The organism is Synechococcus sp. MIT S9220 (assembly GCF_014304815.1).
GTDB lineage: Bacteria > Cyanobacteriota > Cyanobacteriia > PCC-6307 > Cyanobiaceae > Synechococcus_C.
Window position 1 is genome coordinate 1,801,625 of sequence record NZ_CP047958.1, and the last position, 54,088, is coordinate 1,855,712.

70 protein-coding genes and 2 tRNA genes (2 of these 72 cut by a window edge) are annotated in these 54,088 nt (G+C 52.8%); 42 read left to right on the top strand and 30 right to left on the bottom strand.

All coding sequences use genetic code 11. From position 1 onward, the window contains the following. The 13 genes from aroH to SynMITS9220_RS10075 form a co-directional block, all read left to right on the top strand. On the top strand, positions 1-8 hold the 3' end of the coding sequence (aroH, locus tag SynMITS9220_RS10015) for a chorismate mutase (protein WP_186989003.1). Its footprint begins 373 nt before the window's first position; only the last 8 of its 381 coding nucleotides appear in the window; its start codon lies beyond the left edge, outside the window; the stop codon is at positions 6-8. Between the two features lie 99 nt (positions 9-107). Continuing rightward, positions 108-695, top strand: a complete 588-nt coding sequence (locus SynMITS9220_RS10020; protein ID WP_186989005.1) for a DUF2808 domain-containing protein — start codon at positions 108-110, stop codon at positions 693-695. A gap of 53 nt (positions 696-748) precedes the next feature. Continuing rightward, complete coding sequence (gene rpmH / locus SynMITS9220_RS10025) at positions 749-886, top strand: 50S ribosomal protein L34 (RefSeq protein WP_074159280.1); 138 nt, start codon at positions 749-751, stop codon at positions 884-886. Between the two features lie 18 nt (positions 887-904). Further along, positions 905-1,306: a ribonuclease P protein component gene (locus SynMITS9220_RS10030; RefSeq protein WP_186989007.1), complete on the top strand. Its 402-nt coding sequence runs from the start codon at positions 905-907 to the stop codon at positions 1,304-1,306. After that, positions 1,303-1,725 carry a PH domain-containing protein gene (locus SynMITS9220_RS10035; protein ID WP_186989009.1) on the top strand — a complete coding sequence of 141 codons (423 nt, stop codon included), beginning with the start codon at positions 1,303-1,305 and terminating at the stop codon, positions 1,723-1,725. Before SynMITS9220_RS10030 ends, SynMITS9220_RS10035 begins: the two co-directional genes overlap by 4 nt. Before the next feature lie 75 nt (positions 1,726-1,800). Then, positions 1,801-2,940: a membrane protein insertase YidC gene (gene yidC, locus SynMITS9220_RS10040; RefSeq protein ID WP_186989011.1), complete on the top strand. Its 1,140-nt coding sequence runs from the start codon at positions 1,801-1,803 to the stop codon at positions 2,938-2,940. Next, entirely contained in the window at positions 2,937-3,488 is a 552-nt protein-coding gene (locus tag SynMITS9220_RS10045) for a DUF177 domain-containing protein (RefSeq protein WP_186989013.1), read from the top strand. Before yidC ends, SynMITS9220_RS10045 begins: the two co-directional genes overlap by 4 nt. Then, positions 3,478-4,977 carry an AAA family ATPase gene (locus SynMITS9220_RS10050; protein ID WP_115125146.1) on the top strand — a complete coding sequence of 500 codons (1,500 nt, stop codon included), beginning with the start codon at positions 3,478-3,480 and terminating at the stop codon, positions 4,975-4,977. The genes SynMITS9220_RS10045 and SynMITS9220_RS10050 overlap by 11 nt, the downstream gene beginning before the upstream one ends. A gap of 72 nt (positions 4,978-5,049) precedes the next feature. Further along, entirely contained in the window at positions 5,050-5,211 is a 162-nt protein-coding gene (locus tag SynMITS9220_RS10055; RefSeq protein WP_170951744.1) for a hypothetical protein, read from the top strand. Between the two features lie 59 nt (positions 5,212-5,270). Continuing rightward, a complete protein-coding gene (gene serS, locus SynMITS9220_RS10060; protein ID WP_186989015.1) occupies positions 5,271-6,548 on the top strand; it encodes a serine--tRNA ligase in 1,278 nt (425 codons plus the stop codon). Between the two features lie 19 nt (positions 6,549-6,567). Beyond that, positions 6,568-7,650 carry an RIP metalloprotease gene (locus SynMITS9220_RS10065; RefSeq protein ID WP_186989018.1) on the top strand — a complete coding sequence of 361 codons (1,083 nt, stop codon included), beginning with the start codon at positions 6,568-6,570 and terminating at the stop codon, positions 7,648-7,650. A gap of 43 nt (positions 7,651-7,693) precedes the next feature. Beyond that, a complete protein-coding gene (rpsN, locus tag SynMITS9220_RS10070; RefSeq protein ID WP_115125189.1) occupies positions 7,694-7,996 on the top strand; it encodes a 30S ribosomal protein S14 in 303 nt (100 codons plus the stop codon). A 160-nt stretch (positions 7,997-8,156) separates the two neighbouring features. Next, positions 8,157-10,322, top strand: coding sequence for a polyribonucleotide nucleotidyltransferase (locus tag SynMITS9220_RS10075; RefSeq protein WP_186989020.1), 2,166 nt, complete (start codon positions 8,157-8,159; stop codon positions 10,320-10,322). A gap of 9 nt (positions 10,323-10,331) precedes the next feature. Here the strand turns inward: SynMITS9220_RS10075 and SynMITS9220_RS10080 are convergent, their stop codons facing one another. Further along, positions 10,332-11,249, bottom strand: coding sequence for a 3'(2'),5'-bisphosphate nucleotidase CysQ (locus SynMITS9220_RS10080; protein WP_186989022.1), 918 nt, complete (start codon positions 11,247-11,249; stop codon positions 10,332-10,334). Positions 11,250-11,272: 23 nt separating this feature from the next. Between SynMITS9220_RS10080 and rsmI the strand changes: the two genes are divergently transcribed. Together rsmI and SynMITS9220_RS10090 are read left to right on the top strand one after the other, a co-directional pair. Next, a complete protein-coding gene (gene rsmI / locus SynMITS9220_RS10085; RefSeq protein ID WP_186989024.1) occupies positions 11,273-12,139 on the top strand; it encodes a 16S rRNA (cytidine(1402)-2'-O)-methyltransferase in 867 nt (288 codons plus the stop codon). Positions 12,140-12,163: 24 nt separating this feature from the next. Then, positions 12,164-12,391 carry a hypothetical protein gene (locus tag SynMITS9220_RS10090; protein ID WP_115125505.1) on the top strand — a complete coding sequence of 76 codons (228 nt, stop codon included), beginning with the start codon at positions 12,164-12,166 and terminating at the stop codon, positions 12,389-12,391. Position 12,392: 1 nt separating this feature from the next. Here SynMITS9220_RS10090 and SynMITS9220_RS10095 read toward each other — a convergent pair whose 3' ends face one another. Further along, complete coding sequence (locus SynMITS9220_RS10095; RefSeq protein WP_186989026.1) at positions 12,393-13,169, bottom strand: helix-turn-helix domain-containing protein; 777 nt, start codon at positions 13,167-13,169, stop codon at positions 12,393-12,395. A 67-nt stretch (positions 13,170-13,236) separates the two neighbouring features. On the opposite strand from SynMITS9220_RS10095, the gene SynMITS9220_RS10100 reads away from it, so the two are divergent. The 5 genes from SynMITS9220_RS10100 to SynMITS9220_RS10120 all read left to right on the top strand — a co-directional run bounded on the left by SynMITS9220_RS10100 (position 13,237) and on the right by SynMITS9220_RS10120 (position 15,603). Next, positions 13,237-13,310 (top strand) — tRNA-Arg (locus SynMITS9220_RS10100). A gap of 144 nt (positions 13,311-13,454) precedes the next feature. Then, positions 13,455-13,820 carry a hypothetical protein gene (locus tag SynMITS9220_RS10105; RefSeq protein WP_186989028.1) on the top strand — a complete coding sequence of 122 codons (366 nt, stop codon included), beginning with the start codon at positions 13,455-13,457 and terminating at the stop codon, positions 13,818-13,820. Positions 13,821-13,956: 136 nt separating this feature from the next. Then, positions 13,957-14,340, top strand: coding sequence for a hypothetical protein (locus SynMITS9220_RS10110; protein ID WP_186989030.1), 384 nt, complete (start codon positions 13,957-13,959; stop codon positions 14,338-14,340). Beyond that, a complete protein-coding gene (locus tag SynMITS9220_RS10115; RefSeq protein ID WP_186989032.1) occupies positions 14,324-14,683 on the top strand; it encodes a Rho termination factor N-terminal domain-containing protein in 360 nt (119 codons plus the stop codon). The genes SynMITS9220_RS10110 and SynMITS9220_RS10115 overlap by 17 nt, the downstream gene beginning before the upstream one ends. A gap of 266 nt (positions 14,684-14,949) precedes the next feature. Continuing rightward, positions 14,950-15,603, top strand: a complete 654-nt coding sequence (locus tag SynMITS9220_RS10120) for a thermonuclease family protein (RefSeq protein WP_255483049.1) — start codon at positions 14,950-14,952, stop codon at positions 15,601-15,603. 45 nt (positions 15,604-15,648) lie between these two features. On the opposite strand, the gene SynMITS9220_RS10125 is transcribed toward SynMITS9220_RS10120, so the two are convergent. From SynMITS9220_RS10125 to SynMITS9220_RS10140, 4 genes are all read right to left on the bottom strand, one after another. After that, entirely contained in the window at positions 15,649-16,194 is a 546-nt protein-coding gene (locus tag SynMITS9220_RS10125; RefSeq protein ID WP_186989034.1) for a hypothetical protein, read from the bottom strand. Between the two features lie 77 nt (positions 16,195-16,271). Beyond that, positions 16,272-17,756, bottom strand: a complete 1,485-nt coding sequence (locus SynMITS9220_RS10130; protein ID WP_186989036.1) for a hypothetical protein — start codon at positions 17,754-17,756, stop codon at positions 16,272-16,274. Then, positions 17,757-18,257: a hypothetical protein gene (locus SynMITS9220_RS10135; RefSeq protein WP_186989038.1), complete on the bottom strand. Its 501-nt coding sequence runs from the start codon at positions 18,255-18,257 to the stop codon at positions 17,757-17,759. After that, positions 18,254-19,609, bottom strand: a complete 1,356-nt coding sequence (locus SynMITS9220_RS10140) for a hypothetical protein (protein WP_186989040.1) — start codon at positions 19,607-19,609, stop codon at positions 18,254-18,256. The genes SynMITS9220_RS10135 and SynMITS9220_RS10140 overlap by 4 nt, the downstream gene beginning before the upstream one ends. A gap of 324 nt (positions 19,610-19,933) precedes the next feature. Between SynMITS9220_RS10140 and SynMITS9220_RS10145 the strand changes: the two genes are divergently transcribed. Beyond that, a complete protein-coding gene (locus SynMITS9220_RS10145) occupies positions 19,934-20,191 on the top strand; it encodes a DUF1651 domain-containing protein (protein ID WP_186989042.1) in 258 nt (85 codons plus the stop codon). A 161-nt stretch (positions 20,192-20,352) separates the two neighbouring features. Continuing rightward, on the top strand, positions 20,353-20,775 hold the full coding sequence (locus tag SynMITS9220_RS10150) for a hypothetical protein (protein ID WP_186989044.1): 423 nt from the start codon (positions 20,353-20,355) through the stop codon (positions 20,773-20,775). A 194-nt stretch (positions 20,776-20,969) separates the two neighbouring features. Here the strand turns inward: SynMITS9220_RS10150 and SynMITS9220_RS10155 are convergent, their stop codons facing one another. The 5 genes from SynMITS9220_RS10155 to SynMITS9220_RS10175 form a co-directional block, all read right to left on the bottom strand. After that, positions 20,970-22,157, bottom strand: a complete 1,188-nt coding sequence (locus SynMITS9220_RS10155; RefSeq protein ID WP_186989046.1) for a VapE domain-containing protein — start codon at positions 22,155-22,157, stop codon at positions 20,970-20,972. Between the two features lie 43 nt (positions 22,158-22,200). Continuing rightward, a complete protein-coding gene (locus tag SynMITS9220_RS10160; protein WP_186989048.1) occupies positions 22,201-23,085 on the bottom strand; it encodes a bifunctional DNA primase/polymerase in 885 nt (294 codons plus the stop codon). A gap of 178 nt (positions 23,086-23,263) precedes the next feature. Then, positions 23,264-23,500 carry a hypothetical protein gene (locus SynMITS9220_RS10165; RefSeq protein ID WP_186989050.1) on the bottom strand — a complete coding sequence of 79 codons (237 nt, stop codon included), beginning with the start codon at positions 23,498-23,500 and terminating at the stop codon, positions 23,264-23,266. Between the two features lie 15 nt (positions 23,501-23,515). Beyond that, positions 23,516-23,764 carry a hypothetical protein gene (locus SynMITS9220_RS10170; RefSeq protein ID WP_186989052.1) on the bottom strand — a complete coding sequence of 83 codons (249 nt, stop codon included), beginning with the start codon at positions 23,762-23,764 and terminating at the stop codon, positions 23,516-23,518. Positions 23,765-23,901: 137 nt separating this feature from the next. Beyond that, a complete protein-coding gene (locus SynMITS9220_RS10175; protein WP_186989054.1) occupies positions 23,902-25,197 on the bottom strand; it encodes a site-specific integrase in 1,296 nt (431 codons plus the stop codon). Positions 25,198-25,599: 402 nt separating this feature from the next. On the opposite strand from SynMITS9220_RS10175, the gene SynMITS9220_RS10180 reads away from it, so the two are divergent. After that, positions 25,600-25,899 carry a hypothetical protein gene (locus SynMITS9220_RS10180; RefSeq protein WP_186989056.1) on the top strand — a complete coding sequence of 100 codons (300 nt, stop codon included), beginning with the start codon at positions 25,600-25,602 and terminating at the stop codon, positions 25,897-25,899. 110 nt (positions 25,900-26,009) lie between these two features. Here the strand turns inward: SynMITS9220_RS10180 and SynMITS9220_RS10185 are convergent, their stop codons facing one another. From SynMITS9220_RS10185 to SynMITS9220_RS10195, 3 genes are all read right to left on the bottom strand, one after another. Next, on the bottom strand, positions 26,010-26,240 hold the full coding sequence (locus tag SynMITS9220_RS10185) for a hypothetical protein (protein WP_186989058.1): 231 nt from the start codon (positions 26,238-26,240) through the stop codon (positions 26,010-26,012). 278 nt (positions 26,241-26,518) lie between these two features. Then, entirely contained in the window at positions 26,519-26,983 is a 465-nt protein-coding gene (locus SynMITS9220_RS10190) for a hypothetical protein (protein WP_186989060.1), read from the bottom strand. A 2,092-nt stretch (positions 26,984-29,075) separates the two neighbouring features. Further along, positions 29,076-29,312, bottom strand: coding sequence for a hypothetical protein (locus SynMITS9220_RS10195; RefSeq protein WP_186989062.1), 237 nt, complete (start codon positions 29,310-29,312; stop codon positions 29,076-29,078). A 122-nt stretch (positions 29,313-29,434) separates the two neighbouring features. On the opposite strand from SynMITS9220_RS10195, the gene SynMITS9220_RS10200 reads away from it, so the two are divergent. The 8 genes from SynMITS9220_RS10200 (at position 29,435) to SynMITS9220_RS10235 (ending at position 34,510) form a co-directional block, all read left to right on the top strand. Next, positions 29,435-29,713, top strand: coding sequence for a DUF3104 domain-containing protein (locus SynMITS9220_RS10200; RefSeq protein ID WP_186989064.1), 279 nt, complete (start codon positions 29,435-29,437; stop codon positions 29,711-29,713). 647 nt (positions 29,714-30,360) lie between these two features. After that, positions 30,361-30,921, top strand: a complete 561-nt coding sequence (locus SynMITS9220_RS10205; RefSeq protein ID WP_186989066.1) for a hypothetical protein — start codon at positions 30,361-30,363, stop codon at positions 30,919-30,921. 210 nt (positions 30,922-31,131) lie between these two features. Beyond that, positions 31,132-31,380 carry a hypothetical protein gene (locus SynMITS9220_RS10210; protein WP_186989068.1) on the top strand — a complete coding sequence of 83 codons (249 nt, stop codon included), beginning with the start codon at positions 31,132-31,134 and terminating at the stop codon, positions 31,378-31,380. 48 nt (positions 31,381-31,428) lie between these two features. Continuing rightward, positions 31,429-31,815 (top strand): hypothetical protein, encoded by a 387-nt coding sequence (locus SynMITS9220_RS10215; protein ID WP_186989070.1) that lies wholly within the window; start codon positions 31,429-31,431, stop codon positions 31,813-31,815. A 214-nt stretch (positions 31,816-32,029) separates the two neighbouring features. Beyond that, entirely contained in the window at positions 32,030-32,413 is a 384-nt protein-coding gene (gene mscL / locus SynMITS9220_RS10220; RefSeq protein WP_186989072.1) for a large conductance mechanosensitive channel protein MscL, read from the top strand. A 470-nt stretch (positions 32,414-32,883) separates the two neighbouring features. Then, positions 32,884-33,453, top strand: coding sequence for a hypothetical protein (locus tag SynMITS9220_RS10225; RefSeq protein WP_186989074.1), 570 nt, complete (start codon positions 32,884-32,886; stop codon positions 33,451-33,453). A 117-nt stretch (positions 33,454-33,570) separates the two neighbouring features. Continuing rightward, entirely contained in the window at positions 33,571-34,152 is a 582-nt protein-coding gene (locus SynMITS9220_RS10230) for a glutathione S-transferase family protein (protein ID WP_186989076.1), read from the top strand. Positions 34,153-34,315: 163 nt separating this feature from the next. Next, a complete protein-coding gene (locus SynMITS9220_RS10235) occupies positions 34,316-34,510 on the top strand; it encodes a hypothetical protein (RefSeq protein WP_186989078.1) in 195 nt (64 codons plus the stop codon). 1,083 nt (positions 34,511-35,593) lie between these two features. Here SynMITS9220_RS10235 and SynMITS9220_RS10240 read toward each other — a convergent pair. Continuing rightward, the gene (locus SynMITS9220_RS10240) at positions 35,594-35,791 is read right to left on the bottom strand and encodes an AlpA family transcriptional regulator (RefSeq protein ID WP_255483050.1); all 198 of its coding nucleotides are present in this window, start codon (positions 35,789-35,791) and stop codon (positions 35,594-35,596) included. Between the two features lie 41 nt (positions 35,792-35,832). Next, the gene (gene psbN, locus SynMITS9220_RS10245) at positions 35,833-36,147 is read right to left on the bottom strand and encodes a photosystem II reaction center protein PsbN (protein WP_255483051.1); all 315 of its coding nucleotides are present in this window, start codon (positions 36,145-36,147) and stop codon (positions 35,833-35,835) included. Positions 36,148-36,977: 830 nt separating this feature from the next. Here psbN and SynMITS9220_RS10250 point away from each other — a divergent pair. Both SynMITS9220_RS10250 and SynMITS9220_RS10255 read left to right on the top strand, forming a co-directional pair. Continuing rightward, a complete protein-coding gene (locus tag SynMITS9220_RS10250; RefSeq protein WP_136975551.1) occupies positions 36,978-37,178 on the top strand; it encodes a hypothetical protein in 201 nt (66 codons plus the stop codon). Between the two features lie 303 nt (positions 37,179-37,481). Next, the gene (locus tag SynMITS9220_RS10255) at positions 37,482-37,853 is read left to right on the top strand and encodes a DUF3104 domain-containing protein (protein WP_255483052.1); all 372 of its coding nucleotides are present in this window, start codon (positions 37,482-37,484) and stop codon (positions 37,851-37,853) included. A 550-nt stretch (positions 37,854-38,403) separates the two neighbouring features. Here the strand turns inward: SynMITS9220_RS10255 and SynMITS9220_RS10260 are convergent. Then, a complete protein-coding gene (locus tag SynMITS9220_RS10260; protein ID WP_186989080.1) occupies positions 38,404-38,583 on the bottom strand; it encodes a hypothetical protein in 180 nt (59 codons plus the stop codon). A gap of 153 nt (positions 38,584-38,736) precedes the next feature. Between SynMITS9220_RS10260 and SynMITS9220_RS10265 the strand changes: the two genes are divergently transcribed. After that, entirely contained in the window at positions 38,737-38,976 is a 240-nt protein-coding gene (locus SynMITS9220_RS10265) for a hypothetical protein (RefSeq protein WP_186989082.1), read from the top strand. 19 nt (positions 38,977-38,995) lie between these two features. On the opposite strand, the gene SynMITS9220_RS10270 is transcribed toward SynMITS9220_RS10265, so the two are convergent. Continuing rightward, complete coding sequence (locus tag SynMITS9220_RS10270; protein WP_186989084.1) at positions 38,996-39,244, bottom strand: hypothetical protein; 249 nt, start codon at positions 39,242-39,244, stop codon at positions 38,996-38,998. Positions 39,245-40,376: 1,132 nt separating this feature from the next. Here SynMITS9220_RS10270 and SynMITS9220_RS10275 point away from each other — a divergent pair. Together SynMITS9220_RS10275 and SynMITS9220_RS10280 are read left to right on the top strand one after the other, a co-directional pair. Continuing rightward, complete coding sequence (locus SynMITS9220_RS10275) at positions 40,377-40,607, top strand: hypothetical protein (protein ID WP_067092660.1); 231 nt, start codon at positions 40,377-40,379, stop codon at positions 40,605-40,607. A gap of 89 nt (positions 40,608-40,696) precedes the next feature. Continuing rightward, positions 40,697-40,945, top strand: coding sequence for a PepSY domain-containing protein (locus tag SynMITS9220_RS10280; RefSeq protein WP_186989086.1), 249 nt, complete (start codon positions 40,697-40,699; stop codon positions 40,943-40,945). A 56-nt stretch (positions 40,946-41,001) separates the two neighbouring features. On the opposite strand, the gene SynMITS9220_RS10285 is transcribed toward SynMITS9220_RS10280, so the two are convergent. From SynMITS9220_RS10285 to SynMITS9220_RS10295, 3 genes are all read right to left on the bottom strand, one after another. Continuing rightward, positions 41,002-41,367, bottom strand: a complete 366-nt coding sequence (locus SynMITS9220_RS10285; RefSeq protein WP_186989088.1) for a hypothetical protein — start codon at positions 41,365-41,367, stop codon at positions 41,002-41,004. Between the two features lie 201 nt (positions 41,368-41,568). Beyond that, positions 41,569-41,808, bottom strand: coding sequence for a hypothetical protein (locus SynMITS9220_RS10290; protein WP_186989090.1), 240 nt, complete (start codon positions 41,806-41,808; stop codon positions 41,569-41,571). Between the two features lie 210 nt (positions 41,809-42,018). Further along, entirely contained in the window at positions 42,019-42,354 is a 336-nt protein-coding gene (locus tag SynMITS9220_RS10295; protein WP_255483053.1) for a hypothetical protein, read from the bottom strand. Between the two features lie 291 nt (positions 42,355-42,645). Here SynMITS9220_RS10295 and SynMITS9220_RS13395 point away from each other — a divergent pair, with 291 nt between their 5' ends. Then, positions 42,646-42,780, top strand: a complete 135-nt coding sequence (locus SynMITS9220_RS13395) for a hypothetical protein (protein WP_255483054.1) — start codon at positions 42,646-42,648, stop codon at positions 42,778-42,780. A gap of 741 nt (positions 42,781-43,521) precedes the next feature. On the opposite strand, the gene SynMITS9220_RS10300 is transcribed toward SynMITS9220_RS13395, so the two are convergent. Together SynMITS9220_RS10300 and psbF are read right to left on the bottom strand one after the other, a co-directional pair. Next, entirely contained in the window at positions 43,522-44,118 is a 597-nt protein-coding gene (locus tag SynMITS9220_RS10300; protein ID WP_186989094.1) for a pentapeptide repeat-containing protein, read from the bottom strand. Between the two features lie 557 nt (positions 44,119-44,675). Then, entirely contained in the window at positions 44,676-44,819 is a 144-nt protein-coding gene (gene psbF, locus SynMITS9220_RS10305; RefSeq protein ID WP_066910550.1) for a cytochrome b559 subunit beta, read from the bottom strand. A gap of 669 nt (positions 44,820-45,488) precedes the next feature. Here psbF and SynMITS9220_RS10310 point away from each other — a divergent pair. Then, positions 45,489-46,133, top strand: a complete 645-nt coding sequence (locus tag SynMITS9220_RS10310; protein ID WP_186989097.1) for an alpha/beta fold hydrolase — start codon at positions 45,489-45,491, stop codon at positions 46,131-46,133. Positions 46,134-46,143: 10 nt separating this feature from the next. On the opposite strand, the gene SynMITS9220_RS10315 is transcribed toward SynMITS9220_RS10310, so the two are convergent. The 6 genes from SynMITS9220_RS10315 to SynMITS9220_RS10340 all read right to left on the bottom strand — a co-directional run bounded on the left by SynMITS9220_RS10315 (position 46,144) and on the right by SynMITS9220_RS10340 (position 49,319). Further along, complete coding sequence (locus SynMITS9220_RS10315; protein WP_370594333.1) at positions 46,144-46,479, bottom strand: lactate dehydrogenase; 336 nt, start codon at positions 46,477-46,479, stop codon at positions 46,144-46,146. Then, on the bottom strand, positions 46,454-46,756 hold the full coding sequence (locus tag SynMITS9220_RS10320; protein WP_186989099.1) for a hypothetical protein: 303 nt from the start codon (positions 46,754-46,756) through the stop codon (positions 46,454-46,456). Before SynMITS9220_RS10320 ends, SynMITS9220_RS10315 begins: the two co-directional genes overlap by 26 nt. A gap of 230 nt (positions 46,757-46,986) precedes the next feature. Continuing rightward, positions 46,987-47,292: a hypothetical protein gene (locus SynMITS9220_RS10325; RefSeq protein ID WP_186989100.1), complete on the bottom strand. Its 306-nt coding sequence runs from the start codon at positions 47,290-47,292 to the stop codon at positions 46,987-46,989. Then, positions 47,276-48,172, bottom strand: coding sequence for a tRNA glutamyl-Q(34) synthetase GluQRS (gene gluQRS, locus SynMITS9220_RS10330; protein ID WP_186989102.1), 897 nt, complete (start codon positions 48,170-48,172; stop codon positions 47,276-47,278). The genes SynMITS9220_RS10325 and gluQRS overlap by 17 nt, the downstream gene beginning before the upstream one ends. A 53-nt stretch (positions 48,173-48,225) precedes the next feature. Next, positions 48,226-48,501 (bottom strand): HU family DNA-binding protein, encoded by a 276-nt coding sequence (locus SynMITS9220_RS10335; protein WP_006043393.1) that lies wholly within the window; start codon positions 48,499-48,501, stop codon positions 48,226-48,228. Between the two features lie 152 nt (positions 48,502-48,653). Further along, entirely contained in the window at positions 48,654-49,319 is a 666-nt protein-coding gene (locus tag SynMITS9220_RS10340) for an MBL fold metallo-hydrolase (RefSeq protein WP_186989104.1), read from the bottom strand. 69 nt (positions 49,320-49,388) lie between these two features. Here SynMITS9220_RS10340 and SynMITS9220_RS10345 point away from each other — a divergent pair, with 69 nt between their 5' ends. Further along, the gene (locus SynMITS9220_RS10345) at positions 49,389-51,470 is read left to right on the top strand and encodes a glycogen-debranching protein (protein ID WP_186989107.1); all 2,082 of its coding nucleotides are present in this window, start codon (positions 49,389-49,391) and stop codon (positions 51,468-51,470) included. 34 nt (positions 51,471-51,504) lie between these two features. Here the strand turns inward: SynMITS9220_RS10345 and SynMITS9220_RS10350 are convergent. Next, positions 51,505-51,575: transfer RNA gene (locus SynMITS9220_RS10350), tRNA-Gly, on the bottom strand. 136 nt (positions 51,576-51,711) lie between these two features. Between SynMITS9220_RS10350 and SynMITS9220_RS10355 the strand changes: the two genes are divergently transcribed. The 3 genes in view from SynMITS9220_RS10355 to SynMITS9220_RS10365 are tightly spaced (at most 23 nt apart) and all read left to right on the top strand, a layout consistent with a single transcriptional unit that may run on beyond the window. Then, positions 51,712-53,028 (top strand): MFS transporter, encoded by a 1,317-nt coding sequence (locus tag SynMITS9220_RS10355; RefSeq protein WP_186992112.1) that lies wholly within the window; start codon positions 51,712-51,714, stop codon positions 53,026-53,028. A gap of 23 nt (positions 53,029-53,051) precedes the next feature. Then, the gene (locus SynMITS9220_RS10360; protein WP_067093108.1) at positions 53,052-53,801 is read left to right on the top strand and encodes an ABC transporter permease; all 750 of its coding nucleotides are present in this window, start codon (positions 53,052-53,054) and stop codon (positions 53,799-53,801) included. 17 nt (positions 53,802-53,818) lie between these two features. After that, on the top strand, positions 53,819-54,088 hold the 5' portion of the coding sequence (locus SynMITS9220_RS10365; protein WP_115125535.1) for a DUF3119 family protein. It continues 138 nt past the right edge of the window; only the first 270 of its 408 coding nucleotides appear in the window; its start codon is at positions 53,819-53,821; its stop codon lies beyond the right edge, outside the window.

Here is a 54,088-nt window from a genome sequence, read left to right on the forward strand (position 1 = left end):
ACAACTGACAGATCAGGGGCCGACCCCCGAAGCACCTGCATTCGGGAGATTCTCAGGACAATCCGTTCACGACTCACGGCATTCGCGCCGACTGCTCCGGAATCACGATGAAACGACTTTTTCCTCCCACTTCAAAACTCAGTGCTGGTGTGACAGCTCTGATCGGCTGCGGAATCATCAGCGGAGCGGCTCTGCTGCCAAGCTTGATCAAGCCTGCCGTTGCACAGAACACACCTTCCCTTCTGGAATTCAGATGGGATACAGACGCTGGTTATCGCAAGCTCTACTTCGTACAAAGCAGCCAACGCCGAAGTGATCGCTCGGAGTACTACTTCATGCTGCGCAAGAAGGATCGCAAGACCGCGATCCTCAAGCTAAGCATCACTGTTCCCAGTTATTTCGATGCAAAAATCCGTCCGGAAGCTTTATCCCTTTGCAAGATGAAGATGGGAGGAGTGCTCGCTCGAAGCAAATGCACAGAAGTTCTTCCGGCGGTGTTTGAAGTCAACGAGAAACAAACGGCCATAGAAGTTTTTCCTGACACTCCGATACCGACTGGCGGCACCTACGCCGTCGTGATGAACGTCTTCAACCCGAGCCAGGGGGGAATGTTCCAGTTCAATGCCCTGGCGCAAGCCCCCGGAGACGTTCCCATATCTGGCTACCTCGGCAGCTGGCTTGTGGATATCGACTGACCCCGGCTGATAAACTCGCTCCTTGACGAAAGGCCGGGTGCCGGAAAAATTCCATGACGAAACGAACCCTCGGAGGCACAAGTCGCAAGCGCAGGCGCGTTTCCGGTTTCAGAGTGCGCATGCGTACGCACACTGGACGTCGCGTGATTCGCAGCCGCCGCAAGCGCGGACGCTCACGCCTGTCCGTTTGATTCGTTCGGATTGCTGCGATGGTTTTGCCGGCATCCATGCGTCTGCGCGGCCATCGCTGTTTTGACCATCTGCATCGGAAAGGCAAACGCTTCAACGGCACCTTGATGGTGCTGAGAAGGGCATCAGCCCACAATTCCTTGCTCAAACGACCGGCGACTCCGAAGGGGTCGGTCAGCCCGAGCAGTCCTGCAACCTGCCGAGTGGCTGTGGTGATCAGCAGCAAGGTGAGTAAGCGCGCCGTGATCAGGAATCGATTGAGGCGACGCCTGCACGATCATCTGCGTTCAAGATTCGAACACGCACCAGAACACGCCAGCGCCTGGCTTCTGGTCAGTTTGAAGCCTGGAGCAGCCACAGAGGATCACGACTTGCTGGAAGAATGCGACAGATTGCTTGTACAGGCGGGCCTGAAGTCATGACCAGCTCAATACAGGAAGAAACCTTCTACGAGGGCGGCCCTGCGAAAGGAGATCTCATCTTCAACGTTCTTTTGGGCTTCACCCTGATTGGCCTGCCATTCACCGTGGGGGCCATCGTGAGGACTCTGTGGCTGCGCTTCCGCATCACCAGTCGACGGGTCTCCGTAAGCGGCGGCTGGATGGGCAAGGACCGCAGCCAGGTGGTCTACAGCCAGATCCGCGAGGTGCGCTGCGTACCCCGTGGTTTTGGCGCATGGGGAGACATGGTTCTCGTGCTCACGGATGGATCACGACTGGAGCTTCGTTCGATGCCGAACTTCCGTGAGGTCGAGACCTACATCCAGGAACGCATCAAGAGCAGGCCCGAATCCAACGGTTCCAGCACTGACAGCATTCCAAGCAAAGGCTTCGCTGCCTAATCCTGAACGTCAACGCAACGGCCTCGACGCTGTTGCACACTGGCATCACCCTTCACCGCCCATCGGAACGCCATCGTGATCGGTTACATCTCCGACAATCTGCTGCTGCCGATCCTGGATTTCTTCTATGGACTGGTGCCCAGCTACGGGCTCGCGATCGTGGCTCTCACGGTGGTGATCCGCCTGGCTCTGTTTCCGCTCAGCGCAGGATCCATCCGCAGCGCACGGCGCATGCGCATCGCCCAGCCGGTGATGCAGAAGCGGCAGGCCGAGATCAAGTCTCGCTTTGCCAGCAACCCTCAGAAACAGCAGGAGGAGCTGGGCAAATTAATGAAGGAGTTCGGCAGCCCGCTGGCTGGTTGCCTGCCCCTCTTGGTGCAGATGCCGATCCTGTTTGCGTTGTTCGCCACGCTGCGTGGGTCACCGTTCGCGGACGTTCCCTACACCCTCAATCTCAAAGTGCTGCCCGCCGAGCAAATCGCGGCGGTGGAGCCAAAACCGTTCAGCAGTGCGAGCCATTCGATCTTCGTCACGGAGACTGATCACGTCCCCGTGATCGCCAGCCTGCCCGGTGGAACCAAGATCGGCACCGGTGACAGCGTCCAGATCCAGCTCCAGACCAAAAGCGGAGAGGCGTTCTCAGAGGTCTTGGACGAGGTCGAGAACGGCAAGTCTTTCCTTCCTGATTGGACGGTCACCAAAGGCGAATCGATCGTGTCGGTCTCCGAAGCCGGAGAGATCACAGCGCTGGCTCCCGGTGACGCGACCGTTGAAGGCAAGATCCCCGGTCTGGCCGCCCGCAGCGGTTTCCTGTTCATCAAGGCTCTTGGACAGGTGGGCTTCTACACCGACGGAGCCGTCAACTGGGATATCGCCATCCTCGTGGGCTCCTTTGGTCTGAGCCTGTTCATTTCCCAGCTGCTGTCGGGGATGGGCATGCCTGCGAATCCGCAGCAGTCCACAGCCAACAAGATCACCCCGGTGATGATCACGGGAATGTTTCTGTTCTTCCCTCTGCCGGCGGGCGTTCTGCTTTACATGGTGATCGCCAATATCTTCCAGGCTTTGCAGACCTTCCTGCTGACTCGTGAAGCTTTACCGGACAATCTGCAGGCCATCCTGGACGAACAGCTCAAGCAGCAACCCGCACCAGCCGCCGCCGGTGGTTTTCCTGGAAGCCGCTTGCCTTTCGAGCCAAAGGGCGGCAACAAATGATTCCCGGCCTTGAGCCGGTACCGCTCAGGGAGCTACAAGCTCTGGGAACCTCCAGGGTCTGGTCAGTGGATGGTCAACTCGATGAGATGCCCAGCCTCACACCCGTGCGAGGCACTCTCAGGGCAGAACATCTCGGCAACCTCCTCGAGGTTGAAGGTTCAGTGCAGACCATCGTCTGCCTGCGCTGCGACCGTTGTCTCGGTCATTTCAACCAACAGCTCAACGCTGTCTCCAAGGAACTGATCTGGCTGGGCCAGGAACCGAGCGACGATCATCTCGCCGAAGCAGGGCTCGACCCGACGTCTCCCGATGGCCTTATGGAGTGCCTGAACCCACGCGCTGATTTCGAACCGGAACGCTGGGTGTTCGAACAGCTCAGCCTTCAGATGTCAGTCGTCAATCGCTGCGGGGAGCATTGCCCAGGAATGCCGCAAACACCATCGGACGCTTCCTCAACCAGCAAGGAGATAACTCCTGATCCCCGCTGGCAGGCCCTGAAGGATCTGCAGGCGTCGATGCAACACAACGGGACAAACCATGACCGATAACTGGATCGCACAGCTGGATCTCTTGATCCGGTCAGGCACACCGTTGATTTGGATCCGCAGCCATGAGGAAGAGCGCGTGGAAACGCTGCTGCGCCAGACCTCGGAGCGACTTCCCGATCGCACACTGACCTGCTGGGATTTCGTGGGAGGCCTCAGTGGCGCCTTGGGCCAGGAACAGCTGGGTGCCCGACAGCCGATGGCGGTGCTGCAGTGGCTACAGGAGCGCTCCCCTTCCAGTCCAACCCTGCTGCTGCTCAAGGATGTGCACCGGTTCTGTGAAGACCCGGGAATCGCCCGCATGCTGCGGAACCTTGCCAGCCAACTGCGAACCACGCCACACACCTTGATCGTGACCTGCGGGCAATGGACGCCCCCAGCCGACCTGGATGAAGCCCTCACGCTGATGGACCTTCCCTTGCCCCAGGAACAGGAGTTGCGAACACTGTTGGCCAACATCGCCAGAGCCAGCGGTCGGGCCCTGGAGGCTGATGTGCTCGAGGAACTCACTCATGCCTGCTGCGGCCTGAGCGAAGCAAGGGTGAGGCATGTGGCCGCCAAAGCACTCGCACAACGTGGATCACTCAGCCGCGAGGACCTGGTGGATGTGTTGGAGGAGAAACGGCTTTCCCTGGCCCGCAGCGAAGTGCTGGAGTTCTGCCGAACCGATGCAACACCTGGCGACATCGGCGGGCTCGAAACACTCAAGCATTGGCTTGATCAACGACACAGAGCCTTCAACGACGATGCACGCCGCTTCGGACTTCCCCTGCCTCGAGGAGTGCTCCTGGTGGGACCTCAGGGCACCGGCAAGTCCCTCACAGCCAGAGCAATCGCCCATAGCTGGTCGATGCCTCTTCTTCGACTGGATGTGGGCCGACTCTTCTCCGGACTGGTTGGAGCCAGTGAAGCCAGAACCCGCGACATGATTCAGCGGGCGGAAGCGATGGCGCCCTGCGTTCTCTGGATCGATGAGATCGACAAGGGATTTGGCAATGACAGCCGCAGTGACGGAGGCACCAGTCAGCGTGTTCTGGCCACCGTGCTCACCTGGATGGCAGAGAAACGCTCTGCGGTGTTTGTGGTGGCCACAGCGAACGGTGTGGAGCGTTTACCAGCGGAGCTACTGCGTAAGGGACGATTTGATGAAATTTTCCTGCTGGATCTGCCGTCAAGAGAGGAGCGTCTGAGCATCCTCAGCCTTCACCTGCAACGGCGTCGCCCTGGCCTCAATCTACCGCTTTCAACCGTGGTCGATCGCACGGACGGCTATTCCGGCGCTGAATTGGAACAGGTGGTGATTGAAGCGATGCACCTTGCCTTCGCCGAAATCCGTGAACTCACGGAAAGCGACATGATCCTGGCGGCATCGCAACTTGTGCCCCTGTCACGCACGGCTAGAGAGCAAATGGAAAGCCTCAAGCAATGGGCCAGCGCCGGGCGAGCCAGACCCGCATCATTGCGAGCCGTAACGAACCCTGACGCGGCGTAACAATCCACCCCCTCAACCCGAGACGAACCCAGTCAGGCTCCGTAAGTTCCAGGAACTGCCGAAAGACCGGAATTGAACCGTTCCTCTGAACTCACCACCCAATTGGCAGCGGCCTGCCTTGGAGCCGGGGTGATCACCACGGTTGCCGTCGCTCAAGGCCAGAACCCAGTCACAGCTCTCGGAATCACCCTGTTCTCAGCCGTGGCGGCTGTGATGGTTGGCCAGGTTTTCTGAGCGCAAACAGAGCGCTGACAGCGGACGCCTAGGCTGCCGGCGCGATCATCCGAACCCCTGTGCTCGATCAGCGTCTGGTGCGAGAGAACCCTGAGCTGATTGCGACTCAGCTGGGGCGCAGAGGCCTGAATGTAGATCTCAGCCCTCTGCAGCAGATCGCACAGCATCAAAGGGATCTCGAACAAGAGCGCAGCAATCTGCAGGCGGAGGGCAACCGCATCGGCAAGGATGTCGGGCAAAAAATCAAAGCCGGTGCCGATCCCAAGGGGGCCGAAGTCGCCGATCTGCGTCAGCAAGGCAACGCCATCAAGCAGAAGGTGTCCGTTCTCGAGGACGAGGAGAAGCAGCTTGCCTCACGCTTGAAGGAACAGCTGCTCACCTTTCCCAACCTGCCATCGACCGACAGCCCTGATGGCAAGGATGAAAACGACAACATCGAAGTGCGCAGCTGGGGCAACCCACGCCAACAAGAGGGCTTGGAAGAGCATTGGGCCATCGCTGACCGTCTTGGCTTGCTGGACAGCGAGCGATCCGTGCGGATTGCCCAGAGCCGATTTGTGACCCTGTTCGGCCAGGGCGCTCGCCTGGAGCGAGCTCTGATCAACTTCATGCTCGACCTGCATGGCAGCAAGGGCTACCGAGAGGTGCTTCCACCTGTACTGGTGAATAGCGCCAGTCTCACAGGATCAGGGCAGCTGCCGAAGTTTGCCGAGGAGAGCTTCCGATGTGCTGAGGACGATCTCTGGCTAACGCCCACGGCAGAAGTTCCTGTCACCTCTCTGCATCGCGACGAAATCATTCCAGGAGATCAACTGCCTCTGAAGTACGTGGCCTACAGCCCGTGCTTCCGCAGGGAAGCGGGGAGTTACGGCCGAGACACCCGAGGACTGATCCGCTTGCACCAGTTCAACAAAGTGGAGCTGTACTGGTTTGTGCACCCCGACCACTCAGCGGAAGCTCACGCGCAGATCACGGCGGATGCGGAGGCGGTGCTTCAGGCTCTGGAACTGCCTTACCGGGTGCTGGAACTCTGCACAGGTGATCTGGGATTTTCCGCGTCGCGCACCTACGACCTTGAAGTGTGGCTCGCAGGCGCCGGTGCCTACCGGGAGATCTCCAGTTGTAGCGTCTGCGGTGATTTCCAGGCACGGCGTTCCTCGATCCGCACCAAGGAAGGGAAAGTGACCCGTCTGGTGCACACCCTGAATGGCAGTGGTCTGGCGATCGGCCGCACCATGGCAGCTCTGCTTGAAAACGGTCAGCAGCCCGATGGAAGTGTGTTGCTGCCTCAGGCACTCGTGCCTTACTTCGGTGGGGACAGAATCCAGCCAGAATGAGCCGACTGAAACGGGTTCTATGAACGTTCTGGCCTCACTGCTGGCTCTGGGGCTGTTGATCGTCATTCATGAAGCGGGCCATTTCCTGGCTGCCCGACTGCAGGGCATTCGCGTCAACGGCTTTTCCGTGGGATTTGGGCCGGCCTTGCTCAAAACCGAGCAGGGGGGCGTGACCTACGCCCTGCGATTGCTCCCCCTGGGTGGATTCGTTTCATTCCCCGAAGACGATGAAGAGAGCGACATTCCCAAAGATGATCCGGATCTACTGCGTAACCGGCCGATTCCTCAGCAAATCTTGGTGATCAGCGCTGGCGTGCTGGCCAATCTGCTGCTGGCCTGGTTGGTTCTTGTGGGACACACCGCCACCACTGGAGTTCCTGGAGAACCAGGACCAGGCGTAATGGTGATGAGCGTGCAAGGCGGTGAACCGGCAGCTCTCTCTGGACTCAAACCTGGCGACCGCATCCTGTCGATCGACGCCATTGATCTCGGCCGTGGAGAGCCGGCCGTCCAGGCCGCCGTCGACCCGATCCGCAACAGCCCTGGTCAGCCGCTCAAGTTGCAGGTATTGCGTAACGATGTGCTCACGCCGCTCCAGCTGACGCCAGCCGACCAGCAGGGTGTCGGTCGTATCGGCGCCCAGCTTCAGGAAGTCGTCAGCGGCTCCACCCGTCCCGTGCGCTCGCTGCTGGAAGCGATCAGCGTGTCTAGCCAACAGTTCGGCGGGCTCTTCAGCAGAACGGTGTCGGGCTATGCAGGCTTGTTCACCAATTTCGGTGCCACCGCTCAGCAGGTTTCAGGCCCCGTGAAAATTGTGGAAATGGGAGCACAGCTCTCGAGCCAGGGAGGCTCGGGTCTCGCCCTGTTTCTGGCGCTGATCTCGATCAACCTGGCCGTCCTTAACGCCTTGCCCCTGCCGCTGCTCGATGGCGGACAGCTGGTGTTTCTCCTGCTCGAAGGTCTGCGCGGACGCCCACTGCCGGAACGGTTTCAGCTGGCTGTGATGCAGTCCAGCCTGCTGTTGGTGCTCGGCCTCAGTGTGTTGCTGATCGTGCGTGACACGAGCCAGTTACCTGTGGTGCGTCAATTGATTGGCCAATGAAACTGTATGGTTGCTGATTGAACTGCTCCTTTTCACTCGCTGCATGGCCAAGAAGTCGATGATCGCCCGCGATGCGAAGCGCAAGAAGATGGTTGAGCGCTTCTCAGCCAAGCGGACTGCCCTGATGGCCGCCTTCAACGCAGCGCAGGACCCCATGGAGCGCCTTGAGATCCATCGCAAGATCCAGGCACTTCCCCGCAACAGTGCACCCACCCGCATGCGCAACCGCTGCTGGGCCACGGGCAAACCCAGGGGTGTTTATCGCGACTTTGGGCTTTGCCGCAATCAACTGCGCGAGCGTGCCCACAAAGGGGAGCTTCCTGGCGTGGTGAAGTCCAGCTGGTGATTTGTCGAGAGTTTGCTCAAAAGTGATGCAGTTGAGGAGGTGTTTGAACACCTCCTTTTTTGATGGATGTCACAGAGCGATTCGAATTGGATTCAGTGGGATTGACGTTTCAATCCTGTGAAGTGCCAGAATCAACCTTGACAGAAAGACATAAACAACAGTGCAAGGTCAGACACAGTCGATCTCCTTTGACGGTCGGGAGATTCGGTTGACCACGGGGCGGTATGCCCCCCAGGCCGGTGGCTCGGTGATGATCGAATGCGGTGACACTTCGGTGCTCGTCACAGCCACCCAATCCAAAGGGCGCGAAGGCATCGATTTCCTTCCCCTCATCTGCGACTACGAAGAGCGCCTTTACGCAGCAGGGCGCATTCCAGGAAGTTTCATGCGCCGCGAGGGCAGACCTCCCGAGCGCGCCACACTGATCTGCCGTTTGATCGACAGGCCGATGCGGCCTCTCTTCCCCAGCTGGATGAGAGACGACATCCAAATCGTGGCCACCTGCATGTCTCTCGATGAGCGCGTCCCTGCGGATGTGCTGTCGGTGACTGGCGCTTCAATGGCAACACTGTTGGCGGGCATTCCTTTCCAGGGACCGATGGCCGCGGTACGGGTCGGCCTCCTGGGCGACGACTTTGTGCTCAACCCCAGCTTCCGAGAGATCGAACGCGGAGATCTCGATCTGGTCGTGGCAGGCACCCCTGATGGTGTGGTGATGGTGGAGGCCGGGGCGAATCAGCTGCCTGAAGGGGATGTGATTGAAGCGATCGACTTCGGGTACGAAGCGGTCTGTGAGCTGATCAAGGCTCAGGAATCGATCCTTAAAGACGCTGGAATCGAGCAGGTGAAGCCCGAGGCTCCCAGCGAAGACACCACCCTGCCGGTTTATCTGGAGAAGGCTTGCAGTAAGTCGATTGGCGATGTGCTCAGCCAATTTGATCAAAGCAAAGCTGAGCGCGACGAAAAGCTCGATGCCATCCGTGATCAAACAGGGGAAACCATTGATGGCCTGAAGGACTCCGACCCTGTCCGTCAGCTGGTTTCAGGCAACGGCAAAGCACTGCCCACCAGCTTCAAAGCCCTGACCAAGAAGCTGATGCGTCAGCAGATCGTCAAGGACGGCAAGCGTGTTGACGGCAGAAGTCTCGATCAGGTGCGTCCGATCAGCGCGGCCGCCGGCGTGCTGCCTAAGCGAGTGCATGGCTCTGGCCTGTTCCAGCGCGGCCTCACGCAGGTGCTGTCGACCGCAACCCTGGGCACACCCAGCGATGCCCAGGAGATGGACGATCTCAACCCCAACACGGAGAAGACCTACCTCCATCACTACAACTTCCCTCCCTACTCGGTGGGCGAGACCAAACCGATGCGCTCCCCTGGCCGGCGCGAAATCGGCCATGGAGCTCTTGCCGAACGGGCCATCTTGCCCGTGCTGCCAGCGAAGGACACCTTCCCCTATGTGGTGAGGGTGGTGAGTGAGGTGCTGAGTTCCAATGGCTCCACCTCAATGGGTTCGGTGTGCGGGAGCACCCTGGCCCTGATGGACGCCGGAGTGCCCTTGAAAGCACCCGTCAGCGGCGCCGCCATGGGTCTGATCAAAGAGGGCAAAGAGGTTCGAATCCTCACCGATATCCAGGGCATCGAGGACTTCCTCGGCGACATGGACTTCAAGGTGGCCGGCACCGACAAGGGCATCACCGCCCTGCAGATGGACATGAAGATCACCGGTCTGGAGATCAAAACCATTGCCGAGGCCATCAACCAGGCGCGTCCTGCCCGTCTCCACATCCTCGAAAAGATGTTGGAGGCGATTGACACCCCCCGTGATGGCATGTCACCCCATGCCCCTCGCCTGCTCAGCTTCCGCATTGACCCGGAACTGATCGGCACCGTGATTGGTCCTGGTGGCCGCACGATCAAAGGCATCACCGAGCGCACCAACACCAAGATCGATATCGAAGACAGCGGCATTGTCACCATCGCGTCCCATGACGGTGCGGCGGCTGACGAAGCTCAGAAGATCATCGAAGGTCTCACCCGCAAGGTGAATGAGGGCGAGGTGTTCAGCGGTTCGATCACCCGGATCATTCCAATCGGCGCCTTTGTGGAGATCCTTCCTGGCAAGGAGGGCATGATCCACATCTCCCAGCTGTCAGAGGCTCGGGTCGAGAAGGTGGAAGACGTGGTGAAGGTGGGCGACGAGGTCACCGTTCGTGTCCGCGAAATCGACAACCGCGGCCGGATCAACTTGACCCTGCGCGGTGTACCCCAGAACGGCGAAGACACGGAGCCGGAACCTGCTCCAACACCTGTTGCGCCCCTCTCCTGAGGGGTCGCCTCAGACCTGAAAACCAGGATCGATTGTCTGCATGGCCCCTGCCGCTCGCTTTTCAAGCGCGGCATGGGCTTTTCCATGGCTGGCAATCAGACAACCCGCCTGACGCACATCACCGGTGTTGTAAGAGAGCGGTCGACCGTCCGCATGGGTGAAGGCACCACCAGCCGCCAGCAAGACGGCCTCAGGGGCTGCCATATCCCAGTCTTTGGGAGCACTCTTGCCTGAGAGCGAGATGTAGAGATCGGTCTCACCGCGCAGGATGGTGGCCACCTTGCAGCCCACACTGCCGACTGCCTTGGAGCCGGCGAGAGGCAGAGCCGCGATCAGTCGCTCGAGGCGATCATCCCGATGACTGCGACTCGCCACCATGATCAGTTCGCCCTCAGCACTGCGGTCGCTGAAGCGCACGGGGCTGCGCTGACCGGTCCGATCTTCACACCAGCTGCCATCACCCACCAGACCGAACCACAGCTCATCCGCCTCCGGAAGCAACACCACACCCAGCACCGGACGCTGACCCTGCACCAGCGCCAGATGCACCGCATATTCACCAGTGCCTTGCAAAAAATCCTTGGTGCCATCCAGAGGATCGAGAATCCAGAGCCATTCAGCAGGCAATGGCTCGCCCTCCGTGAGTTGCTCCTTGGCCGTCTCCTCGCTGAGCAAGGTCCAACCAGCATCAGGAAACGCTGCATGCAGACCCTCCAGCAACCATTGATTCACGGCCAGATCCGCCGCAGACACAGGTCCCTCACCACCATGGTCAACACTCAGTGCCCGTGAAAAGCCATGGGGAGGCTGCTCACCGCGGGCATAGGCCCGCAGGATGTCTGCAGCTCCCCAGCAGAGAGGGCGCAGTGCCTCTAGGAGGCTGTCCTGACTGATGCCGGCAGGCAGGTTCATCGCAGTCGGCATCATGGAGTGATCTGGGCGGAGCCATTGTGAAGCAGCGCGCCGAACCGGAAGCTGGTGTTCTGTATCTGGTTGGCACACCGATCGGTCATTTGGGTGACCTTTCACCGAGAGCACGGGCACTGCTCATCGCCGTAGACACAATTGCCTGCGAAGACACCCGCCATAGCGGACAACTGCTCACAGCCCTGGGATCGAAAGCGCGCCGCTGCAGCTTTCATCAGCACAACACGCACAGCCGCATTCCCCAGTTGCTGAATGAACTCAGCAGCGGCCACAGCGTTGCCGTGATTAGCGATGCCGGATTACCCGGGATCAGTGACCCTGGAGAAGACCTTGTAGCTGCAGCACGACAAGCCGGCCATGCCGTGATCTGCATTCCCGGCCCCTGCGCTGCCACCACAGCGCTGGTCAGCAGTGGCCTTCCCAGTGGCCGCTTTTGCTTTGAAGGGTTTCTGCCTGCCAAGGGGCGCGAGCGACGCGAACGATTGGCAGCAGTGGTCGCCGAACAACGCACCACCGTGCTTTACGAGGCCCCCCATCGCATGCTGAAACTGCTGGAAGAACTCCAGGAACTCTGTGGTGATCAACGGGCTCTGCAGGTGACCCGTGAACTGACCAAGCGACATGAACAACAGGTGGGACCAACCGTGATCGCGGCCCTGACGCATTTCAAAGAACACCCTCCCCAGGGTGAATTCACCCTGGTGCTGGGTGGGGCTCCGCAACAGGAGCAAGTCGCCATGAATGACGCTCAATGCCGCGAGCAACTGGCAGCACTGATCGAGCAAGGCATGAAGCCCGGTGATGCAGCGAAGGATCTGGCCAAGAGCGCCGGACGATCACGACGCGAGCTCTACGCACTACTGCATGAGGAGCAGAAACAGGCAGACTGAGCAAAGTTTCGCGGAACCCGCGGCATGTTGCTGCGCCTGAGACTGCTGCTGATCACCCTGGGCGGCAGTGTCGCCTTGCTTGTCGTGCTTTGCCTTGGAGCACAGAACCTGAGTGAGCGCTACAGGCTGAAACTGGGCGTTGGCACGACAGCCCCACTCCCTGCAGGGTTCATTGTTGGCGTCAGCACTGTGCTGGGAGTGATCAGCGGTGGCAGCCTCGCAGTGGTGTTAATGCCGAACTCACAACGTTGAATCAGGCGTCGAGTGAATACAGGGCGCCTTCGAGCAGGAGGCGGGTGATCCCCCTGGCTAGCAGGTGGCGAGACGTGCTCTCAAACACCTTCGTATCAGGAACCTTGATCACGCGCTGACTGCGTCCGCACTGACGCTTTGCAGAGCGTGGGCTGGAATACAGGCAGAGGGCCTGGCGGACCAGCTCCTCGGGATTCAGGACACCCAATTCAGGGAACTCACTGAGCGGCCTTGGATCCAGCTCAACGGTCTTGTCCACCAGCATGTACACACTGTCGGGGAGCACGCCGGCGGCAAAAGGTCGACAGCTGACCTGCTCCCTGCTGACTTGCGGCAGATCCACAGGCAGAACGGCGATCTCCTGAAAGGCATCATCCGATGGCCCATCGAAGGCCTCGTCATCCCCGACATCATCAGCATCGTCGCCTCCAAAATCGTCGGCATCATCAAGGGCGAGCGGCGCACTGCCATCGCCGTCTTCTGCCTCCAACTGCTCAGGCTCAACAAGCCGTTCAGAGGGTTGCTTACCAGGACCATTTGCAGCTTCAGGCAGCTCAGGCGCAGCCAGGGGATCAGCCTCGGGTGTGGTTGTGGCAGCGCGAGCGCGCACTGACTTGAGTTCGTCGTATTGCTCTGGAGTCAGCAGAGCGCGAACCGTGCGGCTGACCGTGTTGGGACTGCATCCGTAAAACGCAGCGAGGGCAGCGCTGGACTCGCCGGCGCGATAACGGACTAAAAGCTCATGCTTTTGACTGTCAGTAAGCCGGCTGGGTGCCATGGAGCAATTTGAGCAGCCTTCAACCTTAGATGCAGCTCTTTGGTTTGACTGCAAGAATGCCCAGAAGGCTCCCTTAGCTCAGCTGGATAGAGCAACTGCCTTCTAAGCAGTCGGTCGATGGTTCGAATCCATCAGGGGGCGTGAGTTACAGCAAGGGTTCTCAGCGACGCCGGGAGCCCTTTTTGATTGGTTGACACTTTTCGTGGCCCAAAGTGTGGCCCAAACCGCCTTATCGTCGAGAAGAACAGGCTGGTTGGTCCAGCGGATTTCCAGGGTTGATGGGCAATGCCAAAAGCCACCGCAGCAGAAACCGCCGCTCGCGTCGAGCAACTCCAGCTGATGATCCTGGAGGGGACGACAACAACCGAGTGTTTGGCATATGCCGGACAAACATGGGGGGTCCGTCGCTCTCTGAGTTACGAGCTACTCAAGCGGGCCTGGCAGCAGATCAAGCTCGACATCGATAAGACCGGAATTGATCGACAGGAGCTTCTGTCGTGGTCTATCCAGATGCTGATGGCAGCCACTGGTCAGGCGATTAAGCAGAAGAATCCTGGAGCGGTTGTGAGTTGCGTACGTCAGCTGGATTGGATGACTGGGTTGGGGGTCAACTCAACAGCCGGACACCGCTTCCAGCGGAGTCGGTCTTGACGCAGCGTTTTAAAAAACCACACACCTGCTCTTGAATCACAGCATTCATCGCTGTACGGTCACACACCCCCTCGTAGGTCGCATGAAGCCAGAAGCGATTACTGAGCCACGGTTCCCGCAAAACCCCGAGTCACAGGTGCTCCGGAAGACGTACAACGACCTGCGGAAGACAGCAATCAGCATTAACCGCAGTCGTGGTCAGATCAGGGCAGATCGAGACAGGCAGCTCGCGATCGTCGTCGAACAGCAGGAGAGGCTCAGAGCTTTTGCTGAGCAGTCAGGCCTTTTGTTTCAACAGAAAGCTGAGCTGAACAAAATCCTGAAGCAATATGCCGAGTCACTCGAGGTTGTTGAGCGTGCTGGCGACGATCTCGAACTTGCCATGGAGGATTTCAAGGGCGGTCTCGCAAGCTGGCAGAAGCTGTTTGCAGCTTTCAGCCGGTTCATGTCATTCCTTCGGAATTCCCGCCAAGGTGCGCGTACCGCTCCCAAGGTGATTACCGATGGGTCTGGCCAGTGATCTCAAGGCAGCAGTAGCGGCGGTCAACGAGACCGATCGAAAGCTCGCACGCCTCGTTGGTCAACACATCGAAGACACTGCAGCAGGCCTGCAGGAGCTTCGTAGTGCCATCGAAGCGAAACAACTCGCGCCTGCACACTTCCGGTCGCTGCCACCGGCATCAGCACAGGAGCTTCAAAGCCTCAAGATTCCTGAGCTGAGAGCAATTGCCACCCGCATGAATCTGCCAGGCCGGAGCAAAGCCAAACGCAAGGCAGACATCGTCGATTTCCTTGTGCGCAATAATGCGCCGATGGCACCTTCTTATGAGCAGCTGCTGGCTTTTTGGGTTGAGCATCAATAAAAACAATCTTTCGTAGCTGTTTTTCAGGTCCGCAGGCGAATGATCCGGCATAACGCCATCTAAGCCCTGGAAACGATGCAGGGGCCAGGAATGAACCCAAAGAGATTCGCATCGTTGTCGAAATCCGCATCTCCAGAGCTAATTTCAAATTCTTATCCCACAAACGGTTTTGCTGCCGTCGTGAGTTGGATTCGCTGCTAGGGCTCGGGGTTAACAGCAGCAACTATGGTCGATTCGGCAGGCTACGCTGAATTTCCGTACTGTGATTGTTTAAAAACCTTGGTATTGTTAGAGATGGTTTTATTGACGAAAATCAGTTGACACATAAAACTGCAATTTTTTATCTTCTAATAACAATATTAGCAACAGTTCCTGCGGTCCAAGCTCATGGTGGAGGCTTAAATTCCCAGGGATGCCATACAAACAAATCGAATGGTAACTATCACTGTCACCGTGGTGACGACAACTCTTCAAGTCAAACAGCTAGGTTCGTGAAAGAACCAGTCAGGTTGGTTTCTGTAGGAGATGGCGACACCATACGCGTCATAGACAAGGTGGGGAAGAAAATCACAATTAGGTTGGCTTGTATTGATGCGCCAGAAACTTCTCAACGCAGAAGTGGCGATTGGTCAACAAAAACTCTTCAGGAGCTGATAAGCAATCAAAAACTCTTTATAAAAACGCAGGCAAAGGATAGATATGGCCGCACAGTAGCGGAAGTCTACGTAAATTCAAAGAATATCAATCTTCAACTTGTACGCATTGGAGCTGCTTATGCCTACCGAAAATATTTAAATCAGTGTGATCAATCCGCGTATATTTATGCAGAAGACAAAGCGCGTCAATTAAATCTGGGCATTTGGGGGATTTATATGCCTAATGAAAAGCCGTGGGAGCACCGTCAATTAAGACGAAAATAAATCAAACCAAATTTCTGGTTGGGATAGCAGTGGCTTGGGATCGCCTTAGGAGCATTTTGGAATAAAGGGCGTTTTTGATCTCCTTAAAAATCTAATTTCTATCCTTCTCCTCGCTTTATCGTCTTTGTTTTTTGCCGGTGAAAAGCGTCCATCTATATTAATAGTACTACCTGCCGAGAGAACTCTAAAACCTATATTATTAACCCCTCGTTTTGTCAATATGTTACTTATTTTGTCTTGTACAGCCATCGCTCTCAAAAACCCTAAATCAATATTGCTCCCTGGTATTACTTTGCTCATATCCTTAGCTTCAAATCCTTTCACAAGTGCCATATCTATATTTCCACCAGGCGTGCTAGGCCTACCGTCCGTATGTCCGACAATTTCAATAGTATCTATTCCGTAGCATTTAATTGTACTTTCTATATTTGGGATTGCCTTTGCTTTAAGAGTGTCCTCGAAGTTTTGACTCAGAATAAAACTACCAGTCCTGAATCTATAGTCTTCCGTATCTTCTAGACTTATTATTGGCGGCTTGGCATTCATTGCTCTCAAGATTGTGCTTACGGCTATGAAGAGAAAGGTAATCATCAATGTACTCGAAAGCATGTCTGTCATTGGCATCCAGGTGACATGATCCTTCTGCGAACTAATTTTAAATCTCTTTTTCATTCTCTAGTTTCAATATCTCGAAGTCTTTGGTCTAATTCCTCCATCTGCGATAGACCTCGCTTGATTTCAATCGCATCTTGCTCTTGCCTCTTAAGCGTCTCTATAAATTCTTCTGATTGGGACGAGAGGTCTTTGATTTCTTTTTTATAGGCATCTATGGTCGACTCACTAGACTGAATAATTTTATCGGTGATGATTGAGTATTTGATGACTAGTTGCGTGAGATTTTCATTGAGTTGAGAAAGCTTACTGTCTGTTTTTGCTCGCATGCTAAGCCATGTCATTCCTCTTTTCTGTATTCCTTCTACTGCTTCTACTGCTGAGCTTAAATGTTGAGTCGATGAATTAACTGTGAACCTCATCAGGTCAGAATGTTCGCCAAGAGCTTTATATGATTCATCTAAATTCTCAAGAGATTTTTCTTGCATTGAATTCGAGGATTCAATGTATGAAGACAAAGTATTTATTTCTTGCTTAAGTTCCTTCGCTGAATCAAGTAAATACCCAGAAGCCTGTCCAAGCAAGCGTGTGTGATCTATAAACATCTCACAGCTATTCGAGAATTCCGTTGCGAATCCACTGGCCGACAGTGCGTCGGACGCACCAGCAAAGAGCTTGCCAGCTGCTTCCAACTTGGTTGCCCCATCTGTTATCGCCATTACAAAACGAGCCGTTTCATCGACTTGATCGGAAAGCTTGCATACAAGTTTTTCAATGGACCTGTTGATCGAAAATTCAATACTCTTTCCTACATGATCCGAAAATGCACTTAAGTATTCCGTTAAGTATGTCTCCATTCTTTCCATCGATTCACCAACTAACGAGTAGCAGCGACAATTGGACTGGACTACTTGCTCAAGATATCCAGTTAAAAGTTGTTCAAGCACGACCTTTGTTCTTGATATCCCCAGCAATATGCCCAAAATCCATACACAACTACTCAAAAATATTCCCAAGAGACTTGTCGCAAAGGCTGCTCCCATTGCTGGAAATAATTCTGAAAAGCCTTCAATCAGTCCTTTTTGATTCGATATTCCTTCGCCTGTCAACAATAAATCCGACAAGCCGCTCATATTAGCTATTAGTCCCCAGAATGTTCCAATTAATCCTAGGGTTATTAAAAAGCCTGGGCCTCCTTGAAGAAGCTCATCCATTTGCTCAAAGGTCCATTTAACCTTTCCTAATCTAATTACAGGAAATCGTGCGATTTCACTTTGTACAATTGCTTCTGAATCTACACTTTCTATTCTTTCAGCTGCGTTAGCATATCTCGTTCGACAATCTGAAGCTAGCCTCTCCATTCCATTCTGACTATTTATGCAATCAATTGAGGTTCTAAGGCTTTCTTCTAATTTTCGTCTTAGAGTTTTGGTCTTAGATGTTGCATAAATTCCAGAAAGAATAATCGCAGCAAAAACTGTTGCCTGTAATCCAATTATTACGAGGCCTATTTCTGAAATATTGGAGTATAGATTTTCCATTTACTCATCATAAAAATCTGCTTTAGTCCGTAGTTTCTCCTCAAGCGGTGGAAAGTAGGTCTCGCCTGTTTTGCTTACGTGAGCTATATATAGTTCTAATAATCGTATTCTAAATTCATCGTCGGCTTCGTTTTTGACTTTTGTGTTCGGCGCGTTTGCTCTAAACCACCGTAACGGATTACCGATTTCGTCGACTACAGGTGGGACAACCTCTATCCCATCATCAGCAGTTTCTTCAACGCCATATTCAGTAGCGCTTTCGGGCATGGGCTGAAGCTTCTTTATCTCATCTGCACTCAAGCACTTGCTTTTTCTTGCCGATTCAATAAGTCCTCGATATAAGACTCCATCATTTAGTAAGCCCCAGTCTTGCTGTTCGTATAAATCTATTGGTGCTTCAAATAATTCCTTATCGGCTAAATTTTCGAATAAATCTTTAACTTTTTTTTGAATCTCGACAGTCCGTTCGCCAAGTGGACGCCATGCTTGTTGATTTGTCATTGCTGTTCTCCCGTAGATCTAGTCTCTTGAGCACGCCTTTCTCTCTGTTGCTTAAGTGCTAATGGTAAATTTTCTTGGTACGACTGCAAGAGTTCCATCCTGTATCTCAGCAGCCTTGTGTTGTAAGACATTTTCATTTCCTTGGTTAGAGATAAGCCCCATAGGAATAAGGTTGCAAAAAAGCTTAGAATTACGCTTATAGCCATCCAAAATAGTGAAGTTCCTATTTCGGATATTCGACTTGGATCGTTTAGTTTTTCCCAGAATTGAAGTGTAGCTTGGCTGACAACATCTTGGCCTGATCTGATTTCAACAGTGTCATCATCATTTAATTTGAATTTATCTTTGAACACTTTGGGGAATTCTTCTTGAAGCATGTTGACTGCTGGTAATGTCCCTATTTTTGAATTTGTGGTCGCGATTATTTCTTGAAGTTTGTCAGCTTGCTTTAGGTCTATCGCTAGCTGGGCATCTGCTCTGTTGCAAACTCCCGGAATCCCTGATACACCTCCATACTTCTCAAGTATTTGATTGTTTGTTAAGCCTATAAGCGACGTTTTCTGGGCATAAGTCCCATAAGCTTGCACATACAAGGTTTCATATGTTTGTGGTTGCAGCTCTTTACTTGTGGTCCTGATCTTGTTTTGAAGTGGCTCACATGAGTTTTGCAGGTTAATTAGTTTTGGATTTGAGAGTGTTTGAAGCTCACTCAATTTATCCTGCCTCTTTTGTATTTGCTCTTGCAGGGTCTGGGCTGCGAACTCCTTTGCTATTCCCTCTTTGTTGACAAGAATATCGAAACCAATTCCCGACGCGGCTGTCTTGGCCACAGAAAGAAAAATAAATCCGGCAAGGCCACAATTGGCTATGAACGATTTCCCTTTAGCCCTGTTAGCTCCTGTTTTTCCGCATCCATTCGAAAAAACCATAAGCCCTAAAGATGCGCCTATGGCTGCTGGCATTGCGACAGGGCCAAGAATATTTATTAGTGCGAACTGGACGAAGGGAACTGTGCTGACAGCATCCCATAATGTACTTCCTGCCATTGTATTGGCAGCTCTATTGCAGCTGTCATCAAAACTTTTTGTTCCGTAGCAGTCTCCACGCATACTGCGAGCTGTAGGCCAGAAAAAATCTCTTATTTTTGCTCTTTTGCTTTCAAAACGTCTATTTACTACGTCCTCTTTAAGTGGGGCTATATTTAATTCGTTAGTGCTGGTGGTATAAAGAGCTTGGGTGTCATTTGCCGCTTTTACTAGGTACGACAGGTCGGGTTGTCCTTCTATCCATCGGGTTAATTGGATTGGAAATACCCTTACGGTTTCCTCGTAATGACGTGGTGATTGTCCCAATTATTTTCTCCTCCTGTAGAGAATATTTGTCTGTTTTTTATATGTCTGATCGTTTTCGGGTCCCTTTGTCAAGTGCAGAACTTGGCTATGCGGTATCGGTATCATCACGTTTTCGTCCTCAACCAGACGACTGCCTACAGCAGAACCGATAGCAATACGACTACGACCTTTCATTGGCTGCTTGTGTCTGCAGACACACTCGTTGAAACGGTAGTGAAGGCGCATCCCCCAAACGAGTGAAAACGGGCTGGAGACAATGCCCCAGGCCCGTGCGTGGACTTGCCATAAGGCGGTTTGAGACATCAGCGCTTCACTGTCGTCGGCATGCCAAACAAGGACCACCCACTTGTTGATCGCCATGCACCGAAGAACGGTATCGGCTGGTTGCTGAACGATCAGGAGCAAAAGGTCTGCATCTTTACCAACGCGAATCCAACGGCACACGCGCAGTGGGTTGTTGTTGAGATCAGACCGCTAAGGGGTGGAGGTCAGCCCGTGGTTCGCAGGATGCTCAGGCACAACGCCATTCGAAAGACCCTGGAGCAGCTACAGGGAGGCACCCCCAACGTCATCGATGTTTGATCAGCAAGCAGACTGACTGAAACGATCGCAGTCATATGGCTTTTCAAACAGGTCATCGCAGGGGTCAAGTCTGGGATGACGTTCAGACGCTGAACAAGATCATCCACAACACCCGCTTCAACCTGACAGGCAAGTCAGAGCGCGAGTTTGAACTCGCTTTCATGTCCTCAGTCAATGCCAATGCCGACCGCGTGAACGGACAGATAATGTCCCAAGTGGACAAGGACACGACCGTTCGCAGCGTTTACCTCTTTGGCAAGAAGCACCGGCCTGACCTCACGATCAACGATGACGGCATCGCGATCGAAATCAAATACCTCTCAGGCAGCTTGGATGGCTTGAAGCAGGCCATCGGTCAAAGCATCTTTTATCGGGTGCGGTATCGCTTCGTGATGAACGTGTTCGTCATCGCCGAGAAGTACAAGGAGACCTACCTCAAGGGCGCAAACGAAGAGGAGAAGGACCTGGAAGAGATCTTTCAAGACCTCAGCAGCGAAATGAACATCTTCAGCTACATCGTTCCGGCGTTTACGCCCGGACCAAACGTCAAGGCGTTGCTGGCATGGAATGACATCGAATCCTGAGAAACTGCCTCGGACAATTTTTTATCCGAGGTTGCACTAACCCCAGTTCCTGCAAAGGGTTGTGAGGAATTGAGGCCTCGCTCGGATACTTGCGGATCAGCAACGCCGAAGGTTGCTCCCAGCTCTAGCTCCACTTTGTTTTTTTGAATTGAGGTCTGAGGTTGATCGACAGGACCCGTTGCCTTTGCTGGGGTTTAGCCAACCTCGGATGGTTCCTCTGATCCGAGGTCATCCGAGGTTGCTGTCCGTCTCCAGCGGCGTGGCTGCTTACGCCCCTTCACCGTCTGCTGGTGTTTGTCCAGTTCGAAGCCCAGCTCACGCAGAGCCTCCGCCACCTTGCGCTGCATCCCCGTTTGGATCTTTCCTATCTCGGTGCAGATCTCTGCCCCGATGATGGCCTCATCGGTGGTGAACTCATGGTGAGGACCATTGTTCCGCCAACCCAAACCTTCGATCCACTTCCGTAGTGGTTCGGTGAAGACGTTCTCCACCATGAACCCGGCATTGCGTCGTGCTGATTCGGCTTCGTTCTCAGGGCTAAGCATTGGCAGCCGCCCCGCCTCATAGGCGAGATGGCCAGCCTTCCAAATGCGGTCACGGTCGCGGCGCACAAGATCCAGGTCCAGATGCTCCCCGGCAGCAAGGCCGGTGGGGATCACCCAGAAACGACGGTTGCCGGTTGGATCGCGCAGGAAGTCCGTGTTGTTGACACTGGCCACGAAGATCGAGCCCCGTGGCTCTTTCGATAACCCCTTGCCGTAGGGCTTGCGATAGCGACAAACCTTGTCGGTGATCATCGCTTTCAGATCCCCCGCCTCCTTACCGGCGGTGAGAGTTTCCAGCTCGGCCAGCTCAATCAGCCAGCTCGTTCCGATGATCATCATCAGGTCTTTGTTGTTGTGCTGCTTGGTGGAGCAGTACCAGTCCTTATGCCCGCAGAGCCTCTCCAGCCAGGTGCTCTTCTTCTCTCCCTGCTCCCCTTTCAGGGTCAGGCAGTAGTCCATCTGTGAGCCAGGGTTTTGCACCCGCTGCACTGCACCAATGACCATGCCAGCGAGCATGTCGTCGTACAGCGGATCGCCAGTGCCCAGGTAGGTCGTCGCCAGCGTGTCAATGTCTGCAGGCTTGATGTCGTCATCGTCCAGCAATCTGTCGAGATATTCCCGGATTGGGTGGTAGCCATTGCCCATGGCGGCGAAGAGCATCGCGTCGATAGCGGCGTTCTTGCTGATCCCGATGTCGGCCTGGCTCAGTTGCACGTACAACAGATTCACCAGTTCTTCCGGCACCTCTCTGCCGTCGAACTCCATCATTTCGGTGAGCCAGTTGAAGCGAAGCCGCTCCTTCCATGTGGTGCTGAACAGCAGGGCTAGCTGGCCCACCGTTGGCTTGGAGATTTCCCCCTCCTCCCCTTCTCTGAGCTGATCAACGGGTAAGTCGATCGCGGAGCCGTTGGGTGAGGGTTGGTCGCACTCTGGTGAAGATGGCGAAACCGCCCCAGCTGACGTGTTGATCGCGCTTGTATCTCCACTCCCCTGTGCGCTCTCCGGGTTGGAGATCAGGTGGGTAGAAGGTGCTGCCTTTGAAGCATCGGATGGTTTCGCCATCGGTGTGGATCTGACAAACAGTGTTTTCGTTGCGCCCACAGATCGGGCAGTGAGCTAATCGCATCCAGTTACCGCGCGAAGTGCTCACGGTGCGGTGTGCCCCTGCTGCTGGTTTGGGGTAGTCCCGTTCCTGTTCGACGATGTAGTCGCACCATTGCGATGGGAGTGGGGCCAGCGCCTCCGGGCCTTGGCCATCGGGCCAGCAATAGTTGCCGCCGGTGTAGTGGCGACCAACAACGACCATCTGGGAGCCGTTGTGAAGAGCGAACTGGTCTACTCCCTCGCCTTTCTGCAGGACCTCCTTGCCTTCCTTGACCGGAGGCTTGGTGGGGTCTTTGCCGCAGTACTGCTTCGGGAGCACACGGCGCTGTTCTGGCGTTGGCCGCCAGATCAACTTGAACCTGTGGGGATCGTTGTCGCGATTAATCCGCCAGGTATTGGTCAGCTCAGGATCCAGCAGGTCAAGAGTGAGCAACCGCTCAATGGCGGTGATGCCATCAACATCCGCGCAAACGAGGTGATCCATGGCGATGCCGATGGACTTCAGCCCTCGCCAACTTTTGAGCCGCTCTATCGACACGCCGGGTTTGTTGGGCCAATCCGTCAAGAAAGGTCCTTTCCATTCCTTGCCATTGCCAATAGGCAGCAGCCTGTCTGTCTTGCTGAGTGGTTCGAGCCGCTGAAAAATCTCGGCGGTGATCATGGCCACCTCCGCTCTGGGCCACGGATTGGGCCACACCAACCCCTGAGGGCCATCCCAACGTCAGTCTCTGAGGGGTGTTTGGGTTGTGTGCACGACTGCTCCGATGGCAGTGGGTCACCTAAATTGGGCTCATCCTTGGCAGGGAGTGAGCGCCACGCAAATTGTGTGGGGCTCATTTTTATGCCCCCACCTGTTCGCGGATGACCTCAGCGGCTGTGCGCTGAATCATTCCACGCCAGGCGAGCTTTTCGCGCACGCTGCGCACCTCCCAGAGGTAGGCGCTGTTGCTGCTGAAGCCCACTTGGTAATGGATGCCCTCCTCGAGGACATCGCCGCGAAGGCGTTTCAGGGTTCGCTCTGACACACCGCAGGCGATCGCAGCCTGTGGCGTTCGAAGCCATTGTTCTTCGGGCATGGGGCAGACGCACCGTTAGGTGCGTGGGGTGCCATCCCAGTGCTCATGGAGCAGAAGTTCCTTTTGAAGGACGCGGGCGAATTTCAGAAAACGCTCGCGCCCCTTCCGCGTTTCATCGGAACCTTTCCAGACGTAATTGCTGAGGTTGATCCTCTGTCGGGTACGTCGTCGGACCCACGCCTCGGCAGCCGCGTAATCGACACCATCAGGTGGAGTCAGATGCTGTCGAGTCGGAATGGGCCGATGGGGAGCCTGCAACTCCATGAGTTGTAGATGACTTGATCAGGCGCTCCACCGGACCGCGCGCAGCGACTACCCGACTTCACAAAAAAACGATGACACATGTCATGCCACGTCGCAACATTTGCGCGCAGTGATAGCCAGCGAATGTCCTAGCAGCTTCAGGCAGATTGCAGGGCTTCGTTGTACTTCTTGCCAGCCTCTTCCAGCTCCTTTTTGTTAACCCAGCTCGAATAATATTTGAGATGCGTTTCAACACTATGGCCCATAAATGCCGCTGCCTGACTGTAATGAAGCGGGCGGCTTGAATATTTATGCGCCCTCCATGCCCAACCATGCCGCAATCCATACGGTCGCAATCCTGGATTCCTCTTAACTAATTGCTGCCAGGGCTTGTATCGCTGAAGGATTTGGGCGTAAGCAGCACCCACCTCCCGGTAACTATTGCGCTCGGCCACACGATCAATCTGGGTTTTTACGGGGCGGGGGAGGCCAATTCGACCAGAAAGGAAGAGTTGAGCAACCCTGCGGGCTTCGCCGGGCTGCCCCTTCAGATCGAGGCCCAAGGCGAGGCGCTCCTCCTTCTCTGCCGCGGACTGCAGGGCACGAAAGTCCCTCTTCAGCTCGCCGCCCACATAAACGTCTCCGCTTTCATCAACATCGAGCAGGCAAATCTCGCCCTCGCGCAACCCGAAGAATCCGAGCATTGCGGTCATCAGCCAAAGCTGCTCCTTGCCATCCGCGAGCATCCGCTCCAGCAGCCAACTGAAGTCCTCAGGCATTACAGGGACAGTCGGTTGCTTTTTCTTCTTCCCGGTAGTGGGAGGTGATCCCACTAGCTCCTGACGCTTGGCCGTCGACAACGGCATCCAGCGCGCCGGAAATCCCAGGTCGTCGCAGCAGAACAACAGGAAGGCGCTCACATCCTGCAGTTGGCGCTTCCGGCCTTGGCCACCGGGAGGACAATCCGCAAAATGCAGCGCGGCATAGCGACGCATCAAACCTGGACCATCGGTAACCCTGGGCTTGCTGGCCATCACCTCCCGAACTCGCCGCAGCCGGGTCCGCAGATCACTGAGAGTGCTGCTGCGCCGGTTAGAGCGTGACTCGAAGAATCGGTCGCTGGCCGCATTCCAATCCACCTGCTTGGTGGCCTTCGTGGTGCCGGTGCTGTGGACGGTCAGCTCAGTGCGCGCGGCGACGGCTTTGTCCCAGTCCATGCCGCCATCGAGATATTCCCGAAGCTGGGCCACGGCCTCAAGCATCAGCCGGGCATTCTTGCTGGCCCAAATAATGTCGAGCTTGGTGCTGCGCCTGCTGCGGTCTTCCAGGATCTGAACGAGCTGGGCCCGGCCACGGCTTTCCCTGAGGCTCCAGCCCTTACCGTGCTCGGCCTTAAGAGTGCGACGCAGGGCCTGCTCCCAGACGGCAACTGCTTTTTTCTTCTGCTCCGCCACTGTGGCCCAAATGCTCGGGTGTGGCCCAAAGTGTGGCCCAAATAGTCAGGACACGCCATGACACGCTTGGACAACGTGTGGCCCAAATTCGGAAGACCTCAGCCGCGACAGAGGTTCTGGGCAGTGATTTCAGTCCATTATGCAAATCGATTGAACGTATGACTAACTGCCTTCTAAGCAGTCGGTCGATGGTTCGAATCCATCAGGGGGCGTCAGTCGTTACGGGGTTTTCGGGAATACCGGGAACCCTTTTTTTTGCCTGCCCGAGGCTGCTCTCACGTTGCACTCAACCAGCAAGCAGTAATAGCTAAATAAGAGAAAAGCCATTGGAACGATATGGAGTGGCACCAAACCGCTAACTGCATTGAAGAGAGACTTCAAACCATTCAGCGAATGCACAGGTTGAATGGAATTTCAGAACTGATGGCACTGGCTGATTACTGCACCAAACACAAATTAACGACTAAGTGCATCACAAAAGAAGAGCACGATGCCCTTATCGACCTAGAAAATGGCGATGGAGCATGGGTTCTCCATCGGAATGGAGGAATCAGACTGAAGATCACATCTGAATCAGGAGAAGTCATTCTTAGCCTTCGCATTGAAGACAACATTTGGAATGGCTATGCCGAGCATGTAGCCGACTGGCATCAGTTAGCTGAAAACGCCAAAGCACTATTCCAAATTCCATCCAAGAACTAAAAAACCGGCGAGTCAGCGAAGATCAGAGACCCCAAGAGCAAGAAGAGATTCACAGCCAACAGAATAAAGAGGTCGAAGACATCAAGCCACTCGCAGGCAATGACTAAAATCTAAGTCTTGAGACACGTTTTACCCCAGTTGAACACCAAGACCCAAAAGAAAACAGCTCCTCCCAACGCCACCTTCCAGGTATGACTGGAGAAGAAACCATCTCTTTCAATCTTCTTTGCCTTATTTTCATCGGTACCATAATTAGCCGCAAGAGTATGCACAAGACCGTACAACTGCAGACAAACAGCAAGGCCTACAATTCTTGCAATTTCCGCAAACAATTGGTTCATGACAGGCCTGGCATTACAGAAAGACTACCAAGCAAGCAACAAAGCTGATTAAAAAAGTGCAGATCAATGACCACAAAAAGACTGATACTGACCGCTTTATCTCTGGGCGTACTCGTGGGCCTACTGGCAATCGCTCAAGGAATGATGACCAACACCAGTGAACAGAACGAAGCGATGCCGGCGACAGAAGCATTTAACTCAAAATAGTACCCAGAGAGAATGGCAACAATTCACCCCACTAACTTCATCAAATAACACTGGTCAATGATCTGCTGCAATCAATAACGGTAGCGCTTAGCCACTTCACCCTTACCTTTGGCTCCTTGCTTATTCTGCCAGACGCTTGTGATAACTTTTTTATTTTCATAACCGAGGATTTGGTTGATCGCGCTGTCTGTTCTGCACCAGCGGGCAGTGACTTGATGATCAATCATTTCAAGACCCTTCTGATCCTCCTCCACAAGAGCAGCGAAAAAATCAATCTGGAATGCTCTTGTTTCTGCGCGAAACTTTTCGGCATCTCTATAAGAGCTTAAATCTTCCTTGTCGATTTCACTCAAAGCGAGTTCCAACTCTTTGGCTCTGTCGACTGGTTGAGCTGGCTGCTCATCTCTGAAGCTAGTAATCGTAACTTCAGCTCGCTTCATTCTCCACTTTTCGCAGGCTTGTTTTGCTTTCTGCTCAGACGAATAAAAGCATCCCACAAGACTGATCGAAAGCAGAGTGATGAGCAGCGATTTCATCATTGGCTCGATGAACAAGCAAGACCTTTACTCTTGCATTCAGCTTACCAAAGCGATACGAGTGAGGCCTACATTATTATCATTGCGGCTTCACTGAATACTTGCTCTTTCATTTAAAGTTAATTCAACAAATGTATTAGAAATATTGCCTTCATCGTGGTGACGTTCCATTCAGAACGCATCAGTTGATGCGCAATGGTGGTCGCTGAGGAACTGGGAAAACCGTCCAAGCATGTTCGCCTTCAGGACCTTGCACGAGACAAGGGATGAGGCCAATTGGCTGTGCTCAGACATGGAGAGGCAAGGCTGTGATTGGACAAACCAGGCTGTATTGCAGCAAAGGTGAAGGATTCCGCCTCGTTGAAGTGCCAACGGAACAAGCATCCATCGAAGCCAAAAGGCAACAAGCAAGGCTGGCAAGTTGACGTACAACAAAAACAACCGGAAGCACCGCAGGCGACCAATTCAGCACATCGACCTAAAACCAGGCGTGATAGAAGACCAGCCTCAATTGAGAGCAATCATTCCCAACATCCATCCTCGAGACGATCAACCTGTCTTCAAAGCCTCAACCGATGACAGCCGTGTGCGGGCACGTCTGGGAATGATGGTGTTTTGGGTTCTGGCGCTGCAAAGACACCCACAAGAAAGATCACCAGTTCTGACCTATGGGGTGTGCGACCGAACCAGAAGCGCTTTATCGCTTCAATAACGCAGGACCTTGAGCACACTGAAACGTCATGCTGACCTGCACTGAGCATGCGATGGAAAGCCTCTACCACAAGCGCAACAGGGCGACTGCCCTGCATGCGCAAAAACTCCTTCAAAGGCCACGCTGGCCAAAGGCGCAACATTTGACCATTTACAAACCGTTACGGTTCGACTATTTTGTTAATAATCTAAAGTTGATATCAGATGGTCAGCTCGCAAAGCTCAGCCCAAGCGGCGTCAACCTTGAACTACGAAGAGCTCTTAGAAGAAATGGAAAAACTCGATATCGCAGACCTACTCTTGATTCACCGCCGAGTCGCGATGCGATGAGTCCATTTTTTAAAGCATCTTAATATCAAGAAATCGCATCAATTTTAGCCATTTCAAGGTGAGCATTATATAGAAATTGTAATAATCTCGTCGAGCAAATGATGGCGCCAATTAATTCACTTTCAGGATTACATGATTTAATTCAACTTACGGATGGGTTGAATGTTGCTGAAATGATTCGTACTAGATATGCGCTGAGATGCAATTCGCTGCAAAAGAGCAAGGATACCATTTATGTCTTGAACGGTTAATGATGATCAGCGCGTTACTTTCGAATCAAAAGTTAGTGCAAGTCTGATCACAACAGCTACTGATGTTGGAGGGGGTGACAGAGACAGTGCTCAGGCGGAATCCGCAGGAAATCCTTCTAGTCCTTAAAACAGGAGGATGAGTCACCGAACTCAGCTGAGTTCCGTGACATCAGGATTTAGCTGCAACACACCAGCTGAACAAGGGGTGCTTCAACAGCAGCTCAACCTCGGACCGTGGTCTTTTGATTGTGCTTAACAGGTCGCTGACGGCTTTTCAGAGCCTTCAGCATCCCCTTCTCAAGAGACGTCAGCTTGGGAGAGGTCTCGTGCATCGCAGCCCTAGCACGCTCCTTAGCGGCATCCATAAACCTCTCAGTCTTGTCCTTCGCTTCAAAAGCCATGGTCTTCCAACGGTCCTCCATCAAAAGTTACACACACAACACGACGGTGTCCGCAAATCCATCCAATCTTCTCGGACTGAAGTTGACAAACTGCCTTAGCAGCCATCTGATCCGTCTGACGTTGAGCCATGAGGCCTAACCAGCTGCCATAAGAAAGTCCTGGCAACCAACAAAGTTTGGCCACTCAAGTCAGAGGATGGCATACAAAACAATCCACACGCTCCTCGAACAACATACGAAGCACAGTTAAGGCCAGAGGCTCAATCAAGAGCGAGGCCCAAAACTATGACTATCCATCCACAAAACATTCATAAGCTTGATGTGAACATAATGCACAGCAAGCCAATGCAGCAAAGTCAAGTGGGGTTCTCAGACACCCGATTCATCCATAACTAAGTGTCAAGATGGCTCGACCTGAGAGGATGCCTCTCGCTGAATCTCTGCACGACGCCACTTGACCCAAGCCTGACCGAGAATGGTCGCCTTTTGGGTATCGACACGACCAAGATCAGCATTGCCAGGAAATTGACGCCTTTCTGCGGCAAGCAGCTCTTCTTTTTCGTCGTTGGTCAGCATGAGGATCAACTCTTGAAGCATCTCACTGTAGAGAAAAGATGAAGCATGCCTGCCAAACAACAGCACTCAATCTTTGAATAGGTTCTAATGCTTATGGCCCTTTCCAAATTCAGACCTTAGAAAACACCTACGCCTTTGGCGACAGCAGGTTGTGAGGTTCTGAACAGCAAAGCTGGAGAGCCATGCCATCAAGCAATAACCGACCTCCCTTTATCGGGGTCAAAGCAGGAGACTTGGTTCTCGTGCAGTCAACGCTCAATCCTGACCCAACTGATACTGACTGGTGGATGGGATGGATTGTTGGCAATCCAGATCAATTCAATGAGATTCACGGCGTGAAGATATTGGCTGTTGTCGATACCGACAGTGGGGAGCTTCGGCATGTCAATGCCGAACAGACCACACGATTAAGCCTTGCGGGCATGGAGCAGAACAAAGTCGTGCCACTGGTCAGAGGATGAGCTTGAATAACGTTCAATGAGCAGACAGCAAGAGCAAAATAACAAGCATTATCCAGGCCTCCCAAACTTAATTTCAGGAATCGTGCTTCTCATTACCCCGTCATCTCTAATGGTTGATTCAGGTCAAAAAGGCTAGGAACAACAAACACTATTAACACAGTCATTCGGAAGATGTATGGAGAAAGCACCCTTCAAAAGCTCATCAAAATTCCACGCTTCAGAACAAACATGACAACTAGATAATCTGCAAAAATTTAAATGAATTCAATCAAATCTTCGATGCAACCGGATTACCCCCAATCTGAAATGGGAAGAGACTGCTTCCTTGGAAGGAGTTCCACCAGAAATCCATTCAGATCGCCAAAGAGTGTCATCATGAACTTGGAATCACACGACCCCAACAGGGGCTACGCGGCTCTCACTCCAAGCCGGTATGGGATCCAATGTCAGACGTCTGGCAATCTGATCAAGCCCCAAGCTGACCTCCTCACTTGAGATGTCGAAGCTTGAGCATTGGATCAAGAGCGAATCATCCTTGGGTTGACGTGCGTCATCAGCCCCCCACCAGAGCTCATCAGCACTGATCGAATGATCCACGTGATTGTGTGAGCTGAGGCAACAGGAAGCAGATCCAAGAAGACATCATCATGGAGTTGCAGAGGGGCGAGGACCCTGTGGCGTCCAACACTCAGCCTTTAGCAGGGCTCACCGAAAGCCAACGCCTTGGACTACGTGATGTCCTACTGGATGTCAGCAAAGCCAGAGCCTGGTCATGGGAGCTTCCAGTGCTCCTGAGAGATCGATGCTGGTTGCGACTCGATCGCATACGACTCAGCGAGCTAATGCGATATATCCCTCCTGATGGACGCGAGGAGGCGCCTGAGCTGATGCATTACCAGCAACTGATGGCGCAAGGCATCGATCCGCTACTAGCCCAACAGAATTGTTGGCTGGAATTTGGGATGGAAGATTGTCAACGGGCTCTGCATGCCTACTGGCAAAGTCGCGACAGAACAAACCATGGCTGGTCAGCGCAACGGTATCGGCAGCTTGTAAGCCTTTACCGTGACCAGATTGAACGAGGTCTACCGTCAGTTCCGATGCTGATCCTGGCGCGCAGGGAAACTGATGAAGAACATCAAATCCACTGGATCACGCGCACGACTCAGACCAAAGACCTCGTCAACATAAGGCCCTTTCACCTCTGAGACAGATTCGTATTGCGACCATCAAGATCTTCACAACTGTGAATCTGTCGCACTTGAACAACGTCTAGTAGAGAACAACAGAACAGATTGAGAGAGGGCTTGGCTCAGACCTAGTCGCCAGAACGATGAATTGCTGTTTAAAAACTCAGCGGGAGTACCGCACAGACAGAAGAGCAATCAAATGCTACAACTTTACGTATGAAGACGCTCATGCGCGGTCAAAGCGCAGTGTTAATCAATGACAGAAGAAGAGATGATTCCATGAGGCCAAGTTTCTACGAATTTAAAGCCAACTATGACGGACAGCCAGAGCAATGGAGAAAAAGACTCATGGCAATTTATGTGACCGATCAAGACGCAGCCGTCGCTGCATGGACACTGATCATGTCGATGGATGATTTAATGCTGGAAGTTGAAGAAACCGCCACTTTTCTAGATCAGATCTACTCCAAAAAATAAATACTCAACAATCAACGCAAACTAATGAAGGTATCAATAAAGCATCACATGTCACCCAAGACATTTAAGAAAAGATTAGCGTCGTTGATTCATTTTACTTGGGGCTTGATTCTGGCAGCTGTCTTATTACTGACATCGCCCGCTAGCGCGAGTGCAACTACGCAAAAATACAACATCGTTACCGATGAATTCTATGGGCTCAATGCAGAACGAATCTTACTTGTTCCCGTTGCTGATGCAGCCGATCAAACCGTGCTGATGACGGGCAAATGCCCAAGCAGGGCACCAAGTGACCTCTATCTTGAAGACGGTCCAGAGAATGCCAAAGAAAAATGGTTTGTTGTTACTGAAAAGGATCATATTGAACCCGATCAAACAATATGCCTGTCAGGGAATTTACCAGCTTGGTTCGAAAAAATATCATCACTTTATTAGATTCAGTATCAATCAGAACAAGCATGACAATCCATCAAACAAACCCTCCAACTTGGTGCTCATCGGTCCAATGCGCCACTGAATATGCGATCAAAAAAAGAATAGAAAGAACCATCAACGCCTTCGCCAAGACGCAAGGAGATATGGTGATGGCTCCAATCATGGGGCGTTGGGCAATCCGTAGCTAAAGAGTAGGAGAGACGATCATGTCACCATGGCAAAAAGGACAACATTCCTTTCGGATTTCAAAGCCTTTATCAACAAAGGCAACGTCGTCGACTTAGCCGTTGCTGTGATCATCGCAGGTGCATTCGGGAAGGTGGTTAATGCAACTGTCAAGTTAATCATGACCAATGCACTTGAACCAGCATTGGAAAAAGCGAATGTTCAATCCTTAGCACAATTACCAGGGGGAGAAATTATTGTGGCGACGATTAATTTTATTGTCATTGCTTTTGCATGCTTTATTGTTGTGAGAGTTGTTGAAAAAATGAAGCGTCAAGAAGAAGTCGTTGAATCATCAAAGCCTGACCCCCAATCTCAACTGGCATCAGCTATCACACGCCTAACCGAAGTCATGGAAGAGCGCTCTTCCTGAGATTGAAATCATTGATGGTTGATCATCAACATCAAAGGCTTCTGAAAGGACATAAGACATTTACAACGTCATGTCTTCAAGCTCAGCGGCTGTTATGCAGCCTTACGTCGTCGCAAAGGCAAGTTTGGAATGGAGCGCTTGAAAGTCTCGACCTTCTCGTCCAACCTCTTCCTTGCTGAGGCCAGTAGGGCCTCGCTTACCCAGAAGCTGTAAAGCTGGACAGCGGTCACAAATAGGACGGCGCCAACGATACCAAGACAAGGCCTGACAGTTTGCTTAGATCCATTGAGCAACACATGCATCCCTCTACTCAATAGACATGATCCTTGGGTCTGTCAGCATTCCCGCTGGTCCAGTCGCGAATCGTTAATCCCGCCGGATGTTTGGGATCGAGCAGTCAAGCTAGTATTGACCAGGAATGTCTTATGCGCTCAGCCATAGATCTTACTCATGGCCATTGAAATATCATCATGAATCATGATCTCAATGAAGAGCTCAATTCACGCTCAATTGAATTAGAAAAATTATCAAAGATGCTTCCAGACGATCGAATCGCAAGAATTGTCTGGTTGAGAATCCAAAACGATTTAGAGGAAAAAGATAGCCTTATCTATGGAATACAATACTGCATATCAAACATTTATTATTTCATCAAGACACAGATTCAAGAGGACGCACAAACTCGCTCTGCGCTTGTTGACTGCAGAGAACTGATTGAACACTTGGGATGGAAGCCTGAGGATGCATTCGCCCAAGACAACTCAAAAACTATTTTTATAGACTACATCAAAGAAGTTGTGGCAATGTACACAGACACTCGACAACATCATTGCGAAGAAGCCCAGTGCATCCTGGCAATGAACATGATTCACATGGTTTTAAAAGACATTGAATACGTCATCAAAAAAAGACCCGCCCAAGAGAAGCGCCTGCTACCAGCGATAAAAATTGCGGCTCATTTGAGAAATCAAATGCTGGATATTTTCGGGTATAACCCCACAAAGACAGACGATAATTTCTCACAAAAAGGAGAAAATTGAAAGGCATAGCACTTTTCGCGGCAATGGCCTGCCTCGCTATATGATCTAAAATGATCTGCAGCATAACCCTACTGTTGTGAACGATACTTTCAATATCCCAATGAAACCTGGCCATCAATGAAGATCACCATTTACGGAGGGCCGCAAACGCGTGCATCAATGCCCAGGTGGTACCTGGAAGAGAAAGGAATTCCCTATGAACTCGTCGACATCGCTCTGAGTTCTGGTCAGAACTTACAAGCCGACTTTCTTTCGGTGAACCCTTTTGGGAAACTTCCGGCAATGTGCGACCAGTCGGTTAAAGATGCAGAAGGAAGGCCGACCACCTTGTTCGAATCAGGTGCCATTCTGCTTCACCTTGCCGAACATCACGGCAGAGAAGCGACGACTGCATCTGAAAAGTCACTGATCAGCCAGTGGACTCATTTCGCTAATTCGACTCTAGCTTTTGCCATTTTTGTGCCAGACCAAAAAGCGAAAGTACTCCCAAGACTGCTGAAGCAGCTCAACATGCAGCTGTCAAAGGGCTTTCTCGTCGGGAATACTTGGGGTGCTGCTGACTGTGCGGTGACAGCTTATCTTGCCTACATCAAACTATTTTTTCCGAATGAAGATCTCAGCCCTTATCCGCAGATTGACTTACTCATCGAGGAGACCAAACAAAGACCTGCCTACAAAAAAGTTATGGGAATCGGTTAAGCCATTCCAAAGTTCTTTCAACTTATAAAAAGACAGCAGATATCAAGTGCATCAAACCAATCGACATCACAGAACGATGAATCTTGTTACGCGAGAAAGCACCATTTCTCATCCTCATCATCAGTTCTAGCAGTTTGAATACCGCAAAGCCTCGCGGTTAAAGATGAATCAATCACATCCAAAAACACCTGCAACATGGGTACTACCTGTTTCAATCGCCTTCACTGGTCTTTGCATCTTCGGAGCAGGCTTGGTGATCCACGAACCTTTAGAAAAAATCGCGACCCGTCAAAGCCACACCATCATCATCAAACAGGCAATGACTGAGCCTCTGGTCATCGGACCCAGCAAGCCATGATTAGCGGTTGAGTCCCTGTCATGGACAGGGCTGAAACTCAAAACAGCAAGACAGCCCGTTCATCGAGAACCATTGAACGAAGCAGCCGCAGAACAAGACCTCTCAATCAAACACTCACGCTCATCTGAGCTGAACAGACTTCGGTGCACTGTTATCCGCCCGAGGTTTCGCAGAACACAGTATAAATACTCATGGGCATTCATAATTGCTGGGATTCACCGGTTTAACGCACTGACGATCTGACAATGATTGCGTTTCTAGCCTTGTTCTGGGTGTTTGTGCTCGCGGTTTATTTCCGCTTCCGGGATGATGAGATGAACCCAGACAGCTGATGCTGATCGCCGTAGCCCTGCTGCTGCTTCTCTCTTTCTGCTTGTCAGACGGTGAGAGATAACCAACGGGTGCACCCCTTGATCGCATGCCAAGGGGATGCATCACTGTGTCTGAGCGAACAAAGCTGAAAACAACGAGAACTGCATGCATCAAACGCGATGATCAGAATGAAAAATAGAGATTGATCAATTCATGGCGAAGGGCTACTGGCTGGCAACAGGTACCCTCAACGATCGCAGAGGCTTCATGATTTATGCAGCCGCCGCCGAACCCTTTCTCCAGAAATGTGGGGCAAAAAATGTTTATCCGAGATGCGCATACTGACGGAAGAGAAGGGAACCCTGGCCATTTCACTGTTCTGATTGAATGTCCGAGCGTTGAAGCAGCGAAAGCGCGTATGCAGAGCTGAATATCAGGATAATTCGACTAAGAGCTAACAACAGCGAAGCCTGTTTCAGCATTCTTGAGGAAGGAGACAAGCTCGCCCACTGAGTTTGACGAAGAATCAGCGCCGTGAACGCAAGAAGTCAACTACGAATCCAAGAAGGTCATTTCACCATGCGTGAAGATACAAGTGATGCAGACTGATCAAGAACTTCATGCCATTTTGAAGACCTGATCGTGGTCTCGACAGGATGCGATTGGTCGTCTACAAAACAGCCGACACTGTGTTCCTCTGCAGTGTCGGACTAGACGGCAGGATTGTATTGAGACACTGAGAAGGGACTCATTCGAGCCTCCTAACAACCTTTAGCTCTGATGAATCTTAGTCTTCATCCATTCAATAATATCTTGTTCTAACCACACCACTGTCCGTGAACCAATTTGTATCTGCTTTGGAAAGCTACCTTTTTCCATGTGAGTATAAATAAACGTTTTGCCAACACCGGTCATCTCAATCACCTGTGAAAGCCTAAGGAACCGAGGTGCACCAGTTTCATTGACCAAAACGAAGGATATTCGATACGGACATGGGATAACTCAAGAGCTCAGGAGTTGATGACATCATGGCTTGGATGAGGATGACCGCCACGTGCGACTGCCCTGCCTTGTCCTTGATGAGAATGAGCAATACCAAGCTTATGCAGCCTTGAATGCTCTTCAATCTGATCTGTCAACTGCGCAGAGCCAGCACCAAATGCGGTGTAAATCCCATACAAGAGCGTTCCTAAGACCAAAACAGCCAAAGAGCCAATCATTAAATATGCAGAAAGATCTTGATTTGCAAGCTCCATGAATCCCTTTTGATGCTGACTGAATCTTGGCTGCGCAAAAAACTTGTGCTGTAACGATTGCTTCGCCAAACATTTACAATTAGCATCAATACAGCCCTTAAAGATTAACACTCACTCGTTAATTCCTTATACCCATATTGAGCGAATGCAACCAAGAGCAAGACAACACGATGCAGATCTACGTGAGCAAATGCGCGGCAAAAACATGCAAAAGTATGACTTCGACACTGCCGCTCGGCATTTTTCTCAAAAAAATAATCAACAGTCTCCCGGCGGGCTTTGGCGGCGAACTTCTACGAACATCGACGAACACTAAAATCGTTATGACGAGCGAAAGGGCCTTCGTGGCAAAGGAGCCGGTCAGTGAGTAGTCAATCTCTTGACTTTTGGCCACCGCAGATCAAGCCATGCAGCGCCGAGATCATGGCCATGAGCTGGCGCGACAACGAAAGCTCAATAGAGCATTGGCATCACCCATGGCTCAGCGAAGGAACCAACACCTGATGATTTGATCTCTGAATGATCAAACAAGGCTCAACAACAGCGCACTCGCGCCGTGACTGGCTGTACGATGAAGATGCTTAACCGCGTTTTAACCTTCAAAGCACGATCGAGCGACAGGCCACTGAAAGCAGGAGAAATAGATGAACCCAGACAAACAGCATCGCAAACTTGTGAAGCTCAAGCTGAAAGCAGAAGAGTGCTTAACGAGGGAGCAAGCTCAAAAAATCATTCGCAAAGCGGATAAAGCTCATAGAAAGCTCTCTGAGGGCCAGAACAAGGCTGCATAACGGTATCAAGGGCAACATCTTTCTGAGACCTTCGAACCGGTAAAGATGCGGGTCGACAGATGGGTTGATTGTGGTGACGATCGGTTGAGCTGCCACCGTCTCTGGTCCATGGACGAAACCACACTGGCAATGGAGGAGCATTGGCCCGTTGAGGAGCAGCTCAAACGAGTCAATCAAGCCTGTGATCAGATTGAACAGATCCTTGATGACCTTGTTCAGGACACGGCATGTTCCAATCATGCGATTCGCGATCTGCTGAGCACACTGTCAGAAGACTGGTCTGACAGCCAGCAACTGGAAGCCTGTTGATCGAGGCCAGTGCCGCACAAATGCAAGGCCTGGTGGCTCAATTCATTGCTTTGCATGCAGCATGCGATGCCGGGAGTTGAGACCAACAGATGCCAGGTTGTCAATCCAATCGTCGACAGGTTCGATTGGTCGTCTAACTGCGACTCCGATGCTTCCACTCAATGGCAGCATCGGACTAGGCGAAACCATGCGCACGCTGGGTTCCTAGCGGAGGCTGGCTTGAAGACCAGTCATGACACGACATCGGCAAGGCAGCAGAGAAGTAATACCTAATCCTTGTAAGTGCGTGTGTTTACTCTTTCCTTGGTCGTCGAACCAGGGTTAGACCAGAGGAAGAACAAACGTACTTCCATGCCAACTTATCCTCCCTTGGGGCCACCCACCTCAAACCTCATTGATGCAGCTTCGTCTTTTTTGTCGGTCCGACCTGGTCAGTTTGTCATCGTCAGAGAGCTAACTCATGCCAGTGAAAGAGTTGATATCGAAAAGAACTGGTGGCTTGGACAGGTGATTTTTTGCGAGGGATGGGAGAAACATTCAAGACTTCACTCGCTTTTTCAGGTCGCGGACGTTGATGACGGAGCCATTCGCTGGGTTCATCCGACCCAGGTGACCCACGTTCTGCACGGACTCGACGGAATTGGGCAGGAAGGCTGGGATGGGTTCGAGGATTAATTGATTCTCCGCAGCAGCTGCCAGAGAAAAAAAGGAGGCCTTCGCGGCCTCCGTCTACCTATCACCAAAGGAGAAGTGCTCGACGCCTCTCCTGCCTTCAGTATGTGTATCGCAAAGAACATGTGCCTGAGATCACATACTCATTGCCGAAGGGCGACGTGGTCTGGTAATGGGTTGGCGAAACCAGAAAGCTGTTAGCTCAACCTTTGAAGTCCTGCAACAGGGCCACAATCGACAGCCAAAGCATCATGTCCAGTGAGTGGGGGTGCAGCGTCAGCTCGACTGAAGGACCCTGGAGTGACTTTGAGAGAGCATCAGAGAAGAATGAGTTTGGAGACGATCACTTTAACGACGCACCGGGAGAGCATAGATCTAGATAGATCGCGAAGGATATTATTAATTTGCAGACTGAATTAGGCTATTAAGCAGAGCAATGGCTCAGACAAGAAATACATCGCCATGGCTTACAGACTGACGGTGTCTGTGTACCGGCAAAGCGATAGCAAAGCCCTTGTCATTTAAAAAGCTTGAACTGGCGATCACGTCGCATTCATGCACTTTGCGGCTGGTCCACAAGAGCTGCAGAGAATTCTTGAAAAGCAGCAGCTGCATCTGCCGGGCTTGAGTTGTATTTTAATTCCCATTGCTCAACCAAAGCACGCATGTCTTGCCACATATCGACCATGGCGAGTGGATTGAATCCGGAGGCTTGGGAAGAAGTCTTGGACATGGATGAACAATCGGCACCAGACCACCTCCTTCTAATTGATCAGCAGCGACACTGCTGATCGGCGATCGGCGGCAGCAAGAATCAGCGATCTCAGATCAAGGCGGCTCCTCGCCCCGCAAAGAGGCATGATCCAGAGAACTTCCGCCCTAATTCATGTCGCGAGCTACGCAACTCTTCAAAAAACTCGACAAATTGCTGAGCAAGCACGACACGTTTGGGGACAGCCCGGAAGCATTTGTCGATGAAATGCTTGACAAGCTTGATGATGAAATCAAGGCGATCCATGACAAAAACAAGCCGGAGCACTGGGCTGCGATCTATGTAGAGCGAGACCGCGCTCGCATCAAAACAGCCGTGCTCAACAAAGTGATGGACCGCAGCAGCTCGGGCTGAAACCAGAAGAGCGAGATGCTCATCGAACCTCTGCCCTCCTTGCATCAATGATCCGGGCCAGTTCCAGCATGTATCCAGCAGTACACCAGCGACCATGGCTACGAGCACGGTTTTCGACGTCTGAACGGATTTCTGCGGTTTCTGCCATCAGCAGATCTAATTCACTCTGAGGAAGCTCATAGAGCTCTTGAAGCTCCACCTCACGGCCCAACAGGTGACTACGAAACCATTTGCGCACCTGTTCCTGAAGCGGGATCTCCTGTGACATGCAACCGAAGCAGCAGAGACCAGTCTGACCATTGAACCCAGATTCAGGAATCAGCTCGCACGCTTCAAAAAGTTGCTCATTGAACCAGAGCTCGGTTTATTGATGCAGATGCGCACACTGAATGACTCGCGTTCTCAAAGACAATTGGCTTTCGCTTGCCATTGCAGGGCTGTCTCTCAGCGGCCTGCTTTGGCTTGAGCTCATCGCTGTTTAGGCCTAGCCCACTTCCGCTCACCGCAGACATAGGACACAATCGGTCATGACCAAGAGGGCTGTATGTGGGTCGCATTGCTTCTAACAGGACCAATCACACCGCCGATGCCACCCTTGGAAAGGCCAAACCCCATACCCAAACAACAACCAAACCTGCAAATAGACACCTTTCAATTAAACATTGATCAACAGAGATTTGATTGCTCAGCCGGAGCATTAGGCACGGGCAATAAAGCCCCGCATGCTTATACTCCGTCGAACAATCGCTTTGAAAGCGAGCTACAAATTCATGCTGCTCGTTGCAAAACCCGCTTCTAAGAAGGATGCCTAAATAGCGCAAACCGGTAAAAAATCAACCAAAATAATCAAACCAATGCAAAATCAGAGTGGCTCGTCCGGACCTGGCAAAGGCTTCCTATTCTTCCTTTGAGGCAACAAAGATTTCAAGGAACCAATCATGTCATTGGTCCTAGAAACGAAGATAAAACTGCCCAAAAAGAATACTGTTGCAATCACAAAAACAGTTGAAGTCAGCGCATCAAGTTCAAGATTTCCAATCACCAAACCATTCATGCTATACAGGCGGAAACAACTCAACATTGCGATGCATTAACAGTAACCTCCATCGCTGCGTCGAGGCAACATCGCAACAAACACCACTCCCTGGACGCTGGCAAAAGCAACAGTGATGACTGCGATTAGATCAAGACATCAAAACCAAGCTATCGAAATCAAGCTGCAGAGACCCAAACGGCATCAAAGCGAGTCGTCGAGCGCGATCATTGACTCAGCCCACGCACGACCATGCGTTGTTGCGGGTCGACCAGCGAGCCTGCAGGAGAACTGGATTTAGTCGGATCACTAGCCGTTACGGTAGACCTGTCTTCAAACACATCTCCAAGAACAACCAAAGCTAACGATGCGCCCTTCACTCCTGATTCTGCTCGCTCTGCTCGTGGCACCGAGTGCTGCCCTCGCCCAGAAAAAAATCCCCAAAGCTCAGGGACATAACCAATGCCCCCTGGGTTATGTCAACACACTTGGTACAACGTGTGTTTCACCGATCTACTATCAGGTTGCACCCACGAATGGAGAAGCCTGCAAGGAAGGGTGGATGAATATCGGAGCCGGCTATTGCAGAAAAAAGTGAGCTCCGATCAATCCTCAATCTTAATGACTAGTCCTTAGCAGAATCAAACATCCGTTGCTAGACGTCGACTAGTCAGCAACGGATCATCCATGAGACTTTTCTTCAAGTCTTCACTATTAATCGCGGCGGGAATGGTAGGGATGACAGCAACCACTGCGCATGCCCAACCCCGGACTATTTCCGAGTGCGCACAAACACTCACCGCACGAGGTTTTAATGTGATCGACAAAGATATTGATGATGGCCTCTACGAATTCGAAGCCATCAAACACAACCAAAAATGGGATGTAAAGATGGACCAACAATGCAACGTCTTATTAGAGCGAATCGACGACTAATTCTTACTCTCAAGACTATATTGGAACCAAAGCCAATAGGATTACCGCTGACAGCCTTACATTAATCCCAAAGAATGAAATAGGCCCCTGCTAACAAACACAAGGATGCAAATCGAAGTAAATGCCACGAGATTAATTGCTGCAATGTCGAAGACAATCGGACTACGCTCCGCCTTCTGAGAAACACCAGAAGAAAACGATTGATTGATATTGTCCCAATAGGCAATCACAAAACCTTTTTTGGCCGTAAGGCTTCCGCCACCAGTCAAGATTTGGCTTTGACCCTGACTTGCCAACTGTTGACGGTCGATCTTTTCAGCCTCACGCCTAAAAGCGTTTTGAAACCAGCTGACGTGACTGAAAAACCCGATCGTGAACCAAAAAATCAGTGAGACACCAATCAGAGCACTAAGAAAAACCATGCCGAAACGACTCGCTTGTATCAACTAACCAAATATCATCTTCTCAACGCAATCCAAGAGAGTGTCATATGAACCAGAGGCGAAAATCATTTATCAGGATGGGCGAGCAACCAAAAATTTTTAACAGGTCTTCGTATCAATTCTCCATTTCGTAAGGCGTCAAGCCGGCCTCCTTTCTTCGGTACACGCAATGGAAACCGATCAGGATTTCCCAGATGGCAACTGTGCTCGGTAATCGTCGGCAACAACATCCAGAAGCCCTAAGACATAGCGATCGCTCGCTCCAATGTCAGATTGAAGGGTCTGAAGACTCATGCGGATATCTTCGATCGCACTATTGATTTGATTTTCAAGCTGTGACTGGCTTGGCTGCCATTCTTCAGTCAATGAAGTTGACGAGGCAATTTTCAAATTTGTGGAATCTTGGTGCTTCGGAGGCATGGAACCTCGCCGTGGAGCCTGAGAATTCCGCGCTTGGTATGCCATGTTGATCCGTTTTGCTAAATCTTTTCATCGAAATCCCAGGAAGACTGTCAAATTGCTAACGATCGAACAGTGCATCGACGACGCAGCAGCAAGAACAGATCAGCAAAGCCCCAATAGACATGCGATTAGAACGCGCGACTGGGCTGGACGACCCGATTCAGCGGATCAAGAACCACGCTTGCGCCCAAGCACTTTTCTCGTCACCACACCGTCTTCCTTCTGATAGAGAACAAGGCGGTTCTCTTCCAATGTATTCAAACTCAGGATGCCTCTAGAACGATATTGACGATTAAATGGAACCACCCATGATGTACCCATTGCCATCACATAGATCAATTCTTGCTGATCAGCACTGATGCAAAAACGCACCTTCGAATCCTTATAAACACCAACATCGCTGACATACTCAGCTTTAAAAAAGTCACAACCCTGAGCACGTTGAAACTCGTCTTTGATATTGGCAAATGCAAAGCTGTTAAAACTGAGACCGAGCAGCGCCAAGACCCCAATCCCTGGGATGCATTTCATAAACCCTCACGCGTTACACAACAGAAGCAGCATGGCGCGTCATGGCAGCGATGCAAGCCGCTTTGAAGCCAGCAACTAGCGAAATAGCCGTGGCCAACAACGCATCCCAGAGCTGATCAGGGATTTCAATCGCTACTTGAGAGTGATCTGATCAATACATGCTGTTCTGAGCGGGGCAGTAATTTTTCGCCACCATTGAGATCAGTCTTGTCAACACGCGACTTCACAGAATCTGAGGACGCGAAGCCTCAATTCATTGATCCAGTGTTTCTCCAACATGCTCAGGCCAGCGTTGGGCCATGGTGGGAGGCTCGCATTCGTGCACTGATCAATCAGGATTGTGCTGAAGAAGCCGGTGCTCTGTTCAGAGAGTTCGAAACACCTGAAAAGGGCTTCTAACGTTGAGCGAACTGACCCCAGCTCAATCGTCCAGCCCACGCCTTGAATACTCACAAGCTGCTGAACCGCTCAACAAGAGGGAGAGCTGGGAAACTGATCTCAGACGATCCTGAACCAAGCAGATCGCAAAGACTTGCCATCCCAGCAAGTCGCGCTCATGATGCTCCTAATTGCAAGGATCCTTGATGAGCCACCGCCTCGTTCGTGCTCACAAGAGATTGATTGTCAAAATACAACAAAAGACTGGGCTTTCTGATTATCAGATCTTGTGGCTAGCTTTTGCGAAAGGGATCATCGTTGGCATCGTGCTCACGATTATTTTACTTTAAAAATCGACACGCATACTTCGATCTTCAACCATATCGTTCTACTTTTTTCTCCCAGCCTTTCACCCAGATGACAACAGACAATTCAGCATCTAATCCTAACAACAGTGAAATGAATAGAGCGCTGACTTACTCAGAAATGATGAACGAAGGCAGGCAGAATACGAAAGCCGAAAATCGAGGCCAGAAAGATCAACTTCATCAACGAGTGGAAGAACTTGAAAGAAAAGTGGAACACCTTCAGAACGTCATCCAACGCCAACTTCGCCTTGGCAGAATGACTGAGTAGGCAGCAAAAACCATCAAGGGATATATTAGACTGAAGGATTTTTCTTCAAAAAATCCAACCTTGGAACAAATAAACATCAAAGGGATTATCAGACAATGGAAGAGATTCTGAGAATAATTTAAAGACTTATGAATTTGCAGAACGAATGTTCAGGCTTATGCAATCAAGACTGTCGTAGGTCTCAACACCAGAGTCTGGATTGACGCCAGTAGCCCTCGAGCACATCTCCTCTCGTTGAGGGGCATCAATAATGGCTCCGGAAAAATCTGCTCCATCGATTGTCGTTGCCATAAAGAAGCTCTTGGTCAAAACGGCATCTCTAAAGTTCACATTGGTGAGGTTTGCCTCTTCAAAATGCGTTGCATAGGCGATACTGCCCTCAAGATTTGCTCCCTCGAGATCTGCTCTTTTCAGAGTCGCCACACTAAATAAGGCACCTCTCAGGTCAAGACCAGACAGGTCATAATTGGCCAAATCATATTTAACAAACTCCTTGGTGATCGGCTTTCCATCCTCATCTCGTTCGTAGAAAGGAAATTTTTCCTTGAAGGCCTCTGTGGCCTGATCGCTTCCCTGCAGACTTCGATCAAGCCCGAGATCTGGAAGACCTCCACCACTGGGATAAATCGCCAATGCCTTTGATGGCAGCATCAGCAGTGCGCCGAACAGAATCGCAACAAAGGATCGAACTAACGGCCTAACAATGCGATTAACTAATTTCATCAGGCACTCCTTTTATTGAAAAACCTAAGGCAAGCAAGTGCGGCACTTTGACAACATGACCCGCTGAGATGAAACAAATCGAGCAGTGACGAGCGAAAAATCTCACTACGCTGAATCTCATTGATCGCCTGCAAAGGACCAAGATGATGAATCAAAAATTGTGCGCAACGTAAGATAAATGGAGAGTTCTCTACCAAATTGGAAGATCAAACTCAGGCACTTCTTGCAGAACTGATTCGACAAGCTCTTATCAGAATCCACAGTGGCGAAGCAGGTGCCGACTCAGCACTTTACAGAGCTATCTACACTCTTCAGGAGCAAAATATCATCGAAAACATAGCATCAACTTTGCAATAAATTCCAATCTCCTCAATGATTGCAAAATGCAAGAAAAAAGCGAAAAAGAAGACAAAAACTCAATCTAAAAGCAAGATTCTAACCATCAGCTTACCAAATAAATATAGCCAGACACCAAATTCATGGAGAGCCAAATCAAAGCCGAGAAATAAACAGCAGCAAAGACAAACTCTTCAATAAATCCAAATGAATTCATGTGCTCAGTAAAGCGTTGCTCTACGGATAAATTGCATTGCAGCAAGTGCTCCTAAAAAGAAGACTGTTGGGATACCCAATGCATTCACGGCCAGAGTCCTAACGGTAAACACAGGGTATCCTCCATCTTTCCTTTTGAAAGGTGCCAATGGGCTATCGATCCACTCTTTACGATTCTGAATCGAAGGCACCCCAAAAAACTGTTTTCCCCAGACAAGAATTTCCCATCGGGTTAGCCAGAACGCTGTGCTGATGACTGAGAAGGCTATTGGGGAAGCAACCAATAGGATCTTGTAGTTGAACACAACAACAACGTCGTTTGCAACAGACTAGAAGGACGTCATGCTCTCTAAGTATTGATTGATGCACAATTTTGGCCTCAATGCGTCACCCGCATTGACTCATTTTTATCAATCAGATTGATAGCGGCAAGGTGATTTTTTCAGGGATCCATGCATCATTTGCACTACAAAACCGGGGAAATGAATCAATCCGCCTTGATTTGCATCGACAATGCCAATCCTGATGCGGCAATGAGCAACATACACATCAATTTCGACTCATGATTTTACGCACTGCCGATACAGATGTTTCAAGCAAAAGCTTCGTGCAGCTGAGACATTCGACCATCTTTAAGAAACATATTGGTTCATTGACAGACAAGAAATTGGGTCACCTGCTTAAGCAATTTCCTGATTGATCAAGGCACAACTTGAGCACAAGTCTGAAATAGCAAACCCAAGCCCACAGGCTTCTCTGCGCAGTGAGGGCATGACAGCCTTGGGTGAACAAAGACTCACGACCCGCCTGATAACCACATGGACAACACGCTGGTGTGTGGGCCTACAACCGGGTCAGCAACCGTGGTGCTGGCCCATGGTGCCGGCGCTGGCATGGAGAGTCCTTTTATGCAGCACATGGCCGAAGGACTTGCGCAGCAGGGGTGGCAGGTGATCCGCTTCGAATTTCCCTATATGGCCCAGCAGCGCGTCAGTGGTCGCAAAAGACCACCCAACAAAGCTGACATCCTGTTGCAGTGTTATGCCGAGCAACTCCAGTCTCTTCCTGCCAAGCAGCCGCTGATCATCGGAGGCAAATCCATGGGTGGGAGGATCGCCAGCCTGCTTGCCGATGCGTTGTGGAGCCAAAACAGGATTCTGGGATGCATCTGTCTGGGCTATCCCTTTCACCCTCTTGGCAAACCAGAGACATTGCGCGTGGAACATTTGCAGAATCTGCAAACGCCAACCCTGGTGATACAGGGAGAGCGGGATGCGATGGGCAACAGGAAGGACGTGAACAACTATGCGCTGTCAGAGCAAATACAACTCGCCTGGATGCCCGATGGTGATCACAGCTTCAAACCACGCAAACAATCAGGGCATAGCGAACTTCAGAACTTGAATCTGGCTGTTGAACACATGCATGACTTCCTCAGCAAGGTGGTGCAGCCAGCAAGCTGAGGGTGGTCCATCACGTCTGGTTGCCACCCAGCATGTCGTCGTACCCCTCGTAGGGGTTGTATTCCGCCCAGCCAGGACTGGCCTGATCCATTAGGCCGAACTCACCGTCAATCATGTCGGCCCGGGTGTTGCCATAAGGAACTGTGTTGCAAGTGATCCCACCACCCGCAACAGGCTTGCAGTCATCAAAACGCACCTGCCCCCGAACAGGATTGGCCAGACTGGTGCCGATCGTGACCAGAGCGACAACGCTCGTTAACAACACGCGCACGACGCTTGATGCATGGAACCCCATTGTGAATGGGATCGTGAGCAGTGGATCAAAGGCCTGCACAGAGGCGTTCACTGTCCCGCAATGTCTCAAAAACTTTCTGACCCCGTTGTTCACCAAGCTGCACCATCACCACTTCCGCCTGCACACCAAGCAGCAGGGTCTGGCAGGGATAGAGCTGGCGATCGGCGGCACGACGCTGCATCGCCTCAGTGAGCATCAGAGCTCGATCACAGCTGGGTGCATCAGCGCTCTTAAAACATGCCAAAAGAAGCGGACGCACTCCATCGAGAGACGCTGCATGACCCGGCGCTGCAACACTGCCAATCACAAGAGCAATCGTTCCAGACATCCATGCCCTGAGCAAATTGTTCAAGAGGTTGTTACCCAAGAGGTGTAAAAAGAGCAACGACTTGACGTGCTTCCAAGCATTCACAAACCAACTCTTGAGCTGGCCGCGAGAACAACTGAAAGAATGAGATCACTCGATCGATGATCGGATGTATACCGACTGGACCGCAGTCGCACTCTTACTGTTCACGGCTGTACCCCTGTTGGCTGTCGTGGCAGCAGCGGCATTTTTTATTTGGCAAAAGCGGAAATCACCGCTTTCTTGATGACCACTTCTTTGAGCTTTTCAGATCCCTCCTCGAGGGAGCCAACGACAGAACGCGCTGGGAATGTTGATGTTGTGGGAGAGGCGACAGGCCGAAGCACACCTCTGCCCAGACAGTCATGACAGGTCCGGAAGCGCTGCTCGCTGATGCGTTTAATTCCACTGCCTCCGCAGCTGGAGCAGATCGCCATGCCTGAACCAAAAAAACCAACTTCAGTGTGGAAGCCACAAGCGGCTGCGATCCCGAAGGATTCCTTAAGAATCTGGGTCATCCCAACATCCCTGCAGCGGCAGGGGTCGAGCCTGAATCTCTTGCAGCAGCTCGCAAGCCGATAAGGAGCAGTGCTCGTCGACCAAACCCAGCGAAGCGGCCAGCCATCCCACCACCTGCTGCGATGACCACTGCTTCTCCTGAAGAGGTGCCAACCCTTCGGCCTGTTCACGTTTGGAGAGCTTCTGCCCTTTCGAATCGCAAAGCAGCGGTGTGTGTCGATAGCTGGGCGATTGCTCCTCCAGAGAGGCGATCACCGCCTGCTGGGCAAGACACACGGCAGCCAAATCAGAGCCCCGAACCACCTCGGTGATACCCAGTGCCAGCTCGTCCACTGCCGTTGAAAGGTGATAGGCGATAAATCCATCGGCTCGGCGCAGAACCAGATCACCGCAGCGGGGTTCATCCACGGCCTTCACTTTCAGCCTCCAGGCAGGCAGACGTCCATCCTGCAGACCCCAGCCCCTTGCCATCTCCCTACAGGTTCCTGGATAGCGCCGACCGGCACCCAGCTGACGACGACTGCAGCGGCAGGGATACAGCAGCTGGTCACGCCGAAGTGCAGAGAGGCAGGAGTTGTATAGCCCGAGCCGCTGGCTCTGCATGATCACTGGACCATCCCAGTGCAATCCAAGCCATTGCAAGTCTTCGAGAGCTGAGTCGACCGCGCCAAGCCGGATGCGCGGAGTATCGAGATCATCAATCCGCAGCAACCATTCACCACCCTGAAGACGGGCCTGCAACCAGGAGATCAGCGCCGTGCGCAGGTTGCCCAGATGCAGGGGACCCGAGGGAGTCGGAGCGAAACGGCCGCGATAACCCAGGAGACGCTGTTGACGCCCCTGCTCAAAAACGGCCTGGAGACAATCAGGAAGGTCCACACAAGAAAGGGTGGCCCGAGAGGACCACCCCGATCAAGCGTTCAGGCAGTCAATCAGCCCTGAACACGATCCTTGAACATCTTGCCTGCGGTGAAAGCGGGCACGCGCTTGGCGGGGATCTTGATCTTTTCGCCGGTCTTGGGGTTCAGACCCTGACGGGCAGAGCGCTCACGAGGCTCAAAGGAACCGAAACCAAGGATGGAGACCTTTTTGCCCTCCACAACGGAATCGATGATGGTTTCGATGGCGGCATCCACCACCAGAGACACATCGGTCTTGGTGAGCTCGGTGCGGGCGGCAACCAGGTTGACGAGATCAGCTTTGTTCATTGGGTGGGGGAAAGTGGCGGAAGCGGTTGGATCGACGATGCGGAGGTCGACATCCGCACGGCTTCCCTAGGCGGGCTAATCGTATGGAGACAATCGCTGTGCTGCAACCGAAAAACACCGTGCCGCAATGCTTTCACCGAATCTCATGTGAATCAGACCGTGTCAAATGCTGCATTGGCCTGCTGATTCCAGCTGTTAAAGGGAGCCAGATGACTACCACGCAGAGCACCTAGACCAGCCCCAGAAGCCAGTGCCGGAGCGGCTTCTGAAGGAAGCCACCGGCATAATTGACGCAGACTGTGCTGCTGCCGAGGCCAGTGAAAGGTGCGCCGGTGCTGCAAAGGTGCCAATTGATCCTTGGCCACTGGCACAAGCAAACGTCCGCAGAACAGCACATTCACAGGCAGCGGCGCATGCACAACGGCATGACCAGGCGTAGGGCCTGGCGTCCAGAGCAGTCGCAGGCCTGAAGGCGTGACGGTCTCCTCGGAGAACGTTTCGAGCTGCTCAACGCCCGGCAACAGATAGGCCTCCTGTTCCTGGACGAGCACGGGCCATTGCATGCGCTGCTGCAAACTCCGCAAGCGTCCATGGCTCTCTCGACTGGTGAGAAGAATGCGGGCGCAACGGCCTTGCGCCAGTTCCCGCAGAGCCTCCAAGGTGGCTTCGCTGAGCGGCGGACAGTCGATCAAAACGGGCTCAGGGTCGACGTCGAGCCACCAGGACGAGCCACCACGACAGTCGCGGTTCGGCGGAAACAGCCAGAGATCAGGCCGGATTTGCACAGGCGGGCGGCCTGGCTCCAGCGAGGAGGTCATCACAGACACGATGAATCACCGGAGCTATCACTACTTTGAAGGCTTCACCCGCCTCCTGGGAGTGGATCTTTGAGCACGGTCCGGCGAGGCAAGCCTTGGCCTCTTGGCAGCAGCATCACCGCCGATGGTGTGAATTTCTCGGTGGCAGCGCCAGGTGCAAACCGGGTTGAACTGCTGATTTTCTCCACCGCTGAAGCCAGCAGTCCAGAGCAACTGATCGATCTCAACGACAGCAACCACCGCTCTGGCGATTACTGGCATGTGGAGGTGGAGGGACTGACGGCAGGTTGCTGCTATGGCTATCGAGTGTTCGGGCCGCTCGCACCGGGAGGCCATGGCTTCCGGCCCGCGAAGGTGCTGTTGGATCCGTGTGCTCGCGCGATCACGGGCTGGTCGATTTATCAACGCGAAGCCGCCACCGGTGCTTCACCGAACACCCATTGCTGCCTGAAAGGACTGGTCTGCGAACGGGACCGCTTCGATTTCGATGCGCATCCCAGACCTCGACACAGTTGGCAGCAGACGGTGATCTACGAGCTGCATATTGGAGGCTTCACCCAACGCAGCGACAGCGGCGTGGCTCCTGATCGACAGGGCAGCCTGCTGGGAGTGATCGACAAGATCCCGTATCTCAAGCAGTTGGGCGTCACCACGATCGAACTGCTGCCCGTGCAGGCCTTCGATCCCCAGGATGCGCCTCCTGGGCGAGACAACATCTGGGGCTACAGCCCACTGAGCTGGTTTGCTCCGCATCAGGGCTATGTGGGCGGCGGTGACCCCATGAAGGCCAGAGATCAGATGCGCGATCTGGTGGCGGCCTGTCACGACGCTGGCCTGGAGGTGTTGCTTGATGTTGTCTACAACCACACCACCGAAGGCAATGCTGATGGCCCCACCCTGAGCTGGCGTGGCTTCGCCGATCGCACCTACTACCACCAGACCGATAAGGGTGATTACCAAGACGTAAGTGGCTGTGGCAACACCATTGCCGCCCACCATCCGCTCAGCCGTGAACTGATTCTGGAGTCGCTGCGCTGCTGGGCACTGGAACTGGGAGTGGATGGCTTTCGCTTCGATCTCGGCATTGCCCTGAGTCGCGGCGAAGGTCTGAAGCCATTGGACAAACCCGCACTGTTCGAAGCGATGGAGGCTGACCCGCTACTCAGTGAGCTCAAGCTTGTGAGCGAGCCCTGGGACTGCGGTGGTCTCTATCGACTGAATGACTTCCCGGCTCGGCGCATCGGGACCTGGAACGGGCGGTTTCGTGATGCCTTGCGCAGCTTCTGGAAAGGCGACGATGACAGCACTTGGGCCATGGCACAGCGGCTGCGCAGCAGCCCTGATCTCTATGACGGCAAACCCGCAGGTTTAGGCAGCTCCGTGAATCTGCTCACGGCCCACGATGGTTTCACACTGATGGATCTGGTGAGCTTCAACAGGAAGCACAACCTCGCCAATGGTGAAGACAACCGCGACGGTGAAAATCACAACAACAGCTGGAATCACGGAGTTGAAGGTCCCAGCAGTGACCCTGCCATCACTGCTCTGCGCAAGCGTCAGCAACGCAACATGCTGAGCACCCTGCTGCTGGCGCGCGGCGTACCGATGCTGTTGATGGGCGACGAGGTTGGCCGCAGCCAGGGAGGCAACAACAACACCTGGTGCCAGGACACACCGCTCAGCTGGATGATCTGGTCCGAGGAGCACTGCGATACAGAGCTGCTCACCTTCGTGCAGCGACTGCTGCGGCTGCGCTCAGAGCTCGCCGAGCTGTTGAACCCAGTGATGAGCCACTACGAACCGCAACAGCAGCGACGCAACAGCGATCCCGATGGTTTGTGGCGCCAGTGGCATGGAGTGGAACTGGGCAAGCCCGACTGGGCCAGCTGGTCCCACTGCCTGGCAATGAGCCTGCATCGCGGCAAACGCGGAGCAGTTCTCTGGGCTGGCTTCAACGCTTACTTCAAGGCCATGCACTTTGATCTGCCCCAGCCGGCATCTCCCTGGCACCGCCTGATCGATACGGCCCTTCCTGCCGGTGAGGACCTTCCCCAGACCCTGGAACCTTGGAGTCCGGACGGCGTCCCCCTCGAAGCCCGAAGCCTGGTGGTGATGGTGGCTCGCGAGTACGCCGACAACATCAAGCTCTAAGAAGCAAGCCCAAAGGCCTGGAGCAATAAAACAAAGCGGGCGGCGGGAATCGAACCCGCATCATCAGCTTGGAAGGCTGAGGTTTTACCACTAAACTACGCCCGCATTGATACAAACGAACCAGATTCCAAAAGGGCGGAGCTGGTGCGGTCATATCCCCAAGCATTATGACGGTCAGCGAGCCCCCTCATTCGGATTGACCACTTCTGCAGCTCGCCCTGAGGGCTCCCGCCGCCGTCTGATGTTTTCGTATGGACTTGGAGACGCAGGGACCGGACTCGCCGCGACAACACTCGGTTTTTACCTGTTTCCCTTTTTCACTTGTGCAGCAGGCCTTCCAGCGTTCATTGCTGGCTCACTGCTCACGGTGATCAAAATCTGGGATGGCGTGAATGATCCGCTGATCGGCTGGATGAGCGATCACACCACAAGCCGGTGGGGGCCAAGACTTCCCTGGATGTTTGGGGCCGCCCTGCCGTTAGGCATCAGCTTGGCCGCCATGTGGTGGGTTCCAGAGGGAGACATCACCCAACGCACGCTGTATTACGTGCTGATGGCCATCCTGCTGATGACCGCTTACACAAGCGTGAATCTGCCCTTTGCCGCGCTCTCTACAGAACTCAGCCCAGACACTGCAATCCGAACCCGTCTCAACGCAGCTCGCTTTACCGGTTCCATCATCTCAGGAACGATGGGGTTGCTCGTTGCCTTTTTTGCTTTGCGCGAAGGCGGAGGCGGCTATGTCTTGATGGGACAAATCACTGGCACGATCGCTGCCTTAGCGACCTTGCTCTGCTGCTGGGGTTTGGCCCCCTATGCCAAAAAAGCTCAACAACCAAGTTGCAATAAGGAGCCTCTACGCAAACAACTTCATCGCATTCGCTCCAATTCCCGTTTTCTGATGGTGCTGGGGCTGTATCTGCTGCTGTGGTTTGGCCTCCAGCTCATGCAGGTTGTTGCACTGATCTGGCTTGTTCAAGTCATTCACGTTCCGGCAAGTATCGCCACCTTGCTCCTGCTCGCTTTCAACATTGCGGCCTTGATCGGACTCCAACTCTGGAGCGTGCTGTCCAACCGCCATGGGCGAATCAAGGCTCTCGGCTGGGGGTCGAGCATCTGGATCACCGCTTGCCTGCTCTCGATGGCCCTATCTCCAATCGCTGAAAACAGTGGCCGAAACGCTTTGATTCCCGTTGTCACACTGATCATGCTGGTTGGGCTGGGCGCATCAACGGCATACCTGATTCCTTGGTCTTTGCTTCCCGATGCGATCGATGCTGATCCAACACACCCCGCGGGTCTTTACACCGCATGGATGGTGTTCGGTCAAAAACTGATCATCGGGCTGAGCATGAGCGTGTTTGGCACATTGCTCTCTCTAACGGGATACATCTCCACCAAGAGTTGCGACGGAGCCTTAAATTTCGTCGAACAGCCTCAAACAGCTCTGATTGCCATCCGCCTTTGCATGGGCCTCATTCCAGCAGTTTTAGTGGCTCTGGGACTTGTGGTGATGCGACGCTGGCCTGACCGCGGCGCTCATCTGCAACGCGCATGATGTCTTCCCGCTTCCGAGCCCGCATCCAATCGCCCCGCTGGTTAAAGAGGCTGGGCAGCAGCTTGATCATTGGCGGTCAGGCAGTCACCGCCACCGCCAAGGGAAGGATTAATACTGTCGATCTGCTGGATCAACTCCAGGAAGCCGGACCTGGAAGCTTCCTCATCGTGATCATCACGGCACTGGCTGCGGGCACGGTGTTCAACATCCAGGTCGCCAAGGAACTCAGCAACATGGGCGCCAACTCCACGGTTGGCGGCGTCCTGGCGATTGGCCTGGCTCGTGAGATTGCCCCTCTGCTGACGGCCACCCTGCTCACAGGCAAGGTCGCGACCGCCTACGCGGCACAGCTGGGGACCATGAAGGTCACCGAACAGGTTGATGCCATCACAATGTTGCGCACCGACCCGGTGGAGTACCTGGTCGTTCCCCGCCTGATCGCCATGGTGGTGATGGCCCCAGTGCAGTGTCTGTTGTTCTTTGCTGTGGCAATCCTTGGAGGCCAGATCAGCAGCACTGAGATTTACCAGATTCCGCCCGCTGTGTTCTGGACCTCAGTGCGCACCTGGCTCGATCCTGACGATTTGCCGTTCATGCTGGTCAAAGCCTTGATTTTCGGCCTTCAAATTGCGGTGTTGTCCTGCGGCTGGGGCATGACCACCCAAGGAGGGCCGAAAGAGGTTGGCACCAGCACCACAGGTGCCGTGGTGATGATCCTGGTCACCGTGGCCCTGATGGACGTCTTCCTGACTCAGATCCTCTTCGGAGGCTGAAGCAACCTCTTAACTCCATGACCACAACACCCTCTGAACCTGACCAAAACAGCGTGAGCATCAGCTCCAGCCCCCGTCTGGCGCTGCTGATCATCGTCTTCAGCCTCTGCCTGCTGCCACTGCCGTTCAATCCATGGCCGACCGTGGTGGTGGGGCTGTTTGGTGTTTTCCTATTGGTGCAGACCTACAGCCTGCGGCTGGAATTCACTAACGACACGCTGGTGGTGTGGCGAGGCCAGCAGGAGCTGCGCAGCTTCCCTTACGCCGAATGGCAGAGCTGGCGACTG

Coding starts and splice junctions, on each gene's coding strand:
- SynMITS9220_RS10230 (WP_186989076.1), top strand. CDS start 33,571: ATGAAGATCACCATTTACGGAGGGCCGCAAACGCGTGCATCAATGCCC.
- SynMITS9220_RS10170 (WP_186989052.1), bottom strand. CDS start 23,764: ATGGAGTTGCAGGCTCCCCATCGGCCCATTCCGACTCGACAGCATCTG.
- SynMITS9220_RS10130 (WP_186989036.1), bottom strand. CDS start 17,756: ATGGAAAATCTATACTCCAATATTTCAGAAATAGGCCTCGTAATAATT.
- SynMITS9220_RS10095 (WP_186989026.1), bottom strand. CDS start 13,169: ATGGCACCCAGCCGGCTTACTGACAGTCAAAAGCATGAGCTTTTAGTC.
- rpsN (WP_115125189.1), top strand. CDS start 7,694: ATGGCCAAGAAGTCGATGATCGCCCGCGATGCGAAGCGCAAGAAGATG.
- SynMITS9220_RS10190 (WP_186989060.1), bottom strand. CDS start 26,983: ATGAAATCGCTGCTCATCACTCTGCTTTCGATCAGTCTTGTGGGATGC.
- SynMITS9220_RS10270 (WP_186989084.1), bottom strand. CDS start 39,244: ATGTCACAGGAGATCCCGCTTCAGGAACAGGTGCGCAAATGGTTTCGT.
- SynMITS9220_RS10320 (WP_186989099.1), bottom strand. CDS start 46,756: ATGTCTGGAACGATTGCTCTTGTGATTGGCAGTGTTGCAGCGCCGGGT.
- SynMITS9220_RS10150 (WP_186989044.1), top strand. CDS start 20,353: ATGTCCTCAGTCAATGCCAATGCCGACCGCGTGAACGGACAGATAATG.
- SynMITS9220_RS10215 (WP_186989070.1), top strand. CDS start 31,429: ATGTCACCCAAGACATTTAAGAAAAGATTAGCGTCGTTGATTCATTTT.
- SynMITS9220_RS10165 (WP_186989050.1), bottom strand. CDS start 23,500: ATGCCCGAAGAACAATGGCTTCGAACGCCACAGGCTGCGATCGCCTGC.
- SynMITS9220_RS10300 (WP_186989094.1), bottom strand. CDS start 44,118: ATGAAATTAGTTAATCGCATTGTTAGGCCGTTAGTTCGATCCTTTGTT.
- SynMITS9220_RS10205 (WP_186989066.1), top strand. CDS start 30,361: ATGGAGTTGCAGAGGGGCGAGGACCCTGTGGCGTCCAACACTCAGCCT.
- SynMITS9220_RS10265 (WP_186989082.1), top strand. CDS start 38,737: ATGTCGCGAGCTACGCAACTCTTCAAAAAACTCGACAAATTGCTGAGC.
- SynMITS9220_RS10185 (WP_186989058.1), bottom strand. CDS start 26,240: ATGAACCAATTGTTTGCGGAAATTGCAAGAATTGTAGGCCTTGCTGTT.
- SynMITS9220_RS10275 (WP_067092660.1), top strand. CDS start 40,377: ATGCGCCCTTCACTCCTGATTCTGCTCGCTCTGCTCGTGGCACCGAGT.
- SynMITS9220_RS10310 (WP_186989097.1), top strand. CDS start 45,489: ATGGACAACACGCTGGTGTGTGGGCCTACAACCGGGTCAGCAACCGTG.
- SynMITS9220_RS10340 (WP_186989104.1), bottom strand. CDS start 49,319: ATGACCTCCTCGCTGGAGCCAGGCCGCCCGCCTGTGCAAATCCGGCCT.
- SynMITS9220_RS10290 (WP_186989090.1), bottom strand. CDS start 41,808: ATGCCTCCGAAGCACCAAGATTCCACAAATTTGAAAATTGCCTCGTCA.
- SynMITS9220_RS10125 (WP_186989034.1), bottom strand. CDS start 16,194: ATGATTACCTTTCTCTTCATAGCCGTAAGCACAATCTTGAGAGCAATG.
- SynMITS9220_RS10355 (WP_186992112.1), top strand. CDS start 51,712: ATGTTTTCGTATGGACTTGGAGACGCAGGGACCGGACTCGCCGCGACA.
- SynMITS9220_RS10145 (WP_186989042.1), top strand. CDS start 19,934: ATGCCAAACAAGGACCACCCACTTGTTGATCGCCATGCACCGAAGAAC.
- SynMITS9220_RS10280 (WP_186989086.1), top strand. CDS start 40,697: ATGAGACTTTTCTTCAAGTCTTCACTATTAATCGCGGCGGGAATGGTA.
- SynMITS9220_RS10050 (WP_115125146.1), top strand. CDS start 3,478: ATGACCGATAACTGGATCGCACAGCTGGATCTCTTGATCCGGTCAGGC.
- SynMITS9220_RS10285 (WP_186989088.1), bottom strand. CDS start 41,367: ATGGTTTTTCTTAGTGCTCTGATTGGTGTCTCACTGATTTTTTGGTTC.
- rpmH (WP_074159280.1), top strand. CDS start 749: ATGACGAAACGAACCCTCGGAGGCACAAGTCGCAAGCGCAGGCGCGTT.
- mscL (WP_186989072.1), top strand. CDS start 32,030: ATGGCAAAAAGGACAACATTCCTTTCGGATTTCAAAGCCTTTATCAAC.
- SynMITS9220_RS10065 (WP_186989018.1), top strand. CDS start 6,568: ATGAACGTTCTGGCCTCACTGCTGGCTCTGGGGCTGTTGATCGTCATT.
- SynMITS9220_RS10235 (WP_186989078.1), top strand. CDS start 34,316: ATGAATCAATCACATCCAAAAACACCTGCAACATGGGTACTACCTGTT.
- SynMITS9220_RS10090 (WP_115125505.1), top strand. CDS start 12,164: ATGTTGCTGCGCCTGAGACTGCTGCTGATCACCCTGGGCGGCAGTGTC.
- SynMITS9220_RS10030 (WP_186989007.1), top strand. CDS start 905: ATGGTTTTGCCGGCATCCATGCGTCTGCGCGGCCATCGCTGTTTTGAC.
- SynMITS9220_RS10020 (WP_186989005.1), top strand. CDS start 108: ATGAAACGACTTTTTCCTCCCACTTCAAAACTCAGTGCTGGTGTGACA.
- SynMITS9220_RS10105 (WP_186989028.1), top strand. CDS start 13,455: ATGCCAAAAGCCACCGCAGCAGAAACCGCCGCTCGCGTCGAGCAACTC.
- SynMITS9220_RS10335 (WP_006043393.1), bottom strand. CDS start 48,501: ATGAACAAAGCTGATCTCGTCAACCTGGTTGCCGCCCGCACCGAGCTC.
- SynMITS9220_RS10045 (WP_186989013.1), top strand. CDS start 2,937: ATGATTCCCGGCCTTGAGCCGGTACCGCTCAGGGAGCTACAAGCTCTG.
- SynMITS9220_RS10135 (WP_186989038.1), bottom strand. CDS start 18,257: ATGACAAATCAACAAGCATGGCGTCCACTTGGCGAACGGACTGTCGAG.
- SynMITS9220_RS10160 (WP_186989048.1), bottom strand. CDS start 23,085: ATGATCACCGCCGAGATTTTTCAGCGGCTCGAACCACTCAGCAAGACA.
- SynMITS9220_RS10260 (WP_186989080.1), bottom strand. CDS start 38,583: ATGTCCAAGACTTCTTCCCAAGCCTCCGGATTCAATCCACTCGCCATG.
- SynMITS9220_RS10200 (WP_186989064.1), top strand. CDS start 29,435: ATGCCATCAAGCAATAACCGACCTCCCTTTATCGGGGTCAAAGCAGGA.
- SynMITS9220_RS10035 (WP_186989009.1), top strand. CDS start 1,303: ATGACCAGCTCAATACAGGAAGAAACCTTCTACGAGGGCGGCCCTGCG.
- SynMITS9220_RS10210 (WP_186989068.1), top strand. CDS start 31,132: ATGCGCGGTCAAAGCGCAGTGTTAATCAATGACAGAAGAAGAGATGAT.
- SynMITS9220_RS10225 (WP_186989074.1), top strand. CDS start 32,884: ATGAATCATGATCTCAATGAAGAGCTCAATTCACGCTCAATTGAATTA.
- SynMITS9220_RS10080 (WP_186989022.1), bottom strand. CDS start 11,249: ATGATGCCGACTGCGATGAACCTGCCTGCCGGCATCAGTCAGGACAGC.
- SynMITS9220_RS10250 (WP_136975551.1), top strand. CDS start 36,978: ATGGACGAAACCACACTGGCAATGGAGGAGCATTGGCCCGTTGAGGAG.
- SynMITS9220_RS10325 (WP_186989100.1), bottom strand. CDS start 47,292: ATGACCCAGATTCTTAAGGAATCCTTCGGGATCGCAGCCGCTTGTGGC.
- SynMITS9220_RS10115 (WP_186989032.1), top strand. CDS start 14,324: ATGGGTCTGGCCAGTGATCTCAAGGCAGCAGTAGCGGCGGTCAACGAG.